This window comes from Superficieibacter electus, assembly GCF_002915575.1.
Classification (GTDB): Bacteria; Pseudomonadota; Gammaproteobacteria; order Enterobacterales; family Enterobacteriaceae; genus Superficieibacter; species Superficieibacter electus.
Genome location: NZ_PQGD01000001.1, coordinates 344,878 through 402,548, shown reverse-complemented (window position 1 = coordinate 402,548; position 57,671 = coordinate 344,878). Strand labels below are relative to the sequence as shown.

Annotated in this window: 48 protein-coding genes and 1 pseudogene (1 of these 49 running past the window's edge); 34 read left to right on the top strand and 15 right to left on the bottom strand. The window is 53.8% G+C overall.

Annotated features, from left to right (window positions below):
* Positions 1–175 precede the first annotated feature (175 nt).
* The gene (locus tag CHU32_RS01895) at positions 176–490 is read left to right on the top strand and encodes a hypothetical protein (RefSeq protein ID WP_103674382.1); all 315 of its coding nucleotides are present in this window, start codon (positions 176–178) and stop codon (positions 488–490) included.
* A 191-nt stretch (positions 491–681) separates the two neighbouring features.
* Positions 682–3,696 (top strand): autotransporter outer membrane beta-barrel domain-containing protein, encoded by a 3,015-nt coding sequence (locus tag CHU32_RS01890; RefSeq protein WP_103750768.1) that lies wholly within the window; start codon positions 682–684, stop codon positions 3,694–3,696.
* A 265-nt stretch (positions 3,697–3,961) separates the two neighbouring features.
* Here the strand turns inward: CHU32_RS01890 and pta are convergent, their stop codons facing one another.
* Both pta and ackA read right to left on the bottom strand, forming a co-directional pair.
* Positions 3,962–6,097, bottom strand: coding sequence for a phosphate acetyltransferase (pta, locus tag CHU32_RS01885; protein WP_103750767.1), 2,136 nt, complete (start codon positions 6,095–6,097; stop codon positions 3,962–3,964).
* A gap of 79 nt (positions 6,098–6,176) precedes the next feature.
* Positions 6,177–7,379, bottom strand: coding sequence for an acetate kinase (ackA, locus tag CHU32_RS01880; protein ID WP_103674379.1), 1,203 nt, complete (start codon positions 7,377–7,379; stop codon positions 6,177–6,179).
* A gap of 335 nt (positions 7,380–7,714) precedes the next feature.
* Between ackA and yfbV the strand changes: the two genes are divergently transcribed.
* The 4 genes from yfbV to CHU32_RS01860 all read left to right on the top strand — a co-directional run bounded on the left by yfbV (position 7,715) and on the right by CHU32_RS01860 (position 11,330).
* A complete protein-coding gene (gene yfbV, locus CHU32_RS01875) occupies positions 7,715–8,170 on the top strand; it encodes a terminus macrodomain insulation protein YfbV (RefSeq protein ID WP_103674378.1) in 456 nt (151 codons plus the stop codon).
* 85 nt (positions 8,171–8,255) lie between these two features.
* Positions 8,256–8,750, top strand: a complete 495-nt coding sequence (locus CHU32_RS01870; protein WP_103674377.1) for a YfbU family protein — start codon at positions 8,256–8,258, stop codon at positions 8,748–8,750.
* A gap of 10 nt (positions 8,751–8,760) precedes the next feature.
* Complete coding sequence (locus tag CHU32_RS01865) at positions 8,761–9,420, top strand: sugar phosphatase (protein ID WP_103674376.1); 660 nt, start codon at positions 8,761–8,763, stop codon at positions 9,418–9,420.
* A gap of 77 nt (positions 9,421–9,497) precedes the next feature.
* Entirely contained in the window at positions 9,498–11,330 is a 1,833-nt protein-coding gene (locus tag CHU32_RS01860) for an SLC13 family permease (protein WP_103674375.1), read from the top strand.
* A 210-nt stretch (positions 11,331–11,540) separates the two neighbouring features.
* On the opposite strand, the gene yfbR is transcribed toward CHU32_RS01860, so the two are convergent.
* Positions 11,541–12,140: a 5'-deoxynucleotidase gene (gene yfbR / locus CHU32_RS01855; protein WP_103674374.1), complete on the bottom strand. Its 600-nt coding sequence runs from the start codon at positions 12,138–12,140 to the stop codon at positions 11,541–11,543.
* An 87-nt stretch (positions 12,141–12,227) separates the two neighbouring features.
* A complete protein-coding gene (alaA, locus tag CHU32_RS01850; RefSeq protein ID WP_103674373.1) occupies positions 12,228–13,445 on the bottom strand; it encodes an alanine transaminase AlaA in 1,218 nt (405 codons plus the stop codon).
* Positions 13,446–14,373: 928 nt separating this feature from the next.
* Between alaA and lrhA the strand changes: the two genes are divergently transcribed.
* The 14 genes from lrhA (at position 14,374) to nuoN (ending at position 30,942) form a co-directional block, all read left to right on the top strand.
* Entirely contained in the window at positions 14,374–15,312 is a 939-nt protein-coding gene (lrhA, locus tag CHU32_RS01845) for a transcriptional regulator LrhA (protein ID WP_103674372.1), read from the top strand.
* Between the two features lie 626 nt (positions 15,313–15,938).
* Complete coding sequence (nuoA, locus tag CHU32_RS01835; protein ID WP_103674371.1) at positions 15,939–16,373, top strand: NADH-quinone oxidoreductase subunit NuoA; 435 nt, start codon at positions 15,939–15,941, stop codon at positions 16,371–16,373.
* 21 nt (positions 16,374–16,394) lie between these two features.
* Positions 16,395–17,069, top strand: coding sequence for an NADH-quinone oxidoreductase subunit NuoB (gene nuoB / locus CHU32_RS01830; protein ID WP_002913178.1), 675 nt, complete (start codon positions 16,395–16,397; stop codon positions 17,067–17,069).
* A gap of 86 nt (positions 17,070–17,155) precedes the next feature.
* Entirely contained in the window at positions 17,156–18,958 is a 1,803-nt protein-coding gene (gene nuoC / locus CHU32_RS01825) for an NADH-quinone oxidoreductase subunit C/D (protein WP_103674370.1), read from the top strand.
* A gap of 2 nt (positions 18,959–18,960) precedes the next feature.
* Positions 18,961–19,461, top strand: coding sequence for an NADH-quinone oxidoreductase subunit NuoE (gene nuoE / locus CHU32_RS01820; RefSeq protein WP_103674369.1), 501 nt, complete (start codon positions 18,961–18,963; stop codon positions 19,459–19,461).
* Entirely contained in the window at positions 19,458–20,795 is a 1,338-nt protein-coding gene (nuoF, locus tag CHU32_RS01815) for an NADH-quinone oxidoreductase subunit NuoF (protein WP_103674368.1), read from the top strand. Before nuoE ends, nuoF begins: the two co-directional genes overlap by 4 nt.
* A 27-nt stretch (positions 20,796–20,822) precedes the next feature.
* Entirely contained in the window at positions 20,823–23,549 is a 2,727-nt protein-coding gene (gene nuoG, locus CHU32_RS01810) for an NADH-quinone oxidoreductase subunit NuoG (RefSeq protein ID WP_133159219.1), read from the top strand.
* Positions 23,546–24,523, top strand: a complete 978-nt coding sequence (gene nuoH, locus CHU32_RS01805) for an NADH-quinone oxidoreductase subunit NuoH (RefSeq protein ID WP_103674366.1) — start codon at positions 23,546–23,548, stop codon at positions 24,521–24,523. The genes nuoG and nuoH overlap by 4 nt, the downstream gene beginning before the upstream one ends.
* Positions 24,524–24,537: 14 nt before the next feature.
* Positions 24,538–25,080: an NADH-quinone oxidoreductase subunit NuoI gene (nuoI, locus tag CHU32_RS01800; protein ID WP_103674365.1), complete on the top strand. Its 543-nt coding sequence runs from the start codon at positions 24,538–24,540 to the stop codon at positions 25,078–25,080.
* Between the two features lie 11 nt (positions 25,081–25,091).
* A complete protein-coding gene (gene nuoJ / locus CHU32_RS01795; RefSeq protein ID WP_103674364.1) occupies positions 25,092–25,646 on the top strand; it encodes an NADH-quinone oxidoreductase subunit J in 555 nt (184 codons plus the stop codon).
* A complete protein-coding gene (nuoK, locus tag CHU32_RS01790; protein WP_049841347.1) occupies positions 25,643–25,945 on the top strand; it encodes an NADH-quinone oxidoreductase subunit NuoK in 303 nt (100 codons plus the stop codon). The genes nuoJ and nuoK overlap by 4 nt, the downstream gene beginning before the upstream one ends.
* Positions 25,942–27,783 carry an NADH-quinone oxidoreductase subunit L gene (gene nuoL / locus CHU32_RS01785; protein WP_103674363.1) on the top strand — a complete coding sequence of 614 codons (1,842 nt, stop codon included), beginning with the start codon at positions 25,942–25,944 and terminating at the stop codon, positions 27,781–27,783. The genes nuoK and nuoL overlap by 4 nt, the downstream gene beginning before the upstream one ends.
* 165 nt (positions 27,784–27,948) lie before the next feature.
* Positions 27,949–29,478 (top strand): NADH-quinone oxidoreductase subunit M, encoded by a 1,530-nt coding sequence (gene nuoM / locus CHU32_RS01780; RefSeq protein WP_103674362.1) that lies wholly within the window; start codon positions 27,949–27,951, stop codon positions 29,476–29,478.
* A 6-nt stretch (positions 29,479–29,484) separates the two neighbouring features.
* Positions 29,485–30,942, top strand: a complete 1,458-nt coding sequence (nuoN, locus tag CHU32_RS01775; RefSeq protein WP_103674361.1) for an NADH-quinone oxidoreductase subunit NuoN — start codon at positions 29,485–29,487, stop codon at positions 30,940–30,942.
* A gap of 266 nt (positions 30,943–31,208) precedes the next feature.
* Here the strand turns inward: nuoN and CHU32_RS01770 are convergent, their stop codons facing one another.
* The gene (locus tag CHU32_RS01770; protein WP_103674360.1) at positions 31,209–32,195 is read right to left on the bottom strand and encodes a hypothetical protein; all 987 of its coding nucleotides are present in this window, start codon (positions 32,193–32,195) and stop codon (positions 31,209–31,211) included.
* 328 nt (positions 32,196–32,523) lie between these two features.
* Here CHU32_RS01770 and CHU32_RS28200 point away from each other — a divergent pair, with 328 nt between their 5' ends.
* Both CHU32_RS28200 and CHU32_RS01765 read left to right on the top strand, forming a co-directional pair.
* Positions 32,524–32,661, top strand: coding sequence for a hypothetical protein (locus tag CHU32_RS28200; RefSeq protein ID WP_176691607.1), 138 nt, complete (start codon positions 32,524–32,526; stop codon positions 32,659–32,661).
* A 16-nt stretch (positions 32,662–32,677) separates the two neighbouring features.
* Positions 32,678–33,394: a hypothetical protein gene (locus CHU32_RS01765; RefSeq protein WP_103674359.1), complete on the top strand. Its 717-nt coding sequence runs from the start codon at positions 32,678–32,680 to the stop codon at positions 33,392–33,394.
* Positions 33,395–33,471: 77 nt separating this feature from the next.
* Here the strand turns inward: CHU32_RS01765 and CHU32_RS01760 are convergent, their stop codons facing one another.
* Genes CHU32_RS01760 through CHU32_RS01750 form a run of 3 tightly spaced genes read right to left on the bottom strand, consistent with a single transcriptional unit; the run spans position 33,472 to position 35,994 of the window.
* On the bottom strand, positions 33,472–34,398 hold the full coding sequence (locus CHU32_RS01760; RefSeq protein WP_281258272.1) for a tetratricopeptide repeat-containing protein: 927 nt from the start codon (positions 34,396–34,398) through the stop codon (positions 33,472–33,474).
* A gap of 29 nt (positions 34,399–34,427) precedes the next feature.
* Positions 34,428–34,949, bottom strand: coding sequence for a hypothetical protein (locus tag CHU32_RS01755; RefSeq protein WP_133159218.1), 522 nt, complete (start codon positions 34,947–34,949; stop codon positions 34,428–34,430).
* Positions 34,950–34,998: 49 nt separating this feature from the next.
* On the bottom strand, positions 34,999–35,994 hold the full coding sequence (locus CHU32_RS01750; protein ID WP_245880164.1) for a M28 family peptidase: 996 nt from the start codon (positions 35,992–35,994) through the stop codon (positions 34,999–35,001).
* 153 nt (positions 35,995–36,147) lie between these two features.
* On the opposite strand from CHU32_RS01750, the gene CHU32_RS01745 reads away from it, so the two are divergent.
* Positions 36,148–37,923: a vWA domain-containing protein gene (locus CHU32_RS01745; protein WP_103674355.1), complete on the top strand. Its 1,776-nt coding sequence runs from the start codon at positions 36,148–36,150 to the stop codon at positions 37,921–37,923.
* A gap of 35 nt (positions 37,924–37,958) precedes the next feature.
* Here CHU32_RS01745 and CHU32_RS01740 read toward each other — a convergent pair whose 3' ends face one another.
* Positions 37,959–38,960: a chemotaxis protein gene (locus CHU32_RS01740; protein ID WP_103674354.1), complete on the bottom strand. Its 1,002-nt coding sequence runs from the start codon at positions 38,958–38,960 to the stop codon at positions 37,959–37,961.
* A gap of 82 nt (positions 38,961–39,042) precedes the next feature.
* Positions 39,043–39,960, bottom strand: coding sequence for a ribonuclease Z (rnz, locus tag CHU32_RS01735; RefSeq protein ID WP_103674353.1), 918 nt, complete (start codon positions 39,958–39,960; stop codon positions 39,043–39,045).
* 65 nt (positions 39,961–40,025) lie between these two features.
* Between rnz and CHU32_RS01730 the strand changes: the two genes are divergently transcribed.
* The 7 genes from CHU32_RS01730 to menE all read left to right on the top strand — a co-directional run bounded on the left by CHU32_RS01730 (position 40,026) and on the right by menE (position 46,740).
* A complete protein-coding gene (locus CHU32_RS01730; protein ID WP_103674352.1) occupies positions 40,026–40,487 on the top strand; it encodes a GNAT family N-acetyltransferase in 462 nt (153 codons plus the stop codon).
* 56 nt (positions 40,488–40,543) lie between these two features.
* Positions 40,544–40,846, top strand: coding sequence for a stress response protein ElaB (gene elaB / locus CHU32_RS01725; RefSeq protein WP_103674351.1), 303 nt, complete (start codon positions 40,544–40,546; stop codon positions 40,844–40,846).
* Between the two features lie 264 nt (positions 40,847–41,110).
* Positions 41,111–42,781 carry a 2-succinyl-5-enolpyruvyl-6-hydroxy-3-cyclohexene-1-carboxylic-acid synthase gene (gene menD, locus CHU32_RS01720; protein WP_103674350.1) on the top strand — a complete coding sequence of 557 codons (1,671 nt, stop codon included), beginning with the start codon at positions 41,111–41,113 and terminating at the stop codon, positions 42,779–42,781.
* Complete coding sequence (gene menH / locus CHU32_RS01715; RefSeq protein ID WP_103674349.1) at positions 42,778–43,539, top strand: 2-succinyl-6-hydroxy-2,4-cyclohexadiene-1-carboxylate synthase; 762 nt, start codon at positions 42,778–42,780, stop codon at positions 43,537–43,539. The genes menD and menH overlap by 4 nt, the downstream gene beginning before the upstream one ends.
* 14 nt (positions 43,540–43,553) lie before the next feature.
* Positions 43,554–44,411, top strand: a complete 858-nt coding sequence (gene menB, locus CHU32_RS01710) for a 1,4-dihydroxy-2-naphthoyl-CoA synthase (protein ID WP_103674348.1) — start codon at positions 43,554–43,556, stop codon at positions 44,409–44,411.
* Complete coding sequence (menC, locus tag CHU32_RS01705) at positions 44,411–45,376, top strand: o-succinylbenzoate synthase (RefSeq protein ID WP_103674347.1); 966 nt, start codon at positions 44,411–44,413, stop codon at positions 45,374–45,376. Before menB ends, menC begins: the two co-directional genes overlap by 1 nt.
* Positions 45,373–46,740 carry an o-succinylbenzoate--CoA ligase gene (menE, locus tag CHU32_RS01700; RefSeq protein WP_103750766.1) on the top strand — a complete coding sequence of 456 codons (1,368 nt, stop codon included), beginning with the start codon at positions 45,373–45,375 and terminating at the stop codon, positions 46,738–46,740. Before menC ends, menE begins: the two co-directional genes overlap by 4 nt.
* A gap of 248 nt (positions 46,741–46,988) precedes the next feature.
* Here the strand turns inward: menE and katA are convergent, their stop codons facing one another.
* Entirely contained in the window at positions 46,989–48,485 is a 1,497-nt protein-coding gene (gene katA, locus CHU32_RS01695) for a catalase KatA (RefSeq protein ID WP_103674345.1), read from the bottom strand.
* A 329-nt stretch (positions 48,486–48,814) separates the two neighbouring features.
* Here katA and CHU32_RS01690 point away from each other — a divergent pair.
* Positions 48,815–49,356: pseudogene (locus CHU32_RS01690) on the top strand (YfaZ family outer membrane protein).
* A gap of 87 nt (positions 49,357–49,443) precedes the next feature.
* Positions 49,444–50,640, top strand: coding sequence for a nicotinamide mononucleotide deamidase-related protein YfaY (locus CHU32_RS01685; RefSeq protein ID WP_103674344.1), 1,197 nt, complete (start codon positions 49,444–49,446; stop codon positions 50,638–50,640).
* Between the two features lie 28 nt (positions 50,641–50,668).
* Here CHU32_RS01685 and glpC read toward each other — a convergent pair whose 3' ends face one another.
* The 3 genes from glpC to glpA are packed head-to-tail and all read right to left on the bottom strand — an operon-like array spanning position 50,669 to position 54,748.
* Positions 50,669–51,874 carry an anaerobic glycerol-3-phosphate dehydrogenase subunit GlpC gene (glpC, locus tag CHU32_RS01680; protein WP_103674343.1) on the bottom strand — a complete coding sequence of 402 codons (1,206 nt, stop codon included), beginning with the start codon at positions 51,872–51,874 and terminating at the stop codon, positions 50,669–50,671.
* The gene (gene glpB / locus CHU32_RS01675; RefSeq protein WP_103674342.1) at positions 51,874–53,130 is read right to left on the bottom strand and encodes a glycerol-3-phosphate dehydrogenase subunit GlpB; all 1,257 of its coding nucleotides are present in this window, start codon (positions 53,128–53,130) and stop codon (positions 51,874–51,876) included. The genes glpC and glpB overlap by 1 nt, the downstream gene beginning before the upstream one ends.
* Positions 53,120–54,748, bottom strand: a complete 1,629-nt coding sequence (glpA, locus tag CHU32_RS01670; protein WP_103674341.1) for an anaerobic glycerol-3-phosphate dehydrogenase subunit A — start codon at positions 54,746–54,748, stop codon at positions 53,120–53,122. Before glpA ends, glpB begins: the two co-directional genes overlap by 11 nt.
* A 263-nt stretch (positions 54,749–55,011) precedes the next feature.
* Between glpA and glpT the strand changes: the two genes are divergently transcribed.
* The gene (gene glpT / locus CHU32_RS01665; protein WP_103674340.1) at positions 55,012–56,364 is read left to right on the top strand and encodes a glycerol-3-phosphate transporter; all 1,353 of its coding nucleotides are present in this window, start codon (positions 55,012–55,014) and stop codon (positions 56,362–56,364) included.
* 33 nt (positions 56,365–56,397) lie between these two features.
* On the opposite strand, the gene CHU32_RS01660 is transcribed toward glpT, so the two are convergent.
* Positions 56,398–57,267: a LysR family transcriptional regulator gene (locus CHU32_RS01660; protein ID WP_103674339.1), complete on the bottom strand. Its 870-nt coding sequence runs from the start codon at positions 57,265–57,267 to the stop codon at positions 56,398–56,400.
* A gap of 184 nt (positions 57,268–57,451) precedes the next feature.
* Here CHU32_RS01660 and CHU32_RS01655 point away from each other — a divergent pair, with 184 nt between their 5' ends.
* Positions 57,452–57,671: the start of an MFS transporter gene (locus tag CHU32_RS01655; RefSeq protein WP_103674338.1), read on the top strand. It continues 971 nt past the right edge of the window; 220 of the gene's 1,191 nt are visible here — the first part of the coding sequence; the start codon lies at positions 57,452–57,454; the stop codon falls past the right edge of the window.

Here is a 57,671-nt window from a genome sequence, read left to right as displayed (position 1 = left end):
CTCTCCTTTTTACTGTGCGTCTCAGAAAGGGCTGACGGCGTTTTATTAATTAACCTTCCCTACTTTAGGAGGGTTTTTTCGTTTAGGAAAGGAAAATATATTATCTCAGGATTGTGATAAGAGAAAATATAAAGCCATTCAGGGTTCGCAACTGTCTGGTTAAAAAGGATAATTTATGAAAAAAGTACTCATCGCTTTAACCGCTACGATGATGATAGCTGGCTGTTCGACCATGAAAACCGATCAGGCTGTGCCGTTACTGCAAGCGGAAACGGCAAAAATGCTGGGCCTGGGCTCGTCTGATGAAATTACCGTAACGAATGTGAATGGCGCGCAGCCTGATGCGCTGGGCGGGCAAAAACTTTCTTACCGGGCGACGACCGAAAAAGGGCGAATCTTTGACTGCTCATCGCTGATGATGCCAGGTATTTTGGGTTCTGCGCCGACATTAAGTGCGCCAACCTGCGTGCCGATCGTCACTCATAAATAATGTGTTGCAGAGAGCAGGGTGGCTGTTCTCTGTTATCGCCTGGCAAAGTGGAAACTGTATAAGTTCGCCCTGTGCCGAAGAGTAAACCTGCAAGCCTGCTTTCGCGAAATAACGGGTTAACTATTGTGGTGTATTGAGTTTTTATAACAACGATCTTCGCGATATCACGCTAATAAAAACGGAGAAAGCCCGTGAATGAACATTTATCGCCCCCGCTAGCGGTGAAAACCCCGCTTTCCAGACTTTACCTCGCCCTGTTTTCTGCACCATTGTTCTTATTGGCTCCTGCTGATAATGCACGTGCCGATGATGCTGTTTTCGACGGTGATTCCACCATTAATGAGTCGTTAGTCTATAACGGAAATGTCTACGTGGGCCGCAATCAACGCGCCAACGTGTTTATCGACAACGGTAAAATCACCGCTAATAACATCAACATTGGCCGGCTGTCTGACGGTCAAATCTACGAAAGCCTGGTAACGGTCAGTGGGCCGGATGCAGAATTGAACGCGCTCAACGATCAATACGTTTTGCACGGTGACCTGAATCTTGGGTTAGCAACATTACGGGTTGAAAATGGTGCCCTGGCCAGCGCCAAAGAAATTGTGGTCGGCGCAAACCGGGGTTATGACAGCCATCTTATTGCCACTGGCGCGGGTTCCCGGATTGACAGTAACTATCTCAGCGTAGGCACCGATTTAGGCGCGCGTTCCACCGTATCGATTGAAGATGGCGCGGTGATGAACACGGCAAATCAGGCCCGTATTGGTGACGGTTCCGGACCGAATGAAGCTGACAACGCTAACCCCAAAGTGACGGTAACGGGCAATAATTCCCAATGGAATGTCGCCAACGCGCTTACCCTTAACGGCGATCTGGACGTATTGAACGGCGGTGCGGTTAACGTCGGCAATGTTGAGGTCGACGGGGTGTCAGGCTCGGCTAAAACTGCCGAATTATATGTAGCCGGTGAAGGTTCGCGCTTCACCAGTGGTAGCAGTGTTGCCGTGGGTGATTATGGTAATGGCGTCTTGTCGGTCGCCGATGGCGGGGTATTCTCCGCGGGTAATAACGAACTGGTGCTGGGTACTACAAGTTCGGGTTCGAACCGTGGTGCGCTGATCATTGGTAGCCGTGGCAATATGGATACTGGCACCGGCCTGACCGAGCCAACGCTCGGGGCGGCAGGTGGGGCTGGGGTGATTGACGCGCAAACCGCGATTAATCTGCGAGGCGGGCTTTTTGGTAGCTACGTCTACTTTAATCACACCGCCGAAAATTACGAATTCAGTAACAAGATGAGCGGCGAAGGCGATGTTATTAATACCGCCGGCCAGACAACGTTAAGTGGCGATCTGACCCAACTGCAGGCCAACGTGACGGCCCGGGGCGGGAAGATCATCATCGCGGGCGATATCAATACTCAGGAAGAGGATAGCCCTTTTGATGTGCAAACGCTGAGTGCGGAAAGTGGCGGGACGTTAATTCTTAACGGCACTGCGGGATCGGACGTCAGTAACGGGCTGGGCTACAGTAGCGCCGCGTCCATTAAAGACGGCGGTACGTTGGGGGGTAACGGTACGCTGGGGCAGACTGAGATCTTGTCCGGCGGCCATATCTCCCCGGGTGATGGCTCTATCGGCACATTGACGTTGAAGCGCTACCTCAACTTTATTGGCGAGTCATTCTACGATGTTGACATTGCAGGCGATGGCCGAAGCGATCAACTGCTGGTGGAAGGTAAAACCACCATCAGCGATCAGGCTAAAGTACAGGTGACCGCGCTCGATCCACAGACCAGCTATCAAACCGGGCAAAGCTACCGTATTCTCACCTCGAACGGCGGCATTGAGGGACAGTTCGCGTCGGCGTTATCTAAATCCGCTTTTCTTGATGTAGCGCTTAACCAGAGTGCTAATGCGGTCGACCTCACCATCGCACAGAAAGATGCTGGCGGTGAGAACCCTGGCGGCGGCAATCCGGGCGGTGAGAACCCTGGCGGCGGCGATCCGGGTGGTGAGAACCCCGGCGGCGGTAATCCGGGCGGTGAGAACCCCGGCGGCGGCAATCCGGGTGGTGAGCCGGGGATTTTCCAGACGGTGGCGGAAACCAGCAATCAGTGGAATACCGCAGGCGCACTATCGACGTTGACGCAGAGCGGTCCTTCACTGGCACTCTACAACTCGCTACTGCTGTTGAGTGCCCCGGAAGCGCGCGAGGCGTTTAATCAGCTCTCAGGCGAGGTTTACCCGTCCCTGCAATCAAGGCTGATCTCCGGCAGCAATCAAGTGGTCAGTGTACTCAACCAGCGTATGTTGCGCGTATTTGATAATGATGCGCTGCCGGTGCCGCCGATGGCGATGTCACTGGTACAGCCGATGCAGGATCAAAACAATGCTGTATGGGGCCAGACGTTTGGCTCCTGGAGTAAAAATAGCGGCGACGGCAACACCGGTAAGCTTGATGGCAACACTGCTGGCTTCCTGATTGGGGCCGATCGTAAACTGGATGATCGCGATGTGCGCATCGGTGGCTATTTTGGCTACAGTCGTGGTGATTATGATGTTGATAGCCGTCGTTCCAGCATTGATAGCGATAACTATCACCTCGGTCTGTATGCGGCAGGGCAGCGGGATGCGTTCTCGTTACGTGGTGCAGTGGGCTATACCTGGCACAAAATCGACGGTGAACGTAACGTTGATTTCAGCGGCTTCTCGGATCGCCTGAAATCCGACTACGATGCGAATTCGTTGTTGGCGTACACCGAAGCGGCTTATCGCATTGGTCAGCCGGAACTGAACGTCGAGCCGTTCGTAAACCTGAGCTACATCCGCCTGCACACCGATAACTTTGAGGAAAATGGCGGGGCCGCGGCGCTAAGCGTGCGTAATGAAACCATGGACACCTTCTTCTCTACGCTGGGCGTGCGTGGTGTAACGGAACTGCCGCAAAACGTTAGTCTGTACGGTTCATTAGGCTGGCAGCATGCGTATGGCGATAAAACTGCCTCCTCCCGGATGGCGTTTGCCGGCAGCGATGCGTTCGTCACTCAGGGGAATGCGGTAGATGAAGACACGCTGGTCGGCGACGTTGGCGTCAGCGTCAGGTTGTCGCGTACCGCTAGCCTGGATGTGGGTTACCAGGGGCAATATGGTTCCGATACCCGTGACAATGCGGTGAATGCCAATATCCGCTGGTCATTCTGATCCTCCGTAGGGCATAAAAAAGGCCGCAACGTTAACCGTTGCGGCCTGGGTTGATGACAAAATCTGTTTTGCTACTGTATTCGCCGTTGTGCCGGGTGGCGGCTTCGCCTTACCCGGCCTACGAAAATCATCAATATCAATACGTTATGCGTAACCCGTAGGCCTGTGCAAGCGAAGCGCCGCCAGGCATCATTCCACGGTATAACGTTTGTCAGCAATCTGTGGCCGCAGCGATAACCGTTGCGGCCTTTTTATTTCTCAGCCGTTATTTTTGCTGAGAAGACTGGATTGCCGTCAGGGCGATGGTGTAGACGATATCATCTACCAGCGCGCCACGAGACAAGTCGTTGACCGGTTTGCGCATACCCTGCAGCATCGGCCCGATGGAGATCAGGTCGGCAGAACGCTGTACCGCTTTGTAAGTAGTGTTACCGGTGTTCAGATCCGGGAAAATGAACACGGTAGCGCGACCGGCAACCGGTGAGTTCGGCGCTTTGGATTTCGCGACGTCAGCCATAACGGCGGCGTCATACTGCAGCGGACCGTCGATCATCAGGTCAGGACGTTTTTCCTGCGCCAGACGAGTTGCTTCACGGACTTTCTCTACATCGCTACCGGCACCAGAAGTACCGGTGGAGTAGGAAAGCATTGCCACGCGGGGCTCAATACCAAAAGCAATCGCGGAATCCGCAGACTGGATAGCGATTTCAGCCAGCTGTTCTGCGGTCGGGTCCGGGTTGATCGCGCAGTCGCCGTAAACATAAACCTGTTCTGGCAGCAGCATGAAGAATACGGAAGAAACCAGCGAGCTGCCCGGTGCAGTTTTGATCAGCTGTAACGGCGGACGGATGGTGTTGGCTGTGGTATGAACCGCGCCGGAAACCAGACCGTCAACTTCGTCCTGCTCCAGCATCAGCGTACCGCGCACCACGTTGTCTTCCAGTTGTTCGCGGGCCACGGCTTCGGTCATGCCTTTGCTCTTACGCAGTTCAACCAGCCGCGCAACATAGCTTTCACGAACCACTTCAGGATCGACGATTTCGATGCCCGTGCCCAGTTCTACGCCCTGAGCGGCGGCAACGCGGGTGATTTCATCCGGATTACCCAGCAGCACGCAGGTCGCAATACCACGTTCGGCACAGATAGCCGCGGCTTTAACGGTACGAGGTTCATCGCCTTCCGGCAGCACGACGCGTTTACCGGCTTTACGTGCCAGCTCGGTCAACTGATAACGGAATGCAGGCGGCGACAGGCGGCGGCTGCGTTCTGAGGTGGCGGTCAGCGACTCAATCCAGTCAGCATTGATATAGCTGGCAACGTATTCCTGAACTTTCTCAATACGTTCATGGTCGTCTACCGGCACTTCAAGGTTGAAGCTTTGCAGGCTCAGCGACGTCTGCCAGGTATTAGTGTTGACCATAAATACCGGCAGGCCAGTGGCAAAAGCACGTTCGCACAGTTTGCTGATGCGCTCGTCCATTTCATAACCGCCGGTCAGCAGGATGGCACCAATCTCGACGCCGTTCATGGCGGCCAGCGCAGCAGCGACCAGCACGTCAGGACGATCGGCGGAGGTTACCAGCAGCGAGCCAGGGCGGAAGTGCTCCAGCATATGCGGAATACTGCGTGCGCAGAAGGTCACAGACTTCACGCGACGGGTATTGATATCGCCTTCGTTCACGATGGTGGCATTCAGGTGATGCGCCATATCGATAGCACGGGTAGCGATCAGATCGAAACTCCACGGTACTGCGCCCAGCACTGGCAGGGAGCCATGCAGCTGCGCCGGATCGATTTTCACAATCTGCGCTTTGGTGGAATCATCAAAAATTTCTGACAGATCGGGGCGAGTACGGCCCTGATCGTCTACGGGGGCGTTCAGTTTGTTAACGATAACGCCGGTGATGTTAGCGTTTTTCGCGCCGCCGAAGCTGCTACGGGTCAGCTCAATGCGTTCTTTCAGCTGTTCCGGGGTATCAGTACCCTGAGACATCACGAACACAATTTCAGCATTCAGCGTTTTAGCAATTTCATAGTTCAGCGACTGGGCGAACTGGTGTTTGCGGGTTGGCACCAGGCCTTCAACCAGCACGACTTCAGCATCTTTGCTGCTTTCATGATAATTGGCGATGATCTCTTCCATCAGCACATCTTTCTGATTGCTGGAGAGCAGAGATTCAACGTGGCTCATTTTCAGCGGTTCAGCCGCTGGCAGGCCAGAGTTGGCACGCACGATAGTGGTGGTCTGGTCAGGCGCATCGCCGCCGGCACGCGGTTGGGCGATCGGTTTAAACACGCTCAGGCGCACGCCTTTACGTTCCATAGCGCGGATCACGCCGAGGCTGACGCTGGTCAGGCCGACGCTGGTTCCGGTCGGGATCAGCATAATAATACGGGACACGGTTTATCCTCTTTCGTTACCGCCGATATCAGGCGGGTTACAAAACAGCACCGCCAGCATTATGGCTGGCGGTGTGAAATCAGGCGGTCAGACGGCTGGCGTCTTGCGCAATGACCAGTTCTTCGTTGGTCGGGATCACCACGGCAGGACGAGTGCCTTCCTTGTTGATGAAACCGGTGTTGCCGAAACGGGCAGCCAGGTTGCGCTCGTGGTCAACTTCAAAGCCCAGTACGCCGAGACGGCCCAGGGAAAGCTCACGCACCATCGCCGCGTTCTCACCGATACCGCCGGTGAAGACCACCGCGTCCAGACGACCGTCCATCAGCGCAGTATAGGAGCCGATATATTTCGCCAGGCGGTGGCAGTAAACGTCCATCGCGCGTTTTGCGTCTTCTTTGGTCTGATAGTTATCTTCGACATAACGGCAGTCGCTGGTCACTTCAGTCAGACCCAGCAGACCAGACTCTTTGGTCAGCAGCTTGTTGATCTGCTCGATGCTCATACCCAGCGTGTCATGCAGATGGAAGATGATAGCCGGATCGATATCACCAGAACGGGTACCCATTACCAGACCTTCCAGCGGGGTCAGCCCCATAGAGGTATCCACGCATTTACCGTTGCGAATAGCAGACACAGAACCACCGTTGCCCAGATGGCAGGTGATAATGTTCAGTTCTTCGACTGGTTTGTTCAGGATTTTCGCGGCTTCCTGCGTCACATAGAAGTGGCTGGTGCCATGCGCGCCATAACGACGAACGCCGTGTTCTTTATACAGGCTGTACGGCAGGGCATAGAGGTAAGACTCTTCCGGCATGGTCTGATGGAACGCGGTGTCGAACACAGCGACGTTTTTATCTTTCAGATTCGGGAAGGACTTCAGCGCTTCAGCGATACCGATCAGATGTGCCGGGTTATGCAGCGGTGCAAAAGAAGCAGAATCTTTGATACCCTGAATAACTGACTCGTCGATTACCACGGAACGGGTATATTTTTCGCCGCCGTGAACAATACGGTGACCAATCGCGGTCAACTGAGCGGACAGTTCTGGTTTTTGTGCCAGAATAGTATTAACGATAAAGTTCAGCGCTTCGCTGTGAGCGGCTCCTGCACCTAAAGCCGCTTCTTGTTTACCGCCGTCCATTTTCCATTTAATACGTGCTTCCGGAAGATGGAAACACTCGGCTAAACCAGAAATGTACTCGTCACCGTTGACTGCATCAATGATTGCAAATTTCAGTGAGGAGCTACCGCAGTTCAGAACCAGTACTAACTTACTCGACATGGAAGTACCTATTTATGATACGTGGCTAAAAAAACGTCAGGAGTCTAAAGCGTAGCGCATGACGACGCTGACATTTATGATTAACATCATGCTCAAATCGCTTTTCGGGCATGATGGAAGAAATTCCTTTGAGTCTATGCCATTTTGCATAATTTTCAGCCAATGGCGGATTATGCGGCACGTTGACAAGCCAGAAAGAGAGGCTAAGGCCATCTCAGGCGGGCACAGGATACCTGATACCGGGGGCCTGTGACAAAATGTTTTGAACGATGCCATGTACAGTTGTTGTTTTGCACAGATTTTTTAATTTTTATATGTGAAGTTGAGGTAGAGCCATGTCGACACCAGAAACCAGCCCGTCGGGATTTTTCAGCCATTTTCGTCGGGGCCAGCATTACGCCAGGACGTGGCCGATGGAAAAACGCCTCGCGCCGGTCTTTATTGAAAATCGGGCGATTCGCGCGACACGCTTTGGTATTCGCATCATGCCGCCCGTCGCCATCTTCACCCTGTGCTGGCAAATTGCGCTTGGTGGGCAACTTGGTCCAGCGGTGGCCACCGCCATCTTTGCTATCAGTTTGCCAATGCAAGGATTATGGTGGCTCGGAAAACGCTCGGTGACACCACTGCCTCCTTCTATTTTAAACTGGTTTTATGAAGTGCGTGGGAAACTTCAGGAATCCGGCCTTGCGCTCGCGCCAGTGGAAGGGAAGCCGGATTACCAGGCATTAGCTGACACGCTTAAGCGCGCCTTCAAACAACTGGATAAAACTTTCCTGGATGATTTGTAATTGCCCCCCGATTACGCATATAAAAGAAGGCACATAAAAAATGTGCCTCTTTTTTTAACGCCGTGAAGTGCTAAAGGAGTCAGAAATGGAAATGACCAACGCTCAACGCCTGATTTTGTCTAACCAGTACAAAATGATGACCCTGCTTGATCCTGATAACGCCGAGCGTTATCGCCGTCTGCAAACCATCATTGAGCGTGGCTACGGCCTGCAAATGCGCGAGTTGGATCGCGAGTTCGGCCAGCTTACTGAAGAAACCTGCCGTACTATTATCGATATTATGGAGATGTATCACGCCTTGCGCGTCTCCTGGGATAATCTCAAAGACAACGACACCATTGATGAGCGTCGCGTGACTTTCCTTGGCTTTGATGCAGCAACCGAAGCACGCTACCTCAGTTATGTACGCTTTATGGTAAACACCGAAGGACGCTACACCCATTTTGATGCGGGTACCCATGGCTTTAACGCTCAAACCCCAATGTGGGAAAAATACCAGCGTATGCTCGGCGTCTGGCATAACTGCCCCCGTCAGTATCATTTAAGCAGCAACGAGATTAACCAAATTATTAACGCCTAGGGAGGCTGTTGTGCTTTGCAAAGGATTTCTGTTTGATCTGGACGGCACGCTGGTGGATTCGCTTCCTGTCGTGGAAAGATCGTGGTGCCAGTGGGCCGATCGGTTTGGTATAAACCATGATGAAATCCTGAATTATATTCATGGTAAGCAGGCAATCACCTCGCTACGCCATTTTCTGGCCGGAAGGCCGGAAGAGGAAATTCTGGCGGAATTTACCCTTCTGGAACGTATCGAAGCAACGGATACGAACGGTATTGTCGCGCTTCCCGGTGCGCTGGAACTGTTGAACTCGCTTGAGCAACATCATATTCCATGGGCGATTGTGACGTCAGGCTCTGTGCCTGTGGCACATGCACGTCATAAAGCGGCTGGTTTACCGCTGCCAGAAGTATTTGTCACGGCCGAACGCGTTAAGCGCGGTAAGCCCGAGCCGGATGCCTATCTGCTCGGGGCAGAGTTGTTGGGCCTTATGCCGCAGGACTGTATGGTGGTAGAAGATGCCGCCGCTGGCGTGCTCTCCGGTCTGGCCGCCGGGTGCCGGGTGATGGCGGTAAACGTTCCGCAGGATGCACCTCGTCTTGCGGAGGTTGACTTTAATCTCACCACCCTCACTAATGTGGTCATTGAAAAACAGCCCGACGATACGGTCAGGGTTAGCATTAACGCCTGATCTCATGATTTAGCCCCGCTTCTGCGGGGCTTTTTTATGGCACTATAAGAATTCCCCTGGGCAGACAAGGATATGTTGTGAACGGTGAATTAATTTGGGTTCTCTGTCTTCTGGCGGTGGCGGTCATTCTGTTCGCCACGGGCAAAATTCGTATGGATGCGGTCGCGCTACTGGTTATTGTGGCCTTTATCCTCAGTGGTACGCTGACGCTTGAAGAAGCGTTTTCTGGTTTTAGCGATCCAAACGTGATTCTGATAGCCGCGCTATTTATTATTGGCGACGGGCTGGTACGTACTGGCGTTGCCACCAGTATGGGCGCATGGCTGGTCAAAGTTGCCGGTAACAGTGAGACCAAAATGCTGGTCTACCTGATGGTCACCGTCGCTGGCCTGGGCGCATTTATGAGTTCCACCGGGGTGGTCGCCATTTTTATTCCGGTAGTGCTCAGTGTTGCCACTCGCATGCAAACCTCTCCGTCACGCTTAATGATGCCGCTAAGTTTTGCCGGGCTGATTAGCGGTATGATGACCCTGGTTGCCACGCCACCGAACATGGTCATCAACAGTGAATTGTTACGTTCAGGAATAAGCGGTTTTGGTTTTTTCAGCGTTACGCCCATTGGCCTGGTAGTTCTGGTACTGGGTGTGGTCTACATGTTGCTGATGCGCTTTATGCTTAAAGGCGAAAAGCAGGATCTGCTACGCGAGGGCGGAAAACGCTCATCGTTTCGCGATCTGATCAAAGCTTATCATCTGACAGGACGCGCAAGACGGTTGGCGATACGCCCCGGTTCGCCCATGGTCGGACAGCGGCTGGACGATCTCAAACTGCGTGAGCGCTACGGTGCTAACGTCATTGGCGTAGAGCGCTGGCGACGTTTTCGTCGGGTCATTGTGAATGTTAACGGGGTTTCTGAGTTTCGCGCCCGGGATGTGCTGCTGATTGATATGTCGGCTGCAGAGGTCGATTTGCGCCAGTTCTGTGGTGAGCAGATGCTTGAGCCGATGATTCTGCGTGGCGAGTATTTTTCCGAGCAGGCGCTGGACGTCGGCATGGCGGAAATTTCACTGATCCCCGATTCTGAGCGGGTGGGGAAAACAGTACGCGAGATGGCATTTCGTACCCGCTATGGACTGAACATTGTCGGTCTGAAGCGCGACGGAGTCGCCATGGAAGGGGCATTGGTCGATGAGCCTTTGCAGGTTGGCGACATTATGCTGGTGGTGGGTAACTGGAAGCAGATAAGCCAGCTGGCGCAAACCGGGCGCGATTTTGTGGTACACAATATGCCCATTGAAGAGAGTGACGCCTCGCCTGCGCACAGCCAGGCTCCACACGCCGTATTCTGCTTAATGCTGATGGTTGCGCTGATGCTGACCGATGAAATACCTAATCCGGTGGCAGCGATTATCGCCTGTCTGATGATGGCAAAATTTCGCTGTATTGACGCCGCCAGCGCTTATAAAGCGATTCACTGGCCAAGCGTTATTCTCATTATCGGCATGATGCCTTTCGCGCTGGCGCTACAAAAAACCGGCGGTATCGATTTAGTGGTCAGCGGGTTAATAGATATCGGCGGGGGCAGGGGACCGTATTTTATGCTGATCTGCCTGTTTATTATGTGCGCGATAATAGGGCTGTTTATTTCTAATACGGCGACTGCCGTGCTGATGGCCCCTATTGCGCTGGCTGCCGCTAAGTCCATGGGGGTGTCGCCTTATCCCTTTGCCATGATGGTGGCGATGGCCGCCTCCGCCGCCTTTATGACGCCAGTCTCTTCTCCTGTCAATACCCTGGTGCTGGGACCAGGGAAGTACAGCTTCAGCGACTTTGTGAAAATTGGCGTACCGTTTACCGTGCTGGTGATGGTGGTGTGCGTGGTGCTTATCCCGGTGCTGTTTCCGTTCTGAAGCCATCGCCCCTCATAGCGCCGCCTAGCCGGGTGGCGCTATGGGATGAACCGGAAACATGGGTAACACTTTAGACCGGATACATGGGTAACAGTGATAACTGGCATAGAAGAGGAGACTCGCTATGCCCTGATGTTTGCCTAATCCGCAGGCCGCGCCAGGTGCCGCCGCCGCCCGGCATATTTGGCCTTACTGCTTGCGTCAGCCCGCTTACAGCGGCGAATCCTGGCTAATTTCGTCCAGCGACAAATGAAAACTCGGTACAAATACCTGCATAAAATAATCCATCTCTTCACTGCGACGGGATTCCAGCGTTTTTTCCAGGCGGCCTTTCGCCAGCAGAAATTCGTTGTTTCCGGCGGAAAGTTCTTCCAGGCACTTTAAATACGCGCACAAGGCGTCGGCCTGCTTAACGATGGCGCGCTCTTCATCACTGTATTGATGCTCATCAATCAGCGGGGCAAAAATATCGCGTAACTCTTCCGGCACCATATCGACCAGTTTTTGCTGGGCGATCTTTTCGATCGCCTTATATTCCTGCGCAATTTGCGAATTAAAATATTTTACCGGCGTCGGCAAATCGCCGGTCAGCACTTCAGAGGCATCGTGATACATCGCCAGCAGTGCGATACGCTCAGGGTTCAGCGCTCCGCTGAACTTGCGGTTTTTGATCGCGGCCAACGCGTGGGCAACCATCGCCACCTGTAAGCTATGCTCGGAGACGTTTTCGGTGCGCACATTGCGCATCAGCGGCCAGCGGTTGATTAACTTAAGGCGAGAAAGGTGGGCGAAGAAATGACTCTGGCTCATGATGACCCTTTTATACAACAATGGTAAAAGGCATTGTGCGCTGAGATGGCCGCCGGATGCAAATTCCGCCGGCCAGAGAGTCAGAGATTAAAGCTGATGATAACCGGAAAGGAAGCGGCCAAATTTGGCGAGTGACATTTCCAGTTCGTCTACGCGTGGCAGCGTCACGATACGAAAGTGATCCGGCCACGGCCAGTTGAAAGCGGAACCCTGTACCAATAGCACTTTTTCCTGAAGCAGAAAATCAAGCACCATCCGCTGATCGTCATGGATATTAAAACGTTTAACGTCGATTTTCGGGAACATATACAGCGCGCCTTTCGGCTTAACGCAGGACACACCAGGAATATCGTTGATCAGTTCCCAGGCACGATTGCGCTGCTCATAAAGCCGCCCGCCGGGTAAAATAAATTCACTAATGCTCTGATAACCACCGAGAGCCGTCTGAATAGCGTGCTGCGCCGGAACATTGGCGCACAGGCGCATCGACGCCAGCATCTCCAGACCCTCAATATAGCCTTTAGCGTGTTTTTTGGGTCCATTCAACACCATCCAGCCCTGACGGAAGCCAGCAACACGGTAGGTTTTTGACAGGCCGTTAAAGGTAATGGTCAGAAGGTCCGGCGCGAGCGGGGCAATGGAGTGGTGCTCTGCATCATCGTAAAGGATCTTATCGTAAATCTCGTCTGCAAAAATGATCAGGTTATGCTGGCGTGCCAGTTCAACAATCTCCAGTAGCAGCGCTTTTGAGTAAACTGCACCGGTTGGATTGTTCGGGTTGATAATGACAATGCCGCGTGTTCGAGGGGTGATCTTTGCGCGGATATCATCAAGGTCCGGAAACCAGTCCGAGGATTCATCGCAAATATAGTGCACGGCTTTGCCGCTGGAAAGCGCTACCGCTGCGGTCCATAGCGGGTAGTCGGGTGCCGGAACCAGCATTTCGTCACCGCTATTGAGCAGCGCCTGCATTGACTGCACGATCAGCTCTGACACACCATTACCGATATAAATATCCTCAACGGTAACATCGCGCATTCCACGTGCCTGATAATGCTGCATAATCGCTTTGCGCGCAGAATAAAGCCCTTTGGAATCGCAATACCCTTGCGCGGTAGGCAGATTGCGAATGACATCAACCAGAATTTCATCGGGCGCTTCAAAACCGAAGGGTGCAGGATTTCCGATGTTCAGCTTCAGTACTTTATTACCCTCTTCTTCAAGGCGTTTTGCCTCTTTAAGAACCGGGCCACGGATGTCATAACAGACATTATCTAACTTGCTGGATTTTTCGATGGGGGACATGAACCTTGACCTTATAGCGATGAGTACCGCTCCCTGCCGTGGAAGCTTTCACCGAATAATGTACTCCCCGAAGGGCTTTTTTTGAAGGGCTGGTAGTTGAAGATTTTGCGAAATAGCTATTTATGCCGTGTGCATTCTTGCTGCCAAACTTCACTTAAACGCTATTAACCTTTAATTAAATGGCAAAGAGGGAGATTTACAGCTGGTGTTCCGCTTGTTGAACTCTATTTTATACTGAACATATCGGGTGATACGGTACTCATAGATTGCTGCAGGCTGATGAGGCGCTTATGGGCTGAACAAGTAATTATTTATTTATCGTAAGAATAAATAACTAATGAATGAAAGTGTCTGTGTAAATTTGATGTTAAATATTGTTAATAAAGTATTCATTAAATAATTAAAGGTTCTTTATTATTTATCATTCAGCGATGACAATTGTTAATTGAATAAAACGAAGTTGATACCATGAAAAAGATCTTTGTAAGATTATTCGTAGATACCCTTATAACCGCAGAATTTTTCGGTTAAGATACCCCTATGAATAGTCTGGAGGCCTGCTGTTAAGCGGCCATGACCTTCATATGAAAATGCTTTATAACGTTGTTATTGCTTATGTTTCGATTGCATTATAGTAGGGATGCCGGACCATACAGACACAATCCGTATTGGTCGGGGTTTTACAGCAAGTCGTATTTATAGCAGCATTGATCTATAAATGCTTTGCGTGAATATTCTTACTTATACTGCCATTCAAAATATAGCCAGGGAGCCTGCTAAGTATCAGTAGGTATGTATTTGCAATAACGCTCGTTCAGATCCCCTGGGCAGGTGAAACCTGTCGGGGGTATAAATGGAATTGCCTGACTTTTTGAGCACAGCATCAATCCAGGCAGGTCAGTTGCGAGCAGCCTGTAAGTGGAAAAATATGATTAACGCAAATCGTCCGATAATTAATCTCGACCTCGATCTGCTGAGAACCTTTGTGGCGGTCGCTGATTGCAACACGTTTGCGGCGGCAGCCGTTGCGGTCTGTCGAACGCAGTCTGCGGTCAGTCAACAGATGCAGCGGCTCGAACAGCTGGTAGAAAAAGAGCTTTTTGTTCGTCATGGTCGTAACAAGCTACTTACCGAACAGGGAATACAGCTTTTAGGTTACGCGCGTAAAATCCTGCGATTTAATGATGAGGCCTGTACTTCACTGATATTCAATGATTTGCAAGGAGAGCTGACGATCGGCGCATCCAGTGAATCAGCAGATATCTTACTACCGTTTTTGCTCAACCGTATTAGCTCGGCTTATCCACGGCTGGCGCTGGATATTCGCATCAAGCATAACCCGACCATTGTTGAAATGATGGAGAGTCAGGAAGTCGATCTGATGTTGACCACCCAGCGTCCGGCACAGTTCGCCAGCCATATGTTACGCACTTCACCCACCTTATGGTACTGTGCAGCGGAATTTACGTTACAGAAATCAGAGCCAATTCCGCTGGTTATTCTCGATGAGCCCAGCCCGTTTCGCGAGATGGCTATCCGCACCCTTGATGCGGCACAAATTCCGTGGCGTCTGGCCTATGTTGCTTCGACGCTGGCTGCGGTAAGGAGTGCTGTAAAAGCCGGGCTGGGAATTACAGCGCGGCCCGTTGAGATGATGGGGCCAGAGCTACGGGTGCTGGGACGTGCGGATGGGTTACCCTCGTTACCGGATACGGATTATCAGCTTTGCTACAATCCGTACAGCACGAATGAACTGGCGCATACTATTTTCCGGACTTTATATGAGGCCCAACATCCGTTGTTCGCGTCTGTCTCTACCTCGCAAGGAGGAGAGACAACGCTCGTCTTTGAAGAGGATGTTGAATAACAATCTGGCGATAATCGCGTAACAAAATGTAAATGCAAAAATAAACCGCAGACGACAAAAAAAGTCTCTGCGGTTTATTTTTTAAACAATTCGCCACTCATTGTGCTGCATCAGGCGGCAGTTTTACCCGATATCATATGCTTAAGTGCCCGCACAGCGCGGATTGGCATTAACCTTGTAACGACTCAGGTTATGGGTGAATGTTAAAAAAAACTGCAAATTTGTTGTCTTTTTCACGGTTGGATTAACAAAAGCGTGTCACAGATCAAGAAAATACTCCTCATTAGGGGGAGGCATTACGGCAAAATCCTGTCAAAATAGGAGGGTAATACCTTTTTATGTTCCTGACGGACACGATTCAACAGCGCTAAATCCTGACAATGAACCCGGTTTCCTGGCAGTCAAAAGGCACTAAATGTTAATGGGTCGTGTTAAATGTGAATTAATGTGAAGAAACTTTTGTTAAAGTTGACAAAAGGTTATAGAAAGGAGTAAAAAACCACATCATTTAGCGGTTTTAATATTTACGCAGTAAATGTATGGTTTTTTCTTCCTCCCCATGAACAGACGTGGCGCTCACCTGCCGTTAAGAGCAGGGGTTTTAGTGCTACTTTTTGAGCTAAGCAATGCGTATGTCAACATCCACTGAAGTCATCGCTCATCACTGGGCATTCGCTGTATTTCTCGTCGTTGCCATCGGCCTGTGCTGCTTAATGCTGGTTGGCGGCTGGTATCTTGGCGGCCGGGCCCGTGCCAGGCACAAGAATACCCCGTTTGAATCGGGTATTGATTCAGTCGGTACCGCCCGACTGCGCCTGTCTGCCAAGTTCTATCTGGTCGCGATGTTCTTCGTCATCTTTGACGTTGAAGCCCTTTATCTCTTTGCATGGTCAACCTCAATCCGTGAAAGCGGCTGGGTAGGTTTTGCAGAAGCCGCCATTTTTATTTTAGTGCTGCTGGCAGGCCTGGTTTACCTCGTTCGTGTGCGTGCGCTGGACTGGACGCCTGTACGTTCACGCCGTGAACTGATGAACCCGGAAACAGACCGCACTAATCGTTAACGCCAGAAGCGAGGCAATAAGATGGATTATACGCTCACCCGCATAGATCCTAACGGTGAGAACGACCGTTACCCCCTGCAAAAACAGGAGATCGTAACCGACCCCCTTGAGCAGGAAGTTAACAAAAGCGTGTACATGGGCAAGCTTGAGCATGCCCTGCATGACATGGTGAACTGGGGCCGTAAAAACTCAATCTGGCCGTATAACTTCGGCTTGTCATGTTGCTATGTCGAAATGGTAACGTCATTCACTGCGGTGCATGACGTTGCGCGTTTTGGTGCAGAAGTGCTGCGTGCCTCGCCGCGTCAGGCTGACCTGATGGTGGTGGCAGGAACCTGCTTTACCAAGATGGCCCCGGTCATTCAGCGCCTGTACGATCAGATGCTGGAACCAAAATGGGTGATTTCCATGGGAGCCTGCGCCAACTCCGGCGGTATGTACGATATTTACTCTGTCGTGCAGGGCGTGGATAAATTCATCCCGGTGGATGTATATATCCCCGGCTGCCCGCCGCGTCCGGAAGCCTATATGCAGGCGCTGATGCTGCTGCAAGAGTCGATTGGTAAGGAGCGCCGTCCGCTGTCATGGGTGGTAGGCGATCAGGGCGTGTATCGCGCCAACATGCAGTCGGAACGCGAGCGTAAACGCGGCGAACGTATTGCGGTTACCAATCTGCGTACGCCTGACGAGATTTAATTTGCGCCTGCTGGCAGAGGGATATCTTCGCATAGCAAAACAAATAGCGCGAAGCTCTGCCGGACAGTCACCACGGACCATTTGCAATGGTGAACATTATGACCGATTTAACCGCGCAAGACGCTGCATGGCAGACCCGGGACCATCTCGATGACCCGGTCATTGGCGAACTGCGCAACCGTTTTGGGCCGGATGCCTTTACCGTTCAGGCGACCCGCACCGGGGTTCCCGTTGTCTGGGTTAAGCGTGAACAGTTACTGGAAGTGGGCGATTTCTTAAAGAAACTGCCAAAACCTTACGTCATGCTGTTTGACTTACACGGCATGGACGAACGTCTGCGTACGCACCGTGACGGGTTACCCGCCGCGGATTTTTCCGTTTTCTACCACCTGATCTCTATTGAACGCAATCGCGATATCATGCTCAAGGTGGCATTGTCTGAAAACGATCTGCGCGTGCCGACCTTCACCAAACTTTTTCCCAACGCTAACTGGTATGAGCGTGAAACCTGGGAAATGTTCGGCATTGATATCGAAGGCCATCCGCACCTGACGCGCATTATGATGCCGCAGACCTGGACTGGTCACCCGCTGCGTAAAGACTACCCGGCACGCGCCACCGAATTCGATCCGTTTGAGCTGACCAAAGCCAAACAGGATCTGGAAATGGAAGCACTGACCTTCAAGCCAGAAGACTGGGGCATGAAACGCGGTACCGATAACGAGGACTTTATGTTCCTCAACCTCGGCCCGAACCACCCGTCTGCGCACGGTGCTTTCCGTATTATCCTGCAGCTTGACGGCGAAGAGATTGTCGACTGCGTGCCGGACATCGGCTACCACCACCGTGGCGCTGAGAAGATGGGCGAGCGCCAGTCCTGGCACAGCTACATTCCGTATACCGACCGTATTGAATACCTCGGTGGCTGCGTTAACGAAATGCCCTACGTACTGGCCGTGGAAAAACTGGCCGGGATCAAAGTGCCGGAGCGCGTTGATGTCATCCGCGTGATGCTCTCTGAGCTGTTCCGCATTAACAGCCACCTGCTGTATATCTCGACCTTTATTCAGGACGTCGGCGCGATGACCCCGGTGTTCTTTGCCTTTACCGACCGGCAGAAAATCTACGATCTGGTGGAAGCGATTACCGGTTTCCGTATGCACCCGGCGTGGTTCCGCATCGGCGGTGTGGCGCACGATCTGCCGCGCGGTTGGGACCGTCTGCTGCGCGAGTTCCTCGACTGGATGCCGAAACGTCTGGCCTCCTACGAGAAAGCCGCGTTGCGTAATACCATTCTGAAAGGCCGTGCTCAGGGTGTTGCCGCTTACGGTGCAAAAGAGGCGCTGGAGTGGGGTACCACCGGTGCTGGCCTGCGTGCGACCGGCATCGACTTCGACATTCGTAAGGCGCGTCCTTACTCTGGCTATGAGAACTTCGACTTTGAAGTCCCGCTCGGCGGCGGCGTGTCCGACTGCTACACCCGCGTGATGTTAAAAGTGGAAGAGCTGCGCCAGAGCCTGCGCATTCTCGAGCAGTGCCTCAACAATATGCCGGAAGGCCCGTTCAAAGCGGATCACCCGCTGACCACGCCGCCGCCGAAAGAGCGCACGCTGCAACATATCGAAACCCTGATCACTCACTTCCTGCAAGTTTCGTGGGGGCCAGTCATGCCGGCTAACGAATCCTTCCAGATGATTGAGGCGACCAAGGGGATCAACAGTTACTACCTGACCAGCGACGGCAGCACCATGAGCTACCGCACCCGCGTGCGCACGCCAAGCTTTGCGCATTTGCAGCAGATCCCTTCGGCGATCCGCGGCAGCCTGGTGTCGGATCTGATCGTTTATCTGGGCAGTATCGATTTTGTTATGTCAGACGTGGACCGCTAATTATGCACGAAAATCAACAACCACAAACCGAGGCTTTTGAACTGAGTGCGGCAGAACGTGAAGCAATCGAACATGAATTGCATCACTACGAAGATCCGCGTGCAGCGTCCATTGAAGCGCTGAAAATCGTTCAAAAGCAGCGTGGCTGGGTGCCGGATGGCGCTATCTACGCGATTGCTGAAGTCTTACAAATTCCGGCGAGCGACGTAGAAGGTGTGGCAACGTTCTATAGCCAGATCTTCCGTCAGCCGGTGGGCCGTCATGTGATCCGCTACTGCGACAGCGTGGTGTGCCATATTACTGGCTATCAGGGCATTCAGGCGGCGATTGAGAAAAAACTCAATATCAAGCCGGGCCAGACCACCTTTGACGGGCGTTTCACTCTCCTGCCGACCTGCTGTCTGGGTAACTGCGACAAAGGGCCGACCATGATGATTGATGAGGACACTCACAGCCATCTGACGCCGGAGGCGATCCCCGATCTGCTGGAGCAGTATAAATGAAAAACATTATACGCACTCCCGAAACGCATCCGCTGACCTGGCGTCTGCGCGATGACAAGCAGCCGGTATGGCTGGATGAATATCAGAGCAAAAATGGCTATGAAGGTGCGCGTAAGGCGCTTTCCGGCATGGCACCTGATGACATCGTCAACGCGGTCAAAGATTCCGGTCTGAAAGGTCGTGGCGGCGCGGGCTTCTCCACCGGTCTGAAGTGGAGCCTGATGCCAAAAGACGAATCCATGAACATCCGTTATCTGCTGTGTAACGCGGATGAAATGGAGCCGGGCACCTATAAAGACCGCCTGCTGATGGAGCAACTGCCGCATCTGCTGGTGGAAGGCATGCTGATTTCCGCATTTGCCCTGAAAGCATACCGTGGCTACATCTTCCTGCGCGGTGAATATATTGAAGCGGCGGAAAACCTGCGCCGTGCCATTGCTGAAGCGACTGAAGCGGGCTTCCTTGGCAAAAATATTCTCGGCACTGGCTTTGATTTCGAACTGTTCGTGCACACCGGAGCAGGGCGCTACATCTGCGGTGAAGAAACCGCGCTGATTAACTCGCTGGAAGGCCGCCGCGCTAATCCGCGCTCCAAGCCGCCGTTCCCGGCGAGCAGCGGCGTGTGGGGTAAACCAACCTGCGTCAATAACGTGGAAACCCTGTGTAACGTACCAGCAATCCTTGCCAACGGCGTGGAGTGGTATCAGGGCATTTCAGCCAGTAAAGACGCGGGCACCAAGCTGATGGGCTTCTCCGGGCGGGTGAAAAACCCTGGCGTCTGGGAATTGCCGTTCGGCACCACCGCGCGCGAAATTCTCGAAGATTACGCTGGCGGCATGCGCGATGGTCTCAAATTTAAGGCCTGGCAGCCGGGCGGGGCAGGAACTGACTTTCTCACCGAAGCGCATCTCGATCTGCCGATGGAATTCGAAAGCATCGGCAAAGCGGGCAGCCGTCTGGGGACGGCGCTGGCGATGGCGGTTGACCATGAAATTGGCATGGTGCCGCTGGTGCGTAATCTGGAAGAGTTTTTCGCCCGCGAGTCCTGCGGCTGGTGTACGCCGTGCCGCGACGGACTGCCGTGGAGCGTGAAAATTCTGCGCGCGCTTGAGCGTGGCGAAGGTCAGCCGGGAGATATCGAGACACTTGAGCAACTGTGTCGTTTCCTTGGGCCGGGTAAAACCTTCTGCGCACATGCGCCGGGCGCGGTTGAGCCGCTGCAAAGCGCAATAAAATATTTCCGCGACGAATTCGAAGCAGGCATCAAGCAGTCGTTCAGCAATACCCATGCGATTAGTGGTATTCAGCCGAACCTGCTGAAAGCACGCTGGTGAGTTAAATTTTAATTTGGAAGCATGCTAATGGCTACGATTCATGTAGACGGCAAAGAATACGAGGTGAATGGCGCGGACAACCTGCTACAGGCTTGTCTGTCTCACGGCCTTGATATTCCTTACTTTTGCTGGCACCCGGCGCTGGGCAGCGTCGGTGCTTGCCGCCAGTGTGCGGTGAAGCAATATCAAAACGCGGAAGACACGCGTGGTCGGCTGGTGATGTCCTGTATGACACCGGCCTCCGACGGCACCTTCATCTCTATTGATGATGAAGAAGCGAAACAGTTCCGTGAAAGCGTGGTGGAATGGTTAATGACCAACCACCCGCATGACTGTCCGGTGTGTGAGGAGGGCGGTAACTGCCATCTTCAGGATATGACCGTCATGACGGGGCACAGCTTCCGCCGTTATCGCTTTACCAAACGTACCCATCGCAATCAGGATCTGGGGCCGTTCATCTCGCATGAAATGAACCGCTGCATCGCCTGCTATCGCTGCGTGCGTTACTACAAAGATTACGCCGATGGCGCGGATCTGGGTGTGTACGGTGCGCATGACAACGTCTACTTCGGTCGTCCGGAAGACGGTACCCTGGAAAGCGAATTCTCCGGTAACCTGGTCGAAATCTGCCCGACCGGCGTATTTACCGATAAAACTCACTCCGAACGCTACAACCGTAAGTGGGACATGCAGTTTGCGCCGAGCATCTGCCAGCAGTGTTCCCTGGGTTGTAACACCAGCCCCGGCGAGCGCTACGGTGAACTGCGTCGGATCGAAAACCGTTATAACGGCACGGTAAACCACTACTTCCTCTGCGACCGTGGCCGTTTCGGCTACGGTTACGTGAACCTGAAAGACCGTCCGCGTCAGCCAGTGCAGCGCCGTGGTGCGGATGTCATCACTCTCAACGCCGAACAGGCAATGCAGGGCGCGGCGGATATTCTGCGCCAGTCGAAGAAAGTGATCGGTATCGGCTCCCCGCGCGCCAGCGTGGAAAGTAACTTTGCGCTGCGTGAACTGGTCGGGGCAGACAACTTTTATACCGGCATCGCGCGTGGCGAGCAGCAACGTCTTGAACTGGTACTGAAAGTGCTGCGCGAAGGCGGTATTCGCACCCCAGCGCTGCGTGAAATCGAATCTTACGATGCGGTGCTGATTCTGGGCGAAGACATTACCCAGACCGGCGCACGCGTTTCGCTGGCAGTCCGTCAGGCGGTGAAAGGTAAAGCGCGTGAAATGGCAGCGGCGCAGAAAGTCGCCGACTGGCAGATTGCGGCCATCCTTAACATCGGCCAGCGTGCGAAGCATCCGCTGTTTGTGACTAACGTCGATAACACCCGTCTGGACGACATCGCCGCATGGACCTATCGTGCGCCGGTGGAAGATCAGGCGCGCTTTGGCTTTGCCATCGCTCACGCGCTGGACGGTAATTCGCCGGCGGTAGAAGGTATCGACCGCGATCTGCAAAACAAAATTGACGTGGTGGTCCAGGCGCTGGCCGGGGCGAAAAAACCGCTGATTATTTCCGGCACTAACGCCGGTAGCGCCGACGTTATTCAGGCGGCGGCCAACGTGGCGAAAGCGTTGCAGGGTCGCGGTGCGGACGTAGGAATCACTATGATCGCCCGCGCGGTGAACAGCATGGGCCTCGGCATGATTGGCGGCGGCTCGCTGGACGATGCGCTGGATGAACTGGAATCCGGTGCCGCTGATGCGGTGGTGGTGCTGGAGAACGATCTGCATCGTCACGCCAGCGCCGCGCGCGTGGATGCCGCACTGGCGAAAGCGCCGCTGGTAATGGTGGTTGACCATCAGCGCACGGCCATTATGGATTACGCACATCTGGTGCTGCCAGCAGCAAGCTTTGCCGAAAGCGACGGTACGGTTATTAACAACGAAGGCCGCGCCCAGCGCTTCTTCCAGGTTTACGACCCGGCGTATTACGACAGCAGCACCATTATGCTGGAAAGCTGGCGCTGGCTGCACTCGCTGCACAGCACGGTCGAAAACCGCGAGGTGGACTGGACGCAGCTCGATCACGTGATCGACGCGGCCATTACCGCGCTGCCGCAACTGGCGGGCATTAAAGATGCCGCGCCGGATGCCGCCTTCCGTATTCGTGGTCAGAAACTGGCGCGTGAACCGCACCGCTACAGTGGCCGCACGGCGATGCGCGCCAATATCAGCGTACATGAACCACGCCAGCCGCAGGACAAAGACACCATGTTTGCTTTCTCAATGGAAGGCAACAACCAGCCGTCTGCACCGCGCTCGCAAATTCCGTTTGCCTGGGCACCGGGCTGGAACTCCCCGCAGGCGTGGAATAAATTCCAGGCTGAGGTGGGCGGTCATCTGCGTCATGGCGATCCGGGCGTGCGCCTGATTGAAGCGTCTGAAACCGGGCTGGATTTCTTCGCCAGCGTGCCGGAAAGCTTCCGCGCTGAAGAAGGGAAATGGCGGATCGCGCCTTACTACCATCTGTTTGGCAGCGACGAAATGTCGCAGCGTTCGCCGGTATTCCAGCAGCGTATGCCGCAGCCTTATATTCGCCTGAATCCGGCGGATGCCGCAAAACTGGGCGTTAACGCCGGGGCAAACGTCTCCTTCAGCTATGAAGGCCAGACGATCAGTCTGCCGGTCGTGATTGCCGAAGGACTGACGGCAGGGCAGGTCGGTTTGCCGATGGGGATGCCGGGCATTGCGCCGGTACTGGCGGGCGCGCGTCTTGAGGATCTGCGGGAGGCACAAGCATGAGCTGGTTAACACCGGAAGTTATTGATGTTCTGTTAGGCATCCTGAAAGCGATTGTGATCCTGCTGGTGGTGGTAACCTGTGGCGCATTCATGAGCTTCGGCGAGCGTCGTCTGCTCGGCCTGTTCCAGAACCGCTACGGACCGAACCGCGTTGGTTGGGGCGGCTCGCTCCAGCTGGTCGCGGACATGATCAAGATGTTTTTTAAAGAAGACTGGATACCGAAATTTTCGGATCGCGTCATCTTTACCCTGGCACCGATGATCGCCTTTACCTCGCTGCTGCTGGCCTTTGCTATTGTCCCGGTCAGCCCGAGCTGGGTGGTCGCCGACCTGAATATCGGGATTTTGTTCTTCCTGATGATGGCGGGCCTCGCGGTCTATGCCGTGCTGTTTGCGGGCTGGTCCAGTAACAACAAATACTCGCTGCTCGGGGCGATGCGTGCCTCGGCACAAACGCTGAGCTACGAAGTGTTTCTGGGCTTGTCGGTGATGGGCGTGGTGGCGCAGGCCGGTTCATTTAACATGACCGACATCGTCAACAGCCAGGCAAACATCTGGAACGTTATTCCGCAGTTCTTTGGTTTTGTTACCTTTGCCATCGCGGGCGTGGCGGTGTGTCACCGTCACCCGTTTGACCAGCCGGAAGCCGAGCAGGAACTGGCCGACGGTTACCACATTGAATATTCCGGCATGAAGTTCGGTCTGTTCTTTGTGGGGGAATACATCGGTATCGTTACTGTATCGGCGATGATTGTCACCCTGTTCTTCGGGGGCTGGCAGGGCCCGTTCTTACCGCCATTTATCTGGTTCGCCATCAAAACGGCGTTCTTTATGATGATGTTTATTTTGATCCGCGCATCATTACCGCGTCCGCGTTATGACCAGGTAATGTCCTTCGGCTGGAAAATTTGCCTGCCGCTGACGCTGATCAACTTGCTGGTAACGGCGGCTGTCATTCTCTGGCAGGCGCAATAAGGGGCTTATAGACCATGACCTTAAAAGAATTAGTAGTGGGCTTCGGCACCCAGGTTCGTAGTATCTGGATGATCGGCCTGCACGCCTTCGCCAAACGCGAAACGCGCATGTATCCGGAAGAGCCGGTTTACCTGCCGCCGCGCTACCGTGGCCGTATCGTGCTCACGCGCGATCCGGACGGTTCAGAGCGCTGTGTTGCCTGTAACCTGTGTGCGGTAGCCTGTCCGGTAGGCTGTATCTCGCTGCAAAAAGCCGAAACCAAAGACGGCCGCTGGTATCCGGAGTTTTTCCGTATCAACTTCTCGCGCTGCATTTTCTGCGGCCTGTGCGAAGAAGCCTGTCCGACCACGGCTATCCAGCTGACGCCGGACTTTGAGCTGGGCGAGTACAAGCGCCAGGATCTGGTATTCGAAAAAGAGGATCTGCTGATCTCCGGTCCGGGCAAATACCCGGAATATAACTTCTACCGGATGGCAGGTATGGCAATCGACGGCAAAGATAAGGGCGAAGCGGAAAACGAAGCCAAGCCTATCGACGTCAAAGGCCTGTTACCGTAAGGAGAGGGGCAATGGAGTTCGCTTTTTATATCTGTGGCCTGGTTGCCATCCTGACGACGCTCAGGGTAGTGACGCATACCAATCCGATCCATGCACTGCTGTATCTGATTGTGTCTCTGCTGGCGATTGCAGGCGTTTTCTTTTCGCTTGGCGCGTATTTCGCCGGGGCGCTGGAGATTATCGTCTATGCCGGGGCCATCATGGTGCTGTTCGTTTTCGTGGTGATGATGCTCAACCTCGGTGGTTCTGAAATTGAACAGGAACGCCAGTGGCTGAAACCGCAAATCTGGGTGGGGCCCGCCGTGTTGTCTGCGGTTCTGCTGGCAGTGATGATTTACGCCATCCTGAACGTTAACGATCAGGGCATCGACGGTGCGGCGATTAGTGCCAAAGCGGTGGGTATCACGCTGTTTGGTCCTTACGTTCTGGCCGTTGAACTGGCTTCAATGCTGCTGCTGGCGGGGCTGGTTGTCGCTTTCCACGTTGGGCGCGAAGACCGCGCCGGTGAGGTGCTGAGCAACCGACCTGACGACCGTGCGAAAAGAAAAACGGAGGAGCACGCATGATCCCCTTACAACATGGGCTGATCCTTGCAGCCATCCTGTTTGTACTCGGTTTAACCGGCCTGGTTATCCGGCGTAATCTGCTGTTTATGCTGATTGGGCTGGAAATCATGATTAATGCTTCCGCGCTGGCTTTTGTGGTCGCCGGAAGCTACTGGGGCCAGACCGATGGCCAGGTGATGTACATTCTTGCCATCAGCCTTGCGGCTGCCGAGGCGAGTATCGGCCTGGCGCTGTTATTACAGCTCCATCGTCGCCGCCAGAATCTGAACATCGATTCAGTAAGTGAGTTGCGTGGATGAACATGCTTGCCTTAACCATAATTCTGCCATTGATTGGCTTTCTTCTGCTGGCGTTCTCACGCGGCCGTTGGTCTGAGAATCTTTCAGCGACCGTTGGCGTGGGTTCCATCGGCCTCGCCGCGCTGGTGACTGCCTTTGTCGGCATGGATTTTCTGAATGGCGATCGCACGCCGTTCAGCCAGCCGTTGTGGACGTGGATGTCGGTCGGTGATTTCAACATTGGCTTCAACCTCGTGCTGGACGGTCTGTCGCTGACCATGCTTTCGGTAGTCACCGGTGTGGGCTTTCTGATCCATATGTTCGCCTCGTGGTACATGCGTGGTGAAGAGGGCTACTCCCGCTTCTTCGCCTACACTAACCTGTTTATTGCCAGCATGGTTGTTCTGGTGCTGTCCGATAACCTGTTACTGATGTACCTCGGCTGGGAAGGCGTGGGCCTGTGCTCGTATCTGCTGATTGGCTTCTACTATACCGATCCGAAAAACGGCGCGGCGGCGATGAAAGCGTTTGTGGTCACGCGTGTTGGTGATGTGTTCCTCGCCTTCGCCTTGTTCATTCTCTACAACGAGCTCGGCACCCTGAACTTCCGTGAAATGGTCGAGCTGGCACCGCAGCACTTCGCCAACGGCAGCACCACGCTGCAATGGGCGACGCTGATGCTGCTTGGCGGCGCGGTCGGTAAATCGGCACAGTTGCCGTTGCAGACCTGGCTTGCTGATGCGATGGCGGGTCCAACGCCGGTTTCCGCGCTGATCCACGCCGCGACGATGGTGACGGCGGGTGTTTACCTGATTGCACGTACCCACGGCCTGTTCCTGATGACGCCGGAAATCCTGCATCTGGTCGGCATCGTCGGTGCGGTGACGCTGGTGATGGCAGGTTTTGCCGCGCTGGTGCAAACCGACATCAAACGCGTGCTTGCTTATTCCACCATGAGTCAGATCGGCTACATGTTCCTGGCGCTGGGCGTGCAGGCGTGGGATGCGGCGATTTTCCACCTGATGACCCATGCCTTCTTTAAAGCGCTGCTGTTCCTCGCGTCCGGTTCGGTGATCCTCGCCTGCCACCATGAGCAGAACATCTTTAAAATGGGCGGCCTGCGCAAGTCCATTCCGCTGGTGTACCTGAGCTTCCTGATTGGTGGCGCGGCGCTGTCGGCGCTACCGCTCATCACCGCAGGCTTCTTCAGTAAGGATGAGATCCTCGCTGGCGCGATGGCGAACGGGCATCTGAACCTGATGATTGCCGGTCTGGTCGGGGCGTTTATGACTTCGCTCTATACGTTCCGGATGATTTTCATCGTCTTCCACGGCAAAGAACAGATCCACGCTCATGCAGGGAAAGGGATTACGCATCATCTGCCGCTGATTGTGCTGATGCTGCTGTCCACCTTCCTCGGCGCGCTGATTGTGCCGCCGTTGCAGAATGTACTGCCGCATACCACCGAGATGGAACATGGTCAGGTGCTGACCCTGGAAATCACCTCTGGCGTGGTCGCCATTGCCGGTATTCTGATTGCTGCCTGGCTGTGGCTGGGTAAACGCACGCTGGTGACTTCAATTGCCAACAGCGCACCGGGCCGCTTCTTCGGCACCTGGTGGTTCCATGCCTGGGGCTTCGACTGGCTGTACGACAAAGTGTTTGTCAAACCGTTCCTTGGCATCGCCTGGCTTATCCGTCGCGATCCGCTTAACGCTCTGATGAACATTCCGGCCATTTTGTCCCGCTTTGCTGGCAAAGGGCTGCTGTTCAGCGAAAACGGCTACCTGCGCTGGTACGTCGCGTCGATGAGCATTGGTGCGGTGGTCGTGCTGGGTTTACTGATGGTATTGCGTTGAGTTGAGACTGTGGGATGGTCGGGCTGTGCTTACCCGCGCTTTATAAACCAGGCCCGGTAAGCGCAGCGCCACCGGGCATCACGTCCCACAGTCCCATGTGAATTTTGTGAGAATTCGTTGAAAATCAGGTCTCTTGCGAGACTTTAACAAGGAATAAAGATCGCCATGCTATTACCCTGGCTAATACTAATTCCCTTTATCGGCGGCTTCCTGTGCTGGCAAACCGAACGCTTCGGCGTGAAAGTGCCGCGCTGGATCGCGCTGATTACCATGGGACTGACGTTTTTGCTCTCTCTGCAACTGTGGTTGCAGGGCGGCTATTCTCTGACCCAATCAGCCGGTTTGCCGCAGTGGCAGTCAGAATTTTTGCTACCGTGGATACCACGTTTTGGCATTTCCATCCATCTGGCGATTGACGGTCTGTCGCTGCTGATGGTGGCCCTGACCGGCCTGCTTGGCGTGCTGGCGGTGCTTTGCTCCTGGCGTGAGATTGAAAAATATCAGGGCTTTTTCCACCTCAACCTGATGTGGATACTCGGCGGCGTGATCGGCGTGTTCCTTGCCATCGACATGTTCCTGTTCTTCTTCTTCTGGGAGATGATGCTGGTGCCGATGTACTTCCTGATTGCACTCTGGGGTCATAAAGCCTCTGACGGCAAGACGCGTATTTCGGCGGCGACCAAGTTCTTCATCTATACCCAGGCAAGCGGTTTGGTGATGCTGATTGCTATCCTCGCGCTGGTCTTTGTACACTATAACGCGACCGGTGTCTGGACGTTTGACTACGAAGCGCTGATGAAAACGCCGATGTCTCACGGTGTGGAATATCTGCTGATGCTGGGCTTCTTTATTGCGTTTGCGGTAAAAATGCCGGTGGTACCGCTGCATGGTTGGTTACCCGATGCGCACTCGCAGGCACCGACGGCGGGTTCCGTTGACCTGGCGGGTATTCTGCTGAAAACGGCGGCCTACGGTCTGCTGCGTTTTTCCCTGCCGCTGTTCCCGAACGCCTCGGCGGAGTTTGCCCCAATTGCCATGTGGCTTGGTGTGATTGGTATTTTCTACGGCGCGTGGATGGCCTTTGCCCAGACGGATATCAAACGTCTGATTGCCTACACCTCGGTATCGCACATGGGCTTTGTGCTGATTGCGATTTACACCGGTAGCCAGCTGGCTTACCAGGGTGCGGTTATCCAGATGATTGCTCACGGCCTTTCTGCCGCCGGGATGTTCATCATCTGCGGTCAGCTTTACGAGCGTCTGCACACCCGCGACATGCGCATGATGGGCGGTCTGTGGAGCAAAATTAAATGGCTTCCTGCCATGTCGCTGTTCTTTGCAGTAGCGACGCTCGGCATGCCGGGCACCGGTAACTTCGTCGGCGAATTCATGATCCTGTTCGGCAGCTACAAGGTCGTTCCGGTGATTACAGTCATTTCGACTTTCGGTCTGGTCTTTGCTTCAGTTTACTCACTGGCAATGCTGCACCGCGCTTACTTTGGTAAAGCAAAAAGCGAAATTGCTGCGCAGGAGCTGCCGGGGATGTCGCTGCGCGAACTGTTTATCATTCTGCTATTGGTTGTGCTGCTGGTACTGCTGGGCTTCTGGCCTCAGCCGATTCTGGATACCTCGCATTCAGCGATGAGCAACATCCAGCAGTGGTTTGTTAATTCTGTTTCTACTACAAGGCCGTAAATCGCCATGACAATAACTTCACAACACCTGATTGCGCTGCTACCGCTGCTAATCGTCGGTCTGACGGTGGTGGTCGTGATGCTCTCCATTGCGTGGCGACGTAATCATTTTCTCAATGCCACACTGTCGGTCATTGGGCTGAATGTCGCGTTAGTATCGCTCTGGTTTGTTGGCCAGGCGGGCGCAATGGACGTCACGCCGCTGATGCGCGTTGATGGCTACGCCATGCTGTATACCGGACTGGTCCTGCTGGCAAGTCTCGCCACCTGTACCTTTGCCTATCCGTGGCTTGAAGGCTACAACGATAACCAGGAAGAGTTCTACCTGCTGGTGCTGATTGCCGCACTGGGCGGTATTTTACTGGCAAATGCCAATCACCTGGCGGCGCTGTTCCTCGGTATTGAGCTGATCTCCCTGCCGCTGTTTGGCCTGGTCGGCTACGCTTTCCGCCAGAAACGCTCGCTGGAAGCCAGCATCAAATACACTATTCTGTCTGCCGCAGCGTCGTCATTCCTGCTGTTCGGTATGGCGCTGGTGTACGCACAGACCGGGAATCTGTCGTTCCTCGCCATCGGTAAGAGCCTCGGCGACGGGGTGCTGCATGAGCCGCTGCTGCTGGCGGGCCTGGGCCTGATGATCGTGGGTCTTGGCTTTAAACTCTCTCTGGTGCCGTTCCATCTGTGGACGCCGGACGTTTACCAGGGCGCGCCTGCGCCGGTCTCCACCTTCCTGGCGACGGCGAGCAAAATCGCCATCTTCGGTGTGGTGATGCGTCTGTTCCTGTATGCGCCGGTAGGCGACAGTGAAGCGGTTCGCGTGGTGCTGGGCATTATCGCCTTCGCTTCCATTATCTTCGGTAACCTGATGGCGCTGAGCCAGACCAATATCAAACGTCTGCTCGGCTACTCCTCCATTTCCCATCTTGGCTATCTGCTAGTGGCACTGATTGCCCTGCAAAGCGGTGAGATGTCGATGGAAGCGGTAGGCGTCTATCTGGCAGGTTATCTGTTCAGCAGCCTTGGCGCATTTGGCGTGGTCAGCCTGATGTCCAGCCCGTATCGTGGCCCGGATGCCGAGTCGCTGTTCTCCTATCGCGGCCTGTTCTGGCACCGTCCGATTCTGGCGGCGGTGATGACGGTAATGATGCTGTCGCTGGCGGGTATCCCAATGACGCTGGGCTTTATCGGCAAGTTCTATGTGCTGGCGGTCGGTGTGCAGGCACACCTGTGGTGGCTGGTGGGCGCGGTGATTGTTGGCTCGGCGATTGGTCTGTACTACTACCTGCGTGTAGCGGTGAGTCTGTACCTGAGTGCGCCGGAGAAACTCAACCGCGATGCGCCGTCGAACTGGCAGTACAGCGCCGGCGGGATTGTGGTGTTGATTTCTGCGCTGCTGGTACTGATCCTCGGCGTCTGGCCGCAGCCGCTGATTAGCATTGTGCAGCGGGCATTACCGCTGATGTAAGTGAAAGTAAAAAACCGCTTCGGCGGTTTTTTTATGGCTGCTGACAGGCGGTAAACCGTGCCATCATGCCTGGCGGCGCTTCGCTTGCACAGGCCTACGGGTTACGCATAACGTATTGATATTAATGCTTTTCGCAGGCCGGGTAAGGCGAAGCCGCCACCCGGCAAAACGGCGAACATAGTAGGAAACAGATTGGCCATCAACCTCGAAAGCCGCTGAGTTCCAGCGGCTTTTTTACGTCTGTTAAGAGATGAAAGAGATGGCGATTATAGTAGCGGATGAATGAAATCTGCTTCGTTCAGCAGGCATAACGTACGTCTTTTTTCACCCTCTACGACACTGGCCGCGAGAAAACGGCCCACTCGTGTCAGAGAAGAAATGTCTAACGGAGTAGCGTCATGTTGCTTTTCGGTGGTCAGGAGCGCTTTGTAAAAATGGATTTGTTCAAGCCTTGTCATCGTGAGCGGATTGAATAAAAAATATTCGTTAACAGCGTTCTGTGTGATTGCCAGATTATCTCTCAGATAAATAAGATCGTATCCGGGGATCACGTTGTCATTATCAGAAACCTGGCTTTCCTGATGTGATATCAAGTCGAGCTGCGGCCAGCGGAAAACGGCGTAGGTTTGCTTATCATTTTCCAGGGTGAGTATTCTCGTATTATCAGGTGTGATCGCTGGTAATATATAAGAATTGCCGGGGAACAATTCCCGGCTGTGGAGGTATTGTTCCTTAAACGTTAGCTCCACTACCGAAATGCCATCCTGACCTCCTGCAAATTCAAGCAGCAGCGATGCGCTGGCGGGTATATCTGCAAGTCGTAAGACGCTATCATAAATTTCGTCTGCCAGTTGCAGGGTGGCGAGTAGTTGGCCGCTGGCGGTGGCAAATAAGGTTATGTTAACCAGTTCTTCATTTATTCGCTCAAGCGTCCAGCTTTTTTCTCCACCGTCAGTGCAGCATACCACCTCAAAATTTCCAGGTGCTTGCCAGATAATATTACCGTTAAAATCACATAAAGCCAGATCACCCGTCTCCAGGATAGTGACTGCCTGAAATTTTGCTGGATGGAAAGCAATTTTTGGGTCCGTTAATTGTACTTGTGAATGAAAGAAACCGGATGACTGCAATTCTCCATTGTCCGTAACCAAATAGATATTCCGCTCGCAGTCAAAAACAAAGGTATTGTCAGCGATGCAATTGGTGGTGCTGAAAAGTTTATCTTCATAGAAATTTTTTATGTTTATTCGCATTATGATAGCACGCGTATGATAGGTTATTAACCAGTGAGATATTGTAGCACTACCAGGACAGCTGTCCGTTACTTTTCCCGGCCCGCTGCCCGTATCTGTTTGAGCTGAGGTGTCATTGATTTGACATAACGAGCAATCATTCCCATTGCATTGTCTCTTTTACATGGAGCCGATGTTGTTAAGTCTATGCTATGCGCCCTGGCGGTGAATTGATTTGCGCTGTTAAAAAGTCAGCTCATCAGCGTAACTGCCGTAGTCCTGTATACCTTTTTGCGCTAAGTTAACGTCAACAATGGCTTGTTGCCCGGCGGGCGAAATCAGGAAGAGTATGTCGCATTGTAAAAGGAAAAAATGGCTGATACTGACGCTGGTGACGCTACTGTTTTTGCTCTGGGTTAGCCTGGTGGATGAAACATTACGTGATGAGATTCGGGTTTTTCTGCGCCAGCTGGCGCAGGTGCTATGATACAGGGAATCAATAAATGGAATGGTTGACTGAGATTGCGCATTTAAGGGAACGTATCCCCGTCGGCATTAAAGCTGCTCAGCGATTATTAAGCAGTACCAAAGGCGACGTCGCCGCTGCCGTCGCCTGCTTTCGTGCCCAACAAGCTGCGGTATTGGTGAATAAAGCACAGGTCACCAGTCAGGAGGCTGAACGACTCCTGCTTCTGACCGAATATGATATCGCCCGCGCCCTCAGATACATTGAACAACAACGCTATACCCTGACCGAATTGATTCTTCTAAAAAATAAAAACGCAACTGACGCGCAAGATAAGATTGCTTTAGCCATTGAATTTGAGTGGCAGCTTAATCGCCACTACTGGTTTAACGAAGACGATCTTAAACATCTGCCGCCAGTGTTGCATTGTTTTATGCTGATTTGGGAATGGCGAAATTACGCCGGCTGGGAGGGGTTTCCCTGCGCGCTGTTCTTTGACCTGACAGCGTATTGCGATCAATTAACCCTGCTGGAGTTACATGACGTGGCGGAAACCGTGCTGGCTGCAAAGAAACGTTATGACGCGCTTTTAGCGATATATGGCAACAAAGCACATCAGATAATTTGCCGGGATGAGCAATATAAGACGCTTGAAGCGCAATATTATCAGCAGGAATGCGCTATTGATGACGCCCTGCTGACGCTGGCTAAAAACAATCTTGATGTGTTTCCAGGCTGTCATCAGGATCGCTGACTAGTAGATTGGTTGTACGCTATTGCGTCTCTTTCTGGCGCAATAGCGAGATAAAATAATCGGGATCTACTGTGAATTTATTCAGCATCACAACGCGGATCGTTCAGATGCACAGAACACAGTTGGCTGAAGTTGATCCGCCATTCATTCAAATTAAAGCCATATCGTTCCTGAAAAGCAGTGGTCTCACCTGTCATGAGATAGGCATAATTTTGTAGTAACGCTAATGCTAACAGTGGTTTATTCTGAGCAAAATACACGTCAATACAGTCTTGCATCATCAGGTAATTGCTATTTTCTTTAACGCCACCAAAGTTCAGATCCATTTCTTTTGCAGCAATTCTGCGCACAACCGGATCTTCGCGAAATTCAGGTAGCTTCGCGGCCTGCGTGAGCATCTGAATCACTTTATTGTCTGGCATGCCGAAGGCCCAGTTACTTAGCCAGGCGTTAAGCGCGGCTTCAGCGGCGGCAATGTCTTCCCGGCACCGACGATACTGGCCAGCGAGGGTTAACCAGTACTCACTGACTTCTGGCAATTTTGTTGTGGCGTTGATTAAATGGGGCAGGGCGTGATCCAAATCTCCTGTGGCCAGATATTTTTTGGCAAGCGTAAAATGGGCAGGGGCGAAATGTCGATCGTCAATCTCAATATTATTTTCCCAGGGATCATCATCATTAACATTCAGCCATTCACGAAATTTTGCTACGCTGGAAAACGCAGGCACTAAGCGCCATTCATCATGATACAGCTCACAAATAATGGGATCGTTATTTTCTTTACCTAACAGCCAGTACAAGCCAAAACAGTCGCCATTGCCCAGGGCTCCTTCGTTAAGGGGGAGAAAGCCACATGGCGGGAAAGGACCAGCACAAAGGGTATCGATTTCAATGGACAAAGAATGGGATAATGGAGGAAGTTTCATAAACGATCCCTCATATGAAATGGCTGAATTTAATTGTACTGAATCTAAGGCAGTTATCAACAATGCCGCCATGATCATCAAACATTTGCCTGTAAGTTAATGCTACCTCACCATAGAGTTTCATTGTCGCGCACCTTCATATAACCATTCACAATTCCGGTAATTTGTTGTATCTCATAGTGAACTATAAAGTCAGCCTGATAAAAATGTTCAACACGCCTGGCTATTTTCCGTATAGTGGCGTTTGCTGCAACTCTCCTCTCTATTAACAGCGATAGATCGCAAAGTTTCATTCGTACATCAATAACCTCATCTCTGCCAGGAGTGGGATTGAGTAGAATTGCTCGTGTTCTTTCTAATTGCTCGCACAAAAACGTCCATTCCTGAGAGGTGATATACTGTTTTTTTCTGAGGGTATAAAATACTTTTTGCAGGCAGGAGGGCGGTTTTTCATACTTTTTCCTCTGACTTGCATTCAGAAGAGTATCAATAATGTTAAGTGTTTCCCGTTCAGAAAGATAGTCTCTCAACTCATCCCAGGCATCCATGCCACGGACAATAGATAAGTGTGTTTGTGTCAGAAAAGCAGACAATCCTAAAATAAATGGATTTGTGTAATATATTTTCATCCTGTTCATCACACTCTAATGATTACATTTCTGTTTTTTATCAAAAAATTTATTTATCTTTGTCATTGGCCAGCAGCACAAAAATGCCCTCAATCACTTTTGCCATTTTCCGGTAATCCAGACGGTCGGCGGTATCTCCGGGCTGATGATATTCCGTATTGCGGTAGAATGCCGTATCGGTCACCATCACCGCACTGATGCCCTGACGCCAGTAATTCATATGATCGGAAAAATCGATGCCGGGTAGCCATTGCGGCGCATTAATGGAATAGACGGGCAATGCTTCAGTTCCTGATAACGCTGCTTTTACCTTCCGTGCCGCGCTGATATCACTCAGGCGGCCCACCACCGCAATAAAATCGCCGCGATCGGGATATAACGCGCTGAGTGCGGAAAAGGGATAGCGCTGGCTGTCGGGGCGTGAGTTGTAATAACCGATCATTTCCAGCGCTATCATTAACGTTACCGGCCGCTGTAACGCGCTGGCATGGACCGCGCTGCCCATTTCATCGCTGCGAAAAAAGGGCGGTTCCTCTGATGCATAGGCCACCAGTTCGACACCGGTGTTTAGCCGCGCATGTTGCAGCAGACGCGCAAGTTCGAGCAAACCTGCGACGCCGCTGGCGTTGTCGTCCGCGCCTGGCGTGTAATGCATCATATCGCCGTCGTCATGTGCAACGGAATCATAATGTGCGCCGATGATTATGACCGGCCCCTGCTGTGGGCCGTAGCGGGCGATGATGTTTCGAAAAGGGCCATTATCTGCGGGAACCGCTTGTTCCGCCACCTGTGCGCCGTGTTGCTCAAACACCTGCTTAATATAATGTGCGGCAGCCTCCAGATGCTCACGTTGATCGGCGCTGCGTGGGTAAAGGGTTTCAGAAAAATAGCGAACGTCTTTCTCCAGTCGCTGTGGATCGGCATGATATTGGCTGCGGGGTAAAGGTGCCACCAAGGGCTGATACAGGATGGCGGCGATGAATGTCGCGATAATAAAAACACTCAACAGGAAGATGAATAACCGTCGTTTTAAATAGTGCATCATTGGCCTCAAAAATATAATCCCGCGTAGTATTGCTGATAATTATTGAATGCTGGAAACAGGCGGTTTTATGTTTATGGCGCAGGCAAGAAACAAAGTATAATATAACACAGGTTATTTGTAGCTCACACTGGAATATAATTAAAAGGAATTTACATGATTAATCGAAAAATATTCATGTTATTAATAGGCGGAATAATGCTGTCAGGCTGTGGGCCTGAACCTGCTGAAAAGCAGGCAAATAACCCTCGCGAGACACAACAGGAACAGCCTGTTCAGAGCGCCAGTAATCAGCAGACCGAAGCGCCTGCCGTCGGCAAAGCTGAAAATTATGCTGCCCGGGTGGCCGCTGACAAAGCAGCTGCAGCCAAAGCCGCTGCGGACGCTAAAGCCATGAGCTTCAAGGTCGAAGCCGCCGAAAGCAGAGAAGCAGCATTTGATTTAAAAGGCCGTACTGCGGCTAAGGCACAAAAAACGCCCGCTATAGCAATGGGAACTGCGCGCTACGAACAGTACGACGACAACCCGCTCAAGCAAGTCAGCCAGTCCCCGCTCGCCACCTTTAGTCTCGACGTGGACACCGGGAGCTATGCCAACGTGCGGCGTTTTCTCAATCAGGGGCAATTGCCGCCGCCGGAAGCGGTTCGGGTGGAGGAGATGCTGAACTATTTTCCTGCCCCGCAGCCCGCTAATAAAAAGGATGACAAAACCCCGATTGCTGCCAGTGAACCGATGCCGTTTGCGGTTAACTATGAGCTGGCTCCCGCCCCGTGGATTGCGCAGCGCACCTTATTAAAGGTGGATATTCAGGCAAAGGATATCAAATCAGACGAGCTGCCGCCCGCCAACCTGGTGTTTCTTATCGACACGTCCGGCTCCATGCAGTCGGCGGAACGCCTGCCGCTGATCCAGTCGGCATTAAAACTGCTGGTTAACGATCTGCGCGCGCAGGATAACATCACCATTGTGACCTACGCTGGGGATACCCGCGTCGCGCTTGCCGCTACATCGGGAAATAATAAAACCGCGATAAAAGCGGCGATTGACAGTCTGAATGCTGGCGGCGGCACCAGTGGCGAATCGGGGCTGCGGCTGGCCTACCAGCAGGCCGAAAAAGGTTTTATCAAAGGCGGGGTTAATCGTATTTTGCTGACCACTGACGGCGACTTTAACCTTGGCATTACCGATCCTAAAGACATCGAAGCGCTGGTGAAAAAAGAGCGGGAGTCCGGGATTACTTTGTCCACCCTTGGCGTTGGCGACGACAACTACAATGAAGCAATGATGGTAAGAATTGCTGACGTGGGCAACGGCAATTACAGCTATATCGATTCGCTCGCTGAAGCGCAGAAAGTCCTCAATGATGAAATGCATCAAACGCTGGTGACTGTCGCCAAAGATGTGAAATCACAAATCGAATTTAACCCGCAGTGGGTCACAGAGTACCGGCAGATTGGCTATGAAAAACGCCAGTTGCGCGATGAAGATTTTAATAACGACAAGGTTGATGCGGGAGATATTGGTGCCGGTAAACACGTCACGCTGCTCTTTGAACTGACGTTAAATGGCCAAAAAGCGGCGGTCGATAAGCTGCGCTACGCTCAGGACAACGGTGCCTCTAAGCACACAAAATCCAGTGAGATGGCCTGGATCAAGCTGCGCTGGAAAGCACCGCAGGGCAAGAAAAGCACATTAGATGAATTTCCGGTCATCAACAAAAATGAACTCACGTTTGCTGGTGCCTCTGAAGATTTCCGTTTTCGCGCCGCGGTGGCGGCTTACGGGCAAAAACTGCGTGGTTCTGAGTATCTGGCGGACACCACCTGGCAGCAAATCAGTCAGTGGGGAGAACAGGCCCGAGGAGAAGATAAGCAAGGTTATCGCGCGGAATTCCTCAGGCTGGTGAAACTGGCTGAGGGCATGTCTCAGTAATAATTTGGGGAGGCCTTGCAGGCTTCCCCGCGTCATCAGGCACTCTTACGGCTGATCAACGGTCCCTGGCTGTTGGTCGCCGCGCGATCCAGCACCTCCTGAATCACCGAAGAGAGTTCGTTAATTTCAAACTTCGCCACGTAGCCATCGGCCTGTACTTTACGAATATGATCTTCGTTGGCATTACCAGATAGCGATGAGTGGATCACCACCGGAATATGCTTCAGACGCTCATCGGTTTTGATCTTGCGGGTCAGGGTAAAGCCGTCCATCTCCGGCATTTCCAGGTCGGTCAGCACCATTGAAATTTTATCGGTGACCGGCACGCCTTCAGTACGGGCCTCTTCCGCCAGTTTTTCGATTTTTTCCCACGCTTCTTTGCCGGTAATGTGCAGCTGTGCGGGGATTTCCATCGACTCCAGCGCTTTTGCCAGCATCATTCGCGCCACTTTCGAATCCTCCGCCACAATGGCGGTAGAGCCTGCTTTCACCTTAAACTTTTGTGTCTGCAAATTCGTGGCGTGCAGATCGTGTTCTGCCGGCACAATGTCATACAGGATCTGTTCAACGTCGATAACCAGCGCCAGATTATTACTGTTTTTATCTTCATCCAGACAGGCAATACTGGTGATGTACTGGCCGTTAATCGCTTTTTCGGCAGTATGGATCTGTGTCCAGTCGAGACGAATAATATTTTCCACTGATTCCACGGCAAATGCCTGTACGCTGCGGGCATATTCGGTAATCAGTAAAATATTTAACCCCCCGGAGGGCTTACAACCGGCAACCGCAGGGAGATCGATGACCGGAATGATTTGATCGCGAATATTCACCATTCCGAGCAGCGGCGGTTTGATCCCCGCCGGGCGGGTAAAGGCGGGCATTGGTACAATCTCGCGCAGCTTAAAGACGTTGATACCGAACAGCTCGGATTTCGCATCGTGGGCGGACTCGCCGAGGCGAAACAGCAGCAGTTCAAAGCGGTTTGACAGGGTGAGATTGGCCCTGTCGTCGATGTCTTTCTGAAAAGTATCCATAAAGCCCTCAGGAGGAAAGGTAAACGCGAAACGGTATTAACGAGTTATCGGCACCTTACGCAGAAAATCGAGGGCTGAATGTTTAAACCGTGACGACGGCAAAATCTTCCGCCAGTTGCGTGGCGGGGAAATGACGGCGGCACTCCGCCAGCAGCTCTGCACAACCGGCGGCATCGTAGCGCGAACTGACATGCGTTATTATCAACCGGCCCACGCCTGCCTGTTTTGCCAGCCCGGCGGCCTGTAGCGTTGACGAATGACCACGGCTGTTGGCTTTTTCTGCCATGGCGTGTTCCAGTGTGGTTTCATGCACCATCACGTCCACACCGCTGGCGAGGGTGAGCGCGGCGGGGCAGGGAGCGGTATCGCCAAAAATCGCCAGCTTTTTGCCTGCCATGGGGGCGCTTAAATAATCCTGCCCGTTAATTAGCCGCCCGTCGTCGAGTTCAACCGTCAGCCCCTGCTTAAGCTGCTGAAAAAGCGGGCCAGGAGCAATACCCTGCGCTTTGAGGGCTGCCGCATCCAGTGCGCCGGGTTTGTCGCGTTCTTCAATACGGTAACCGTAGCACTCTACCGGGTGATTAAGTGCAAAGGCCGTGACGGTAAAGTATTCATCACTAAAGACGTCTCCCTCACTGATTTCTTCAATGGTCAGCGGATAATCGGTCCATGAACCGCTTAAACGCAGCGCCGTCTCCACAAACTCGCGTAAGCCTTTGGGCCCGTAGAGCGTCAGCGGCTGCGGATTGCCCTGCATAGAGCGACTACATAACAAACCGGGCAGGCCGAAAAGATGATCGCCATGCAGGTGGGTGATAAAAATTTTATCCAGCTTACCGGGGTGAAAAGCGGTTTTAAGCAACTGGTGCTGCGTACCTTCACCGCAGTCAAACAGCCATACAGCAGAGAACGTTGGTTGTTGCAAATTGACCAAAATCGACGTCATATTACGCGTGCGGGTTGGCACACCAGCGGACGTTCCCAAAAAAGTTAATTCCATCAATTTTCCTCTCGCCGCGTAGTGAAAACTTCATTATAACGCGATGACGCATTCAGGAGCACAGCATGATTCAGTGGCAGGACCTTCATCATTCGCAGTTAACCGTTCCTCAGCTTTATGCGTTGCTTAAACTGCGCTGCGAAGTCTTCATTGTTGAACAAAACTGTCCATACCTGGATATTGATGACGACGATCTGGTGGGCGAGAACCGACATCTTCTCGGCTGGCGCGATAATGTGCTGGTGGCGTATGCGAGGATTCTGAAAAGCGAGCGCGAATATGACCCGGTCGTCATTGGCCGGGTGATTGTCAGCGAGGCGGTGCGCGGTGAAAAACTGGGTTATCAGCTCCTTTCCAGAGCGGTGGCGAGCTGCGAGCAACACTGGCCGCAGCACGCGCTGTATCTGAGCGCGCAGGCGCATCTGCAAAATTTTTACGCCCGCTTTGGCTTCCAGCCGGTAACGGAAATCTACCTTGAAGATGACATTCCACATATCGGCATGGCACGTGAAGTTGACCAGGCGTAACGCAAAGTCATTGTCTATAGTTATCTGACTGGCCTTGTAAAACATGGAGAAAGCAAATGTCTTATCACTCTTATGAATCACGCATTGATGACGATCTGACACTTTTGAGCGAGACGCTGGAGGAAGTACTGCGCTCCTCCGGAGACCCGACCGATCAGAAATACATTGAGCTGAAAGCACGCGCAGAACAGTCGCTTGAAGACGTGAAAAATCGTGTAAGCCAGGCGTCTGACACTTATTATTACCGGGCAAAACAGGTCGCTTACCGCGCTGATGACTACGTGCGTGAAAAACCGTGGCAGGGCGTTGGTATTGGTGCAGCGGCAGGTCTGGTGCTTGGTCTCCTGCTACGCGGCTAATTTTACCCCTCCTCACTCATGGGTACTGCCTTTTACGGGCAGTACCCATTATAATCTCCGGGTTTTAAGCGGCAGGCGAAGCGAGCTTCACTGACTATTAAGCCTCAGAGCATGCCTTTCAGCGTTTCTCTTCTCTCTTAAGACGTCCGTGAGTGCACTTTATTGCCATTTTGGCGCAATGACGCACACAATCCCGATTCATATCAAAAATTCATTATTCTCGATTATTTATAATGTGTCGCAATATTGATACCGGACAAATTTATGTCAGTAAGCGCATTTAACCGACGCTGGGCGACGGTGATCCTTGAAGCATTAACCCGTCACGGTGTGCGGCATATCTGTATCGCGCCTGGCTCCCGCTCTACACCTTTGACGCTCGCGGCTGCTGAAAACCGTTCGCTTATTCAGCATACCCATTTCGACGAGCGCGGGCTTGGCCATCTGGCGCTCGGGCTGGCCAAAGTGAGCGGTGAGCCGGTAGCAGTGATTGTTACCTCCGGTACAGCCGTCGCCAATCTCTATCCGGCGCTGATTGAAGCCGGGTTAACCGGTGAAAAACTTATTCTGCTGACCGCCGACCGTCCGCCGGAACTCATTGATTGCGGCGCAAACCAGGCGATTCGTCAGCCGGGTATGTTTGCCACCCATCCTGCACAGTCGCTGGCGCTACCGCGTCCCAGCCCGGATATTCCGGCCAAATGGCTGGTTTCTGCGATTGATAATGCGCTGGGAAACCTGCATGCAGGCGGCGTACATATCAACTGTCCTTTTGCCGAGCCGTTATACGGCGAGATGGATGATACCGACCTTGCCTGGCAGCAGGCGCTGGGGGACTGGTGGCAGGATGAGAAGCCCTGGCTGCAGAGTGCATTAACCCTCAGAAGTGATGCTCAGCGCGACTGGTTTTACTGGCGGCAAAAACGTGGCGTGGTGGTTGCCGGCAGGATGAGTGCGTCGGAAGGGAAACAGGTCGCGGAATGGGCAAAAACGCTGGGCTGGCCGCTGATTGGCGACGTGCTCTCGCAGACCGGTCAACCATTGCCGTGTGCGGATTTATGGCTGGGCAACGCGCAGGCGGTCAGCGAGCTCCAGCAGGCGCAGATCGTGGTGCAGTTCGGTAGCAGCCTGACGGGTAAGCGGCTTTTGCAGTGGCAGATGAGTTGTGAGCCTCAAGAATACTGGCTGGTGGATAACCTGACCGGACGTCTGGACCCGGCGCAGCACCGTGGCCGTCGGCTGGTCGATACCGTTAGCGGCTGGCTGGAAAAACACCCGGCGGAAAAACGTCAGCCGTGGTGCGTGACAATTCCGCGCCTCGCCGGGCAGGCATGGCAAAAAGTGCAGGCCAGCCGGGAGACGTTTGGTGAGGCGCAACTGGCGCATCGCATCAGCGACTATCTGCCGGAGCAGGGGCAGCTTTTTGTCGGCAACAGCCTGGTGGTGCGTCTGATTGACGCGCTGGGCCAGCTTCCCGCCGGATACCCGGTATACAGCAATCGCGGGGCCAGCGGCATTGATGGTCTGATCTCCACCGCCGCAGGCGTCCAGCGCGCCAGCGCCAGACCGACGCTTGCCATTGTGGGTGACTTATCCGCCCTGTACGATCTGAATAGCCTGGCGCTGTTACGCCAGGTTTCAGCGCCGCTGGTGCTGATTGTGGTAAACAATAACGGCGGGCAGATATTCTCTTTGCTGCCGACGCCGGTAAACGAGCGTGAACGTTTTTACTGCATGCCGCAACACGTTCACTTTGATCATGCCGCCGCCATGTTTGGTCTCGGCTATGCCCGGGTGAGCGACTGGGAAACGCTGGAGCAGGCGCTGGCAGGCGCATGGCGCATGCCGTCAGCCACCGTTGTTGAGGTGGTGGTGAACAGCACCGACGGCGCGCAGACGTTGCAGCAGCTTCTGGCGCAGGTCAGCCACCTGTGAGGCTACATGCGATCGCAGAGCGTGCGTCAGCGGTTAAGCCCTGGCTTATCTTCCTGCACGGTTTTTCCGGCGATCATCGTGAATGGCGCGACGTGGGAGAACAATTTCCGCACTATTCGCGCCTCTATGTTGACCTGCCCGGCCACGGCGGTTCCGCGGGTGTGCAGGCTGATGGATTTGCCGGAGTCGATGCGGCGCTAACGGCTACGCTACTTAGTTACAACATACTAGAATACTGGTTGGTGGGTTATTCCCTCGGTGGCCGCATTGCGATGTACCGGGCTTGCCAGGGCCAACGGTCTGGCTTGCAGGGGGTGATAGTGGAAGGCGGTCATCCGGGCTTACAGGATGACGCCGCCCGCAAGGCCCGCTGGCTTTCTGACCAGCGCTGGGCTGAAGATTTTCGCCACCAGCCGCTCAGTGAGGTCTTTACGCGCTGGTATCAGCAGCCGGTTTTTGCCTCATTAACAGACGCGCAGCGCCGCGAGCTGGTGTTGCTGCGCCAGAAAAATAACGGCCCGGCGCTGGCAGATATGCTGCTGGCGACGTCGCTGGCAGTACAGCCTGATTTACGCCCGGTGCTGAGCACGCGGGATTTTCCCTTCTGGTATCTCTGCGGTGAGCGTGACGCTAAATTCAGGGCAATTGCCAATGAATTTAACGCGCCTTGCCATTGTATTTCTGCCGCCGGCCATAACGCGCACCGGGAAGCTCCGGCCAGTGTTGCTGCCGCGCTGGCGCAAATATTGCCACTCTGATTTGAGGAAACATAATGATTTATCCTGATGAAAATAGGCTTTACGCCCCTGTTGAATGGCTGGATTGCTCAGAAGGCTATACCGACATTCGCTATCAAAAATCTGCCGATGGCATCGCCAAAATCACCATTAACCGTCCGCAGGTGCGCAATGCATTTCGTCCGCTGACCGTTAAAGAGATGATTCAGGCGCTCGCCGATGCCCGCTACGATGATAACGTTGGCGTGATCATCCTGACCGGTGAAGGCGATCAGGCCTTTTGCTCCGGGGGCGATCAGAAAGTGCGCGGCGATTACGGCGGCTATCAGGATGACTCCGGCGTGCACCATCTGAACGTGCTGGATTTCCAGCGCCAGATCCGCACCTGTCCAAAACCGGTGGTGGCAATGGTGGCGGGCTACTCCATCGGCGGCGGCCATGTCCTGCATATGATGTGTGACCTGACGATTGCCGCTGAGAACGCCATCTTCGGCCAGACTGGCCCGAAAGTCGGCTCGTTCGACGGTGGCTGGGGCGCTTCTTATATGGCACGCATTGTCGGGCAGAAAAAAGCGCGCGAAATCTGGTTCCTGTGCCGCCAGTACGACGCGAAACAGGCGCTGGACATGGGGCTGGTGAACACCGTGGTACCGCTGGCGAGTCTGGAAAAAGAAACCGTGCGCTGGTGTCGTGAAATGCTGCAAAACAGCCCGATGGCGCTGCGCTGCCTGAAAGCGGCTCTCAACGCTGACTGCGATGGGCAGGCCGGTTTACAGGAGCTGGCGGGCAATGCCACCATGCTGTTCTATATGACCGAAGAAGGTCAGGAAGGGCGCAACGCGTTCAATCAGAAGCGCCAGCCTGATTTCAGCAAATTTAAACGGAACCCGTAATGCGTCGCGCGCAGGTCTGGCGCTGGCAGATACCGATGGACGCGGGCGTGGTACTGCGGGAACGGCGCTTAAAAACTCGCGACGGGCTGTTTTTATGTCTTAATAATGGCGAGCGCGAAGGGTGGGGCGAGATTGCCCCGCTGCCGGGTTTTAGCCATGAAACGCTGGATGTCGCGCAGGCTGAACTACTGGCCTGGGCTCAGCGCTGGCAGCAGCACGGCGATAATAACATGTCTGCGCTCCCTTCAGTGGCGTTCGGGACCAGCTGCGCACTGGCGGAGTTGTATGATGAACTACCGCAGACCGCAGATTATCGGGCAGCACCGCTGTGTACCGGCGATCCGGATGCGCTTTTGCCAGTGCTGGCGGCAATGCCCGGTGAGAAAGTGGCGAAGGTTAAAGTTGGATTATATGAAGCGGTCCGCGACGGTATGGTCGTCAATTTACTGCTGGAAGCCATTCCGGATTTGCGGTTGCGGCTTGATGCCAACCGCGCCTGGACGCCACTTAAGGCACAGCAGTTTGCTAAATACGTGAACCCTGCCTGGCGTGACCGCATTGCCTTTCTGGAAGAGCCGTGTAAAACCCGCGAGGACTCCCGCGCGTTTGCCCGCGACACCGGCATCGCCATTGCCTGGGATGAAAGCCTGCGCGAAGCCGATTTTGCATTTGCAGCCGAGCCGGGTCTGCGTGCGGTGGTGATCAAACCGACGTTAACCGGCAGCCTGCAAAAAGTGCGTGAACAGATCACTACAGCGCACGCGCTGGGATTAACGGCGGTGATCAGCTCATCGATTGAGTCAAGTCTTGGGCTTACCCAGCTGGCGCGCCTTGCCGCCTGGCTGACGCCACAGACCATTCCCGGTCTGGATACGCTTAACCTGATGCAGGCGCAGTTGCTTCGCCGCTGGCCCGGTAGCGCGTTACCGTGCCTGGAGAAAGACGCGCTGGAGCCATTGCTATGATTTTCACCGACTGGCCGTGGCGGCACTGGCGTCAGGCGCGGGGAGAGGCGCAGGCGCTGCGTCTGGATCACACGGTATTAAGCTGGAATACGCTGTGCGCACGCATCGACGCGCTGGCGGCAGGTTTTGCAGCGCAGGGCGTGAGCGAAGGTGATGGCGTGATGCTGCGGGGAGCGAATCACCCTCAGGTACTGCTCGCCTGGCTGGCACTGTTACAGTGTGGCGCGCGGGTGTTACCGGTCAACCCGCAGTTACCGATGTCGCTACTTGAGCAGCTTCTGCCCCGGTTGACGTTGCAACATGCGCTGGATTTTGATAGCGACTTTTGTTTTCCGGGCCTTACCGCGCTGGTGCTGCAAGAGGCTGACGGCGAAAGTGCACTACCCTGGCAACCCCGACGTCTGGCCTCAATGACCTTAACTTCCGGTTCGACCGGGCTGCCAAAAGCCGCAGTCCATACCTGCGGCGCGCATCTTGCCAGCGCGGAGGGCGTGCTGGCGATGATCCCCTTTGCGCCGGAGGATGACTGGCTGCTGTCGCTGCCGCTGTTTCACGTCTCCGGACAAGGCATACTCTGGCGCTGGCTACTGGCCGGAGCCCGGTTGACGGTGCGGGTAAAACAGCCGCTGGAGCAAGCGCTCGCGGGTTGTACTCACGCCTCGCTGGTGCCTACTCAACTCTGGCGATTGTTAGAAAATGACGCGCAAATCGCGCTAAAAGCTGTGTTATTGGGCGGCGCGGCAATCCCGGTGGAATTGACCCGCAAGGCACTGGCGCGCGGCGTGCGTAGCTGGTGCGGCTATGGTTTGACTGAGTTTGCCTCTACGGTCTGCGGAAAAGAAGCTGATGGCCAGGCCGATGTGGGCATCCCTCTACCCGGACGGGAAATGCAGTTAGTCAACGGCGAAGTCTGGCTGCGTGCTGCCAGTATGGCTGAGGGCTACTGGCGTGATGGCACCCTGATCCCGCTGGTAAATGAGCAAGGCTGGTTTGCCACGCGGGATCGTGGCGAATGGCGTGACGGTAAATTAACCATTATCGGCAGGCTGGATAATCTCTTTTTTAGCGGCGGGGAAGGTGTTCAACCGGAAGAAGTGGAGCGCATTATTGCCGCTCACCCGCAGTTGCTACAGGTATTCGTCATTCCCGTTAACGACCCGGAGTTCGGCCAGCGGCCGGTGGCCGTGGTGGAGAGCACTACGCCACTGGATAGCGAGGCGTTATCCCTGTGGGTGAAGGACAAGCTCGCGGTTTTCCAGCAGCCGGTACGCTGGTTGATGCTACCCGACACACTTAACACCGGCGGGATTAAGATTTCCCGCCAGGCGTTACAGACATGGGTGGCATCCTGCCTACACAAGTGAGCCGTTAAACAACGCTCCGTAGCTAAACCTGCCCGGCGGCGCATTCGCTTGCGCGGGCCTACGGTTTAACCCAATTGATTGATATTTAAGTTATTGTAGGCCGGGTAAGCGCAGCGTCACCCGGCAATACGTTGCAGATGCCCGGCGGCGCATTCGCTTGCGCGCACCTACGGATTAACTCAATTTATTGATATTTAAGGATTTGTAGGCCGGGTGAGCGCAGCGTCACCCGGCACAGGCCCCTGGAATTACAGGGTTTCTTTTAAGGCCGCGAGCGCGGCCGCCACGCCCGCACCATATTGCGGGTGCACTTCGCTGAACAAACCAATCTGCCGTTGTTGAATAAACTCTGGCACATCTTTCATGTCCCCGGCGATGCGCGCGAACATCCGCTGATGTTCTTCTTCACTTAACAGCTCATACAGCTTGCGCGGCTGACTGAAGTAGTCGGTATCCTCGCGATGGTTCCAGTGATCGGCTGCACCCTCCAGGCTCAACGGTGGCTCGCTGTAATCCGGTTGTTCCTGGAACACGCCAAAGCTGTTCGGCTCATAGGTCGGGCCGTTACCACTGTTGCCATCCACCCGCATCGCGCCATCGCGATGATAATTATGGAACGGGCAGCGCGGGGCATTCACCGGGATTTGATGATGATTGACTCCCAGACGATAACGGTGTGCGTCGCCGTAGGAGAACAAACGGCCCTGCAACATGCGATCCGGAGAGAAACCAATGCCCGGCACCACGTTGGCGGGCGACATCGCCACCTGCTCCACCTCGGCAAAATAGTTATCCGGGTTACGGTTCAGCTCCAGTACGCCGACTTCAATCAGCGGATAATCTCCGTGCGGCCACACTTTGGTCAGATCGAACGGGTTATAAGGCACTGCCGATGCCTCGGCTTCCGGCATGATTTGCACATAGAATGTCCAGCGCGGGAAGTCGCCTTTTTCGATTGAATCAAACAAATCGCGCTGCGAACTTTCACGGTCTTCCGCCACCAGCCGTTTGGCTTCATCATCCATCAGGTTGGCAATGCCCTGCTGAGATTTCAGGTGGAATTTAACCCAGAAGCGCTCATTATTGGCATTGATAAAGCTGAAGGTATGGCTGCCAAAACCGTGCATCGTGCGATACGAGAAGGGCAGACCGCGATCGCTGAAGTCGATGGTTAACTGATGCAGGGCTTCCGGCAGATGGGAGAAGAAATCCCACTTGTAGGTCGGATTACGCAGGTTGGTGCGGGGATCGCGTTTGACAACATGGTTCAAATCCGGGAATTTCAGTGGATCGCGCAGATAGAATACTGGCGTATTATTGCCCACTAAATCCCAGTTACCTTCTTCGGTATAAAATTTCATTGAGAAACCGCGAATATCGCGTTCGGCGTCGGCCGCACCGCGTTCGCCTGCCACGGTGGAGAAACGTAAAAACAGGTCGGTTTTTTTACCAATAGCAGAGAAAATTTTCGCGCGTGTGTAGTGGGTAATATCCTGGGTGACGGTAAAGGTACCGTATGCGCCGGAGCCTTTGGCGTGCATGCGGCGTTCCGGGATCACTTCGCGATCAAAGTGAGCCAGCTTTTCCAGGAACCAGACATCCTGCAACAGCATTGGACCACGTGGACCTGCAGTGGCGACGTTATTATTATGCGCAACCGGTGCGCCAGCTGAGGTGGTTAATTTTTGCTCATCTTTAATCTCCCGTAATACCCATCCTGCTTCGAGCTGGCTGCGCTCGCTCATCCCTGTCACTAATGTGAATCAGCGTTAAAGGACTCCCTCACGTGCCGTGATAAAACGCGAATCATTTGGGGTATAGATGTTTGAAGAAATGTTTAATTTCCGTTTCATTTCGGAAACTAATCTAGGGCATATTTGTAATTAAAATATTGATCTCAGGCAATTTGTCTCTCTCTATTACATCTATACCTTTAGCCTCTCAGCCCAGCGGCATTGCCAGCTATCATTTATTCCATGCAATAGCGTTTTTCGTTCATTCCCTGTTGTTCATTCGGTTGTACAATCCTGCAGTTTTCGGGATGTTTACTTTGCATTGGTGTGGAAGCATTAAAATGAAAAAAAGAATTTTGGTGAGCGTATGCGGGCTGCTTTTTGTTTCTGCTGCGGCCAACGCGCTCAGTGTGAGCGGACAGGCAGGTGAAGATTACACCAATATCGGTGTTGGATTTGGTACCGAGTCTACCGGGCTGGCGCTGAGCGGTAACTGGGCGCACAACGACGACGACGGCGATATTGCCGGTCTTGGATTGGGCTTAAATATGCCGCTGGGGCCTTTGCTGGCAACAGCAGGCGGTAAAGGCGTTTACCTCAGCCCTCAGCAGGGCGATGAAGGTTATGCGGCGGCGGTAGGCGGCGGTTTACAGTGGAAATCGGCGACCGCTTCCGCCTGTTCGGGGAGTATTACTACTCGCCTGATTCGCTCTCCAGCGGCGTGAAAGATTACGAAGAAGCCAACGCAGGTGCGCGGATGACCATTCTGCGTCCGTTAAGCGTTGAGGCAGGATACCGTTACATCAATCTCTCAGGTAAAGACGGCGACCGCGATAGCGCGGTGGCAGACGGTCCTTACGTCGGCGTTAACGCCAGCTTCTGATCCCCCCGGTGCGGTAAACTCGCCGCACCGCTTTTTTTCCCCTCCGCATGCGTTATGATTAATCGTCCTCTTTTGCTGGAGAAAATGATGATAAATGTGGAGATGCTATCCACGGGTGACGAAGTTCTGCACGGGCAGATCGTCGATACCAACGCCGCCTGGCTTGCCGATTTTTTATTTACCCAGGGGTTTCCCCTCACTCGCCGTCATACCGTCGGCGACAATCTGGACGATTTAGTCGCCATTCTGCGCGAACGCAGTCAGCAGGCGGATGTACTGATTGTTAATGGCGGGCTGGGCCCGACCAGTGACGATTTAAGCGCATTAGCCGCCGCCACGGCAAAAGGTGAAGCGCTGGTGCTGCATGAAGCATGGCTGGCGCAAATGGAGCGCTTTTTTAGCGAACGTGGACGCGTTATGGCCCCCAGCAACCGTAAGCAGGCGGAAATTCCGGCCAGTGCCGAACTGGTGGACAACCCGGTCGGCACCGCCTGCGGATTTGCTCTGGAGCTTAACCGCTGCCTGGTCTTTTTTACGCCCGGCGTGCCGTCTGAATTTAAAGTGATGGTCGAGCAGCAAATCCTGCCGCGTTTGCGTAAACGCTATGCGCAGGTGGAACCGCCACTGTGCCTGCGTCTGACAACTTTTGGCCGTTCAGAAAGTGATTTAGCACAGAGCCTGGATTCGCTGGTGCTGCCGCCGGGCGTTACCATGGGCTATCGCTCCTCAATGCCGATTATTGAGCTGAAGCTGACCGGACCGGCTGCCCAGCGCGACGCCATGCTGGCTCTGTGGCCGGAGGTAAAGCGCGTCGCCGGAGAAAGCCTGATCTTTGAAGGCACCGATGGCTTGCCGGTGGAAATTACCCGCCAGCTTCAGCAGCGGCAGCTCAGTCTGACCCTCAGCGAACAGTTTACCGCAGGCCTGGTGGCGCTTCAGCTTTCACGTGCCGGTGCGCCACTGCTGGCCTCTGAAGTCATTCCCGCACAAGAAGAAACGCTGGCGCAGACTGCCCGCTGGGTAAGAGAACGTCGCCGCAGCCATTTTGCCGGGCTGGCGCTGGCCATCACCGGACTGGAGTCCGATCATCTGAATTTTGCCCTTGCGACGCCGGACGGTACCTGGGCGCTGCGGGTAAAATTCAGTGCCACACGTCACTCGATCCAGGTGCGCCAGGAGGTGGCGGCAATGATGGTGTTGAACATGCTACGTCGCTGGCTGGCAGGCAAACCTGTCGCCAGCGAACACGGCTGGATTAACGTAGTGGAGTCGCTGGCACTGTAGACGCGGGCGTTACAACGGGCCTGATGGTTCAGGCCCGTGGCTGACTTCCCAGCGCTTGCGCCAGCAGAGTAAACGGATGTTCACAACGTTTACGGGTGGACATCTCGATCTGCCACTTACAGGTTTCACAATCTGTCACCACCAGATCTGCGCCGCTTTCTTCAATCTGGCGGAATAACGGCGCACCGATGGCCTGCGAAGTGGGATAATTTTCTTTCTTGAAACCGTAAGTTCCCGCAATACCGCAGCACTGTGAGTCCAGTACGGTCAACTCCAGCCCCGGGATCAGGCGCAGCAACTCAAGGGTATACAGCGTCCAGCCCATTTTTTCCATATGACAGGGAGTGTGATACACCACTTTCAGCGGTAGGGTTTTCAGCGGTAGCGTTTGCCCGGCATCCAGCCTGCGCCACAGCCAGCGAGTCGCCAGCTCAATATGTTCCCGCAGCCCGCTGTTATCCACCTCCAGCACCTGCGGATACTCATCGCGCAGCGCGAAGGTGCAGGTGGAAGAGGTTGCGATAACCGGAATCCCTTTCTCACTAATGGCTTCCCGTAGCGATGCCACATTACTGACCGCTTGTTTACGGGCTTTATCGTGAAAACCGTTAGCAATCAACGGCACGCCGCAGCATTTCTCTTTACTCAGCAACTGTACGCCGGTCCCGATCGCATTTAATACGCGAATTAAATCTTTACCCAGTTGGGGATGGTTGTAATTGACAAAACAGCCATGGAAAAAGGCCACCTGATCCTGATACTGCGCCTGTTGAGCCGCCACGCTGCGATACCAGCGGCGAAAGGTGCCGGAAGCGTATTTCGGCAGCGTGCGGCGATGATCGATTTTTAAGGCGTAGTCCAGCAACTGACGCACAGGTTTCAGCGAGGTGGCGGTATTTACCAGCGGTGCAATCGGCGTGGACAGGCTGCCCATCAAATCCGTATGGCTGAGGATCACGTTACGCAGTGATGGCCGGGAGGTATCGTAGCGGGCGCGGGCCTGCTGAACAATATCGCCAATTTTGACATCTGACGGACAGGCCACCTCGCAGCGTTTACAGTTGATACAGTACTTCAACGCTTCGTCATACAATGCGCCATCTTTCAGCCGCAGCCGTTCCCCATCCGGACCGGCTTGTTTGGGGCCGGGATAATGTGGATTAACGCGGCTCACCGGGCAGGCCGTCGTACAAACCGTGCATTTAATGCAGCTCTCAAAACGGGTGTCGCTCATCATTGACCTCCGGCTAACGCCGCAATTTGCTGCGCGGCAAACAGGGCGGTGACTGCGGATACGCCTCCGCCGCAACCCTGTGCAATTGGGTTGAATCCACCAAGCACCGCACCGATAGCGAACAGATTCGCGAGAGTTTTACCCTTCACCCGGGCACGCAGGGTGTTGTCAACCGTGACGCCAAACTGCTGCCAGGGCTGCGGAGCGAAAAAGTCATGTTGATACCAGTTGGCGCGATCGGATGTCTGCCTGACCTCAAGCCCGAAGATGGGTTCACGAATACCATTACGTTCAGCCAGCAGGCCATTGCTAAAAAAGCTACCGCTGGCCAGCACCACATAGCGCGGACGAAGCGGGATATCGGCGTGATGCCGGGTCCAGACTTCACTGACCATCCCGTCATGCTGCGTAACGCGGTTAACCTCATCGCCGGGCATCCAGATACCACCAGACTGAACAAACCGGCGTTGTAGCTGGCGGTGCAGCCGCAGGCCCGGCACCGAGGGCGGCAGGGTCGGTAGCAGATACAGAGGGCAGGGCAGACGCTGGTTTAACCAGTCCCAAAGCCGGTTATCCTCCAGCCCAAAGCACGCCGGCATCAACAAGCCCTCGCAGCGCTGCGCCAGCGGTAGTAATGCGTGATAAAGCGAGGGCCACTGCGCTTCATCGTCAAGAAAACGGGCAATGGTCACGGCACGAAACTCGGTAGGATTTTCGCGCAGTACATCCAGTACGGGCAGATCAATTTCCGCGACCTCGACCTCGGGACCGGCTTCACGCAGTGAGGCGGCGGCAAGATGAGGCTGGAAATCCATCATGCCGCCAATCCCTACCACGCCAATTCGTTTAGCATGCAGGGGGGCGACGGGCACTTCCTGGGGACTTAGCCAGGCTGTGCGTCGTGTACCCAGCGGCGTGATACGCGAATGATTGTGGCTGAGGCTGCCCTGCATCTGCGCCCCGCACTCTGCCAGCAGATGTTGGGCATAACGGGCCTGAGTCAGTACCGTCTCGCTCCCCAGCAGCGTATACGGATGTTCTGCCGACATCGTGTTAAGGCGCTCCAGCCCCTCACGAATATCGGTCACTGGCGTACCATCCGGCAGTTGGCTTAACAGGTCAAGCGAGCCGGACGAGAAGGCGAGGGCGCTCTGGCCCCGACTGACAATGGCGCAGCGCAGACCGGCTTTCTGTAATGGCAGTGCGCACAACAGACCTGACAGTCCACCGCCAATAATGACCGTATCAAACTTCATGCTTTGACTCCTTCTCAAGCCCGCACAGTCCCTGATAAACCCAGCGCGTAAATTCACTTTCCCGCAGCGCATCACCCCACGCGATAGGCTGGACCCCCTTCCAGCGTTCGTTAAGAAAGTCGGAAAGCTGACTAAGCGACTGCGCTGCAGTAGTAACGTTAAAACGCTGGAGCAGGCCCGCCGCGCGGCAGGCGCAAAGTTCGCCCTGACAGGTTCCCATCCCGACGCGGGTACGACGACGCAGATCGAGCAAACTATTCACCGCCAGATTTTCTATTGCATACTGTATTTCTCCGGCAGTGACCGCCTCACATTCGCACACCACGCTACGGTGCCATCGTCCCTCACCCAGCCAGCCTGGCGTGCGGTCGCCGTGGCGATATACCGCTGAACCACGCAGCGGAGCAGGAAGGGAAATAATGCGTTGCAGGGCGTCTTTTGCCGAACCCTGCGATCCGGGGAGTGGTGCACTGGCCGTCGTACACGACGCGTGATGTCCGAGTTTGCGGCAAACGGCATCGGTAGCCCATTCTGCCATCAGCCGGTAGGTCATCAGCTTGCCGCCGGTGATGGTAATAAAACCTTCCATCCCGTCACGACTGGCGTGATCGAGCAGGACAATTCCCCGGCTGACGTTGCGCCCGCTGGGGTCATCATCACAGGCCACCAGCGGACGCACCCCGGCGTAGGCGCGTAAAATGCGGGTGTTGGCCATCACGGGAGCCAGTTTTTCCCCTTCACGTAGCAAAATATCAACTTCGGCAGCGGTCACCCGGTTCTGGTCTATCTCATCGTAATTAATATGTAGCGAGGTGGTGCCGATCAACGAGATAGTGTCGCCAGGCACCAGAATATCGGCGTCTGCAGGCTTGCGACAGCGGTTGATCACATGCTGATTAATCCGATGGTCGAGTATTAGCAGCGATCCTTTAGCGGGGAACATGCGAATACTCAGGTCGGCATACTCGGCGATACGCTGGCCCCAGATACCCGCCGCGTTGACCACGACCGGTGCGTAAAGCGCGTGGGCTTCGCCGGTCAAATGGTTTATGACGTTGACGCCGCGCACCGTAGCCCCGTCGCGAATAAGGCCGGTTACTTCGTATCCAGTCAGAATGGTCGCACCGTGCTCGCGGGCATCCAGCATATTCGCCGCCGTCAGGCGGAAGGGATCGATAGTGCCATCCGGAACCCTGACCGCGCCTGTTAACTGCGGATTGGCAGCGGGTTCAATCTGCCGGGCCTGCAGCGGATCGATAATCTCAGCATGAATCCCGGCGGCTTCGCAGGCGCTGACAAAGGTCGCCTGATAAGCTAAGTCGTCTTCAGGCAGGGTAATGAATAATCCCTCTGTGGGTTCAACGCAGTGACGGGCAATACGTTTGAGGATCTGATTTTCGCGAATGCATTCGCGGGCAGATTCGCTGTCGGTGACCGCATAACGCGCGCCGCTGTGAAGTAATCCGTGGTTGCGTCCCGTTGCACCCGTCGCAATGTCATGCCTTTCCAGCAGTGTGACGTGCAGTCCGCGCAGAGCGCAATCACGCGCGATACCCGCACCGGTGGCTCCTCCACCAATGATAATTACATCACTCTCGTGCGTCCGCTGTGCGCTCATCGCTTTCTCCTGACTGTTCGTTTCTTAACATTTAGCCATACAAAGCGTAAGGAATGTTTGATTTCGAGCACATTCGCGCATTTTACGAAGGCGAATTGTGAGCTAATGCGCCTTTTTGAACATTTGTCATAAAAATGTAACAATCTATGCTTTACTTCACGAAGCAGTCCCTCGTTTTTTACGTAATGAAAATATATGCAGCCAGGAGAAACCTTACTTGCGCTGCTTTTACCTCTGAATATGACATGGCCACGGAGGCGATTATGCTGAGTATTTTTAAACCTGCACCTCACCGGGCGCGCCTGCCAGCTGCGGAAGTGGACCCGACGTATCGTCGGCTACGCTGGCAGATATTTTTGGGGATCTTCTTTGGTTACGCCGCCTATTATCTGGTGCGTAAAAATTTTGCCCTCGCGATGCCCTACCTGGTTGAGCAGGGGTTTTCGCGGGGCGATCTGGGTTTCGCTCTCTCGGGGATCTCAATTGCCTATGGTTTTTCTAAATTTATTATGGGGTCGGTCTCCGACCGATCGAATCCGCGTGTTTTTCTTCCGGCAGGGTTAATTCTTGCCGCCGCCGTGATGCTGTTTATGGGGTTTGTGCCCTGGGCTACCTCCAGTATTGCTGTCATGTTTGTGCTGCTGTTCCTCTGCGGCTGGTTTCAGGGGATGGGATGGCCGCCGTGTGGACGCACGATGGTCCACTGGTGGTCACAAAAAGAGCGCGGCAGTATTGTCTCCGTCTGGAACTGCGCGCATAACGTGGGTGGCGGTATTCCTCCGCTGCTGTTCTTACTGGGCATGGCGTGGTTTAACGACTGGAAAGCGGCGCTCTATATGCCAGCATTCGCCGCGATTATGGTAGCGGTAGTTGCCTTTGCGCTGATGCGCGATACTCCGCAATCCTGCGGCTTACCGCCTATAGAAGAGTATAAAAACGACTACCCGGATGATTATAACGAGAAAGCAGAAGAGGAACTGACGGCGAAGCAAATCTTTATGCAGTACGTATTGCCCAACAAACTGTTGTGGTATATCGCCATTGCGAACGTTTTTGTCTATTTGCTGCGCTACGGCATTCTTGACTGGTCGCCAACCTACCTGAAAGAAGTGAAGCATTTTGCGCTGGATAAATCGTCCTGGGCCTACTTCCTTTATGAGTATGCCGGAATACCCGGTACGTTGCTGTGCGGCTGGATGTCGGATAAGGTCTTTCGCGGCAACCGGGGCGCGACCGGCGTCTTTTTTATGACCCTGGTGACTATCGCCACGGTAGTTTACTGGCTGAACCCGCCGGGAAATCCGACAATCGATATTATCTGTATGATCACCATCGGCTTTCTGATTTACGGCCCGGTCATGTTGATTGGCCTGCATGCGCTGGAACTGGCCCCGAAAAAAGCTGCTGGCACGGCAGCCGGTTTTACCGGCCTGTTTGGGTATCTTGGCGGCTCGGTAGCGGCCAGTGCAATTGTGGGTTATACCGTTGATTTCTTTGGCTGGGACGGCGGATTTATCGTGATGATCGGCGGTAGTGTACTGGCAGTATTGCTGTTGATTGTGGTGATGATCGGCGAGAAACGTCACCACGCTGAACGTCAGCACAAACGACGTTAAATGTAGCCGGGCGGCCGGCGCCGCCCGGCTATTTCACGCCATGGCTGCCTGTTGCAGACAGGTATTGAGCAAGGCAAGCGGGCTCCCGCCGATCGGTTCTTCTTTACAGACCAGTGAAATCGTACGGTAAAAGGTGGGTTCCAGCGCGACAGAACACAGGTTGTGCTCCACGCTTTTCAGCGTCAGTTCAGGCAGCAGAGCAATACCCAATCCCTGGCGAATAAAACTGATTGCTGTCGCCGGATGGTTAAATTCATATTTAATCACCGGCGTGATATTCCTTTCTTTAAAAAGGCTCATAATGCTTAATTCATAGCGCCCTTTGCTAATAATCAGCGGTTCGTTGAATAACGCTTCAAGCGTAACATATTCACGCTGTGCAAAAGGGTGATGGTCGGGGACGACCACGCAAAATTTGTCGGTATAGACCGGCACAGAATACATCCCCTTGACAGGAATATGCACAAAGCCTGCGTCAATATTTTCTTTTTGCAAAGAATCTATTATTTCTGCACTATTCGCTTCATACGGAATAATTTTAATATGCGGATAATGTGTTTCGAAGTAGCGTACAACACGCGGTAAAATACAGGCGCAGACGCTGGGAAAGCAGCCGATACGGATTTGGCGCGTGGGGGTATTTTTCTCCTGCTCGGCAATCTCACGTATAGCGTTCACCTCGTGCATGATGGCGCGTATGTGGGTCACAATCCGTTCTCCGGCAGCCGTAAGCTGTAATGCTTTGCGCCGCTCACGAATCAGAATTTTGATACCGAGTTCTTCTTCAATAGATGAAATAGCCTGACTGACCGCGGACTGGCTCATATAAAGGCGCTTACCCGCTTCCGTAAAACCACCGTATGCCAGTACGGCCAGCAGAGCATTCATTTGAATAATAGTCATAAGTCTTTTCTAATTAATATCATTAAAACGATTAATTTTACTAATCATGCTCGTAAACTTATACTTTTTCTGTCGATTAACTCACAAAATGACGCCCGGTATTTATAAGTATTGTGAATATATTGTAGTGAATGCTTAAGCGAGCACTACAAACCTGCGCGCCGTCTGAACAGGTTTAGTTTCTATGAAAGAAAAGCTCTGGACAAAAGATTTTTGGGCCATAACTATTATCAGCTTTATTATATTTTTTGTCTTTTATGTACTGCTTACACTACTTCCTATATATATTGCGGATAATCTGCACGCCACGGCAGATAAAGCCGGTTTATTAGTCACATTCTTTCTGGGAGCGGCGATCGTTATTCGCCCGTTTGCCGGGCAGTGGGTCGGTAAATATTCGAACA

What these genes read in the sequence shown, in the direction of transcription:
- nuoF (WP_103674368.1), top strand. Translation starts at nt 19,458, where the DNA reads ATGAAAAACATTATACGCACTCCCGAAACGCATCCGCTGACCTGGCGT.
- menC (WP_103674347.1), top strand. Translation starts at nt 44,411, where the DNA reads ATGCGTCGCGCGCAGGTCTGGCGCTGGCAGATACCGATGGACGCGGGC.
- CHU32_RS01730 (WP_103674352.1), top strand. Translation starts at nt 40,026, where the DNA reads ATGATTCAGTGGCAGGACCTTCATCATTCGCAGTTAACCGTTCCTCAG.
- CHU32_RS01870 (WP_103674377.1), top strand. Translation starts at nt 8,256, where the DNA reads ATGGAAATGACCAACGCTCAACGCCTGATTTTGTCTAACCAGTACAAA.
- nuoH (WP_103674366.1), top strand. Translation starts at nt 23,546, where the DNA reads ATGAGCTGGTTAACACCGGAAGTTATTGATGTTCTGTTAGGCATCCTG.
- yfbR (WP_103674374.1), bottom strand. Translation starts at nt 12,140, where the DNA reads ATGAGCCAGAGTCATTTCTTCGCCCACCTTTCTCGCCTTAAGTTAATC.
- rnz (WP_103674353.1), bottom strand. Translation starts at nt 39,960, where the DNA reads ATGGAATTAACTTTTTTGGGAACGTCCGCTGGTGTGCCAACCCGCACG.
- lrhA (WP_103674372.1), top strand. Translation starts at nt 14,374, where the DNA reads ATGATTAACGCAAATCGTCCGATAATTAATCTCGACCTCGATCTGCTG.
- CHU32_RS01760 (WP_281258272.1), bottom strand. Translation starts at nt 34,398, where the DNA reads ATGATCATGGCGGCATTGTTGATAACTGCCTTAGATTCAGTACAATTA.
- nuoK (WP_049841347.1), top strand. Translation starts at nt 25,643, where the DNA reads ATGATCCCCTTACAACATGGGCTGATCCTTGCAGCCATCCTGTTTGTA.
- menE (WP_103750766.1), top strand. Translation starts at nt 45,373, where the DNA reads ATGATTTTCACCGACTGGCCGTGGCGGCACTGGCGTCAGGCGCGGGGA.
- yfbV (WP_103674378.1), top strand. Translation starts at nt 7,715, where the DNA reads ATGTCGACACCAGAAACCAGCCCGTCGGGATTTTTCAGCCATTTTCGT.
- CHU32_RS01770 (WP_103674360.1), bottom strand. Translation starts at nt 32,195, where the DNA reads ATGCGAATAAACATAAAAAATTTCTATGAAGATAAACTTTTCAGCACC.
- menD (WP_103674350.1), top strand. Translation starts at nt 41,111, where the DNA reads ATGTCAGTAAGCGCATTTAACCGACGCTGGGCGACGGTGATCCTTGAA.
- alaA (WP_103674373.1), bottom strand. Translation starts at nt 13,445, where the DNA reads ATGTCCCCCATCGAAAAATCCAGCAAGTTAGATAATGTCTGTTATGAC.
- nuoE (WP_103674369.1), top strand. Translation starts at nt 18,961, where the DNA reads ATGCACGAAAATCAACAACCACAAACCGAGGCTTTTGAACTGAGTGCG.
- CHU32_RS01750 (WP_245880164.1), bottom strand. Translation starts at nt 35,994, where the DNA reads ATGATGCACTATTTAAAACGACGGTTATTCATCTTCCTGTTGAGTGTT.
- nuoM (WP_103674362.1), top strand. Translation starts at nt 27,949, where the DNA reads ATGCTATTACCCTGGCTAATACTAATTCCCTTTATCGGCGGCTTCCTG.
- CHU32_RS28200 (WP_176691607.1), top strand. Translation starts at nt 32,524, where the DNA reads ATGTCGCATTGTAAAAGGAAAAAATGGCTGATACTGACGCTGGTGACG.
- CHU32_RS01755 (WP_133159218.1), bottom strand. Translation starts at nt 34,949, where the DNA reads ATGAAAATATATTACACAAATCCATTTATTTTAGGATTGTCTGCTTTT.
- ackA (WP_103674379.1), bottom strand. Translation starts at nt 7,379, where the DNA reads ATGTCGAGTAAGTTAGTACTGGTTCTGAACTGCGGTAGCTCCTCACTG.
- nuoB (WP_002913178.1), top strand. Translation starts at nt 16,395, where the DNA reads ATGGATTATACGCTCACCCGCATAGATCCTAACGGTGAGAACGACCGT.
- glpB (WP_103674342.1), bottom strand. Translation starts at nt 53,130, where the DNA reads ATGAAGTTTGATACGGTCATTATTGGCGGTGGACTGTCAGGTCTGTTG.
- nuoC (WP_103674370.1), top strand. Translation starts at nt 17,156, where the DNA reads ATGGTGAACATTATGACCGATTTAACCGCGCAAGACGCTGCATGGCAG.
- CHU32_RS01745 (WP_103674355.1), top strand. Translation starts at nt 36,148, where the DNA reads ATGATTAATCGAAAAATATTCATGTTATTAATAGGCGGAATAATGCTG.
- CHU32_RS01740 (WP_103674354.1), bottom strand. Translation starts at nt 38,960, where the DNA reads ATGGATACTTTTCAGAAAGACATCGACGACAGGGCCAATCTCACCCTG.
- CHU32_RS01660 (WP_103674339.1), bottom strand. Translation starts at nt 57,267, where the DNA reads ATGACTATTATTCAAATGAATGCTCTGCTGGCCGTACTGGCATACGGT.
- nuoI (WP_103674365.1), top strand. Translation starts at nt 24,538, where the DNA reads ATGACCTTAAAAGAATTAGTAGTGGGCTTCGGCACCCAGGTTCGTAGT.
- glpT (WP_103674340.1), top strand. Translation starts at nt 55,012, where the DNA reads ATGCTGAGTATTTTTAAACCTGCACCTCACCGGGCGCGCCTGCCAGCT.
- CHU32_RS01765 (WP_103674359.1), top strand. Translation starts at nt 32,678, where the DNA reads ATGGAATGGTTGACTGAGATTGCGCATTTAAGGGAACGTATCCCCGTC.
- nuoG (WP_133159219.1), top strand. Translation starts at nt 20,823, where the DNA reads ATGGCTACGATTCATGTAGACGGCAAAGAATACGAGGTGAATGGCGCG.
- nuoA (WP_103674371.1), top strand. Translation starts at nt 15,939, where the DNA reads ATGCGTATGTCAACATCCACTGAAGTCATCGCTCATCACTGGGCATTC.
- glpC (WP_103674343.1), bottom strand. Translation starts at nt 51,874, where the DNA reads ATGAGCGACACCCGTTTTGAGAGCTGCATTAAATGCACGGTTTGTACG.
- CHU32_RS01895 (WP_103674382.1), top strand. Translation starts at nt 176, where the DNA reads ATGAAAAAAGTACTCATCGCTTTAACCGCTACGATGATGATAGCTGGC.
- glpA (WP_103674341.1), bottom strand. Translation starts at nt 54,748, where the DNA reads ATGAGCGCACAGCGGACGCACGAGAGTGATGTAATTATCATTGGTGGA.
- nuoJ (WP_103674364.1), top strand. Translation starts at nt 25,092, where the DNA reads ATGGAGTTCGCTTTTTATATCTGTGGCCTGGTTGCCATCCTGACGACG.
- menB (WP_103674348.1), top strand. Translation starts at nt 43,554, where the DNA reads ATGATTTATCCTGATGAAAATAGGCTTTACGCCCCTGTTGAATGGCTG.
- nuoL (WP_103674363.1), top strand. Translation starts at nt 25,942, where the DNA reads ATGAACATGCTTGCCTTAACCATAATTCTGCCATTGATTGGCTTTCTT.
- nuoN (WP_103674361.1), top strand. Translation starts at nt 29,485, where the DNA reads ATGACAATAACTTCACAACACCTGATTGCGCTGCTACCGCTGCTAATC.
- CHU32_RS01685 (WP_103674344.1), top strand. Translation starts at nt 49,444, where the DNA reads ATGATAAATGTGGAGATGCTATCCACGGGTGACGAAGTTCTGCACGGG.
- elaB (WP_103674351.1), top strand. Translation starts at nt 40,544, where the DNA reads ATGTCTTATCACTCTTATGAATCACGCATTGATGACGATCTGACACTT.
- katA (WP_103674345.1), bottom strand. Translation starts at nt 48,485, where the DNA reads ATGAGCGAGCGCAGCCAGCTCGAAGCAGGATGGGTATTACGGGAGATT.